At 68.4% G+C, this 56,271-nt stretch carries 50 protein-coding genes and 1 pseudogene (2 of these 51 cut by a window edge); 26 read left to right on the forward strand and 25 right to left on the reverse strand.

What is annotated here, in order from left to right; all coding sequences use genetic code 11:
* Positions 1-1,597, forward strand: the 3' portion of a protein-coding gene (gene ubiB / locus BLT45_RS01995) for a ubiquinone biosynthesis regulatory protein kinase UbiB (RefSeq protein WP_093294486.1). Its footprint begins 56 nt before the window's first position; the window shows 1,597 of its 1,653 coding nt (coding positions 57-1,653); its start codon lies off the left edge, out of view; its stop codon occupies positions 1,595-1,597.
* Positions 1,598-1,604: 7 nt separating this feature from the next.
* Here ubiB and BLT45_RS02000 read toward each other — a convergent pair whose 3' ends face one another.
* Positions 1,605-1,988, reverse strand: a complete 384-nt coding sequence (locus BLT45_RS02000) for a hypothetical protein (protein ID WP_139187870.1) — start codon at positions 1,986-1,988, stop codon at positions 1,605-1,607.
* Positions 1,989-2,128: 140 nt separating this feature from the next.
* On the opposite strand from BLT45_RS02000, the gene BLT45_RS02005 reads away from it, so the two are divergent.
* Entirely contained in the window at positions 2,129-2,695 is a 567-nt protein-coding gene (locus BLT45_RS02005; protein ID WP_093294492.1) for a type 1 glutamine amidotransferase domain-containing protein, read from the forward strand.
* Between the two features lie 389 nt (positions 2,696-3,084).
* Here the strand turns inward: BLT45_RS02005 and BLT45_RS02010 are convergent, their stop codons facing one another.
* Positions 3,085-3,402: a hypothetical protein gene (locus tag BLT45_RS02010; RefSeq protein WP_093294494.1), complete on the reverse strand. Its 318-nt coding sequence runs from the start codon at positions 3,400-3,402 to the stop codon at positions 3,085-3,087.
* 110 nt (positions 3,403-3,512) lie between these two features.
* On the opposite strand from BLT45_RS02010, the gene BLT45_RS02015 reads away from it, so the two are divergent.
* Positions 3,513-4,328 (forward strand): endonuclease/exonuclease/phosphatase family protein, encoded by an 816-nt coding sequence (locus tag BLT45_RS02015; RefSeq protein WP_254771767.1) that lies wholly within the window; start codon positions 3,513-3,515, stop codon positions 4,326-4,328.
* Between the two features lie 497 nt (positions 4,329-4,825).
* On the opposite strand, the gene BLT45_RS02020 is transcribed toward BLT45_RS02015, so the two are convergent.
* Both BLT45_RS02020 and BLT45_RS02025 read right to left on the reverse strand, forming a co-directional pair.
* Positions 4,826-5,101: a hypothetical protein gene (locus BLT45_RS02020; RefSeq protein WP_093294500.1), complete on the reverse strand. Its 276-nt coding sequence runs from the start codon at positions 5,099-5,101 to the stop codon at positions 4,826-4,828.
* Between the two features lie 3 nt (positions 5,102-5,104).
* On the reverse strand, positions 5,105-7,891 hold the full coding sequence (locus BLT45_RS02025; protein WP_093294503.1) for a M16 family metallopeptidase: 2,787 nt from the start codon (positions 7,889-7,891) through the stop codon (positions 5,105-5,107).
* 82 nt (positions 7,892-7,973) lie between these two features.
* On the opposite strand from BLT45_RS02025, the gene BLT45_RS02030 reads away from it, so the two are divergent.
* Positions 7,974-8,702 carry a pseudouridine synthase gene (locus tag BLT45_RS02030; RefSeq protein ID WP_093294506.1) on the forward strand — a complete coding sequence of 243 codons (729 nt, stop codon included), beginning with the start codon at positions 7,974-7,976 and terminating at the stop codon, positions 8,700-8,702.
* A 124-nt stretch (positions 8,703-8,826) separates the two neighbouring features.
* Here the strand turns inward: BLT45_RS02030 and BLT45_RS02035 are convergent, their stop codons facing one another.
* The 3 genes from BLT45_RS02035 to BLT45_RS02045 form a co-directional block, all read right to left on the reverse strand.
* Positions 8,827-9,219, reverse strand: a complete 393-nt coding sequence (locus BLT45_RS02035) for an MAPEG family protein (protein WP_093294508.1) — start codon at positions 9,217-9,219, stop codon at positions 8,827-8,829.
* Between the two features lie 309 nt (positions 9,220-9,528).
* Positions 9,529-11,241, reverse strand: coding sequence for a M28 family metallopeptidase (locus tag BLT45_RS02040; RefSeq protein ID WP_093294511.1), 1,713 nt, complete (start codon positions 11,239-11,241; stop codon positions 9,529-9,531).
* Positions 11,242-11,320: 79 nt separating this feature from the next.
* The gene (locus tag BLT45_RS02045) at positions 11,321-11,977 is read right to left on the reverse strand and encodes a DUF4097 family beta strand repeat-containing protein (RefSeq protein WP_175455796.1); all 657 of its coding nucleotides are present in this window, start codon (positions 11,975-11,977) and stop codon (positions 11,321-11,323) included.
* A gap of 138 nt (positions 11,978-12,115) precedes the next feature.
* Between BLT45_RS02045 and gpmI the strand changes: the two genes are divergently transcribed.
* The 3 genes from gpmI (at position 12,116) to BLT45_RS02060 (ending at position 16,380) form a co-directional block, all read left to right on the forward strand.
* A complete protein-coding gene (gpmI, locus tag BLT45_RS02050; protein ID WP_175455696.1) occupies positions 12,116-13,663 on the forward strand; it encodes a 2,3-bisphosphoglycerate-independent phosphoglycerate mutase in 1,548 nt (515 codons plus the stop codon).
* Positions 13,663-14,916: a murein hydrolase activator EnvC family protein gene (locus BLT45_RS02055; RefSeq protein WP_093294519.1), complete on the forward strand. Its 1,254-nt coding sequence runs from the start codon at positions 13,663-13,665 to the stop codon at positions 14,914-14,916. Before gpmI ends, BLT45_RS02055 begins: the two co-directional genes overlap by 1 nt.
* A gap of 117 nt (positions 14,917-15,033) precedes the next feature.
* Positions 15,034-16,380 carry a S41 family peptidase gene (locus BLT45_RS02060; RefSeq protein ID WP_093294521.1) on the forward strand — a complete coding sequence of 449 codons (1,347 nt, stop codon included), beginning with the start codon at positions 15,034-15,036 and terminating at the stop codon, positions 16,378-16,380.
* A 12-nt stretch (positions 16,381-16,392) separates the two neighbouring features.
* Here the strand turns inward: BLT45_RS02060 and BLT45_RS02065 are convergent, their stop codons facing one another.
* The 3 genes from BLT45_RS02065 to BLT45_RS02075 form a co-directional block, all read right to left on the reverse strand.
* A complete protein-coding gene (locus BLT45_RS02065; RefSeq protein WP_093294524.1) occupies positions 16,393-17,658 on the reverse strand; it encodes a cation:proton antiporter in 1,266 nt (421 codons plus the stop codon).
* 94 nt (positions 17,659-17,752) lie between these two features.
* The gene (locus BLT45_RS02070; RefSeq protein ID WP_093294526.1) at positions 17,753-18,073 is read right to left on the reverse strand and encodes a DUF1820 family protein; all 321 of its coding nucleotides are present in this window, start codon (positions 18,071-18,073) and stop codon (positions 17,753-17,755) included.
* 25 nt (positions 18,074-18,098) lie between these two features.
* Positions 18,099-18,791, reverse strand: a complete 693-nt coding sequence (locus tag BLT45_RS02075; RefSeq protein ID WP_093294529.1) for a rhomboid family intramembrane serine protease — start codon at positions 18,789-18,791, stop codon at positions 18,099-18,101.
* 224 nt (positions 18,792-19,015) lie between these two features.
* Here BLT45_RS02075 and BLT45_RS02080 point away from each other — a divergent pair, with 224 nt between their 5' ends.
* Positions 19,016-20,398, forward strand: coding sequence for an OmpP1/FadL family transporter (locus BLT45_RS02080; protein ID WP_175455697.1), 1,383 nt, complete (start codon positions 19,016-19,018; stop codon positions 20,396-20,398).
* Positions 20,399-20,458: 60 nt separating this feature from the next.
* On the opposite strand, the gene BLT45_RS02085 is transcribed toward BLT45_RS02080, so the two are convergent.
* From BLT45_RS02085 to putA, 3 genes are all read right to left on the reverse strand, one after another.
* A complete protein-coding gene (locus tag BLT45_RS02085; protein ID WP_093294534.1) occupies positions 20,459-21,409 on the reverse strand; it encodes an SMP-30/gluconolactonase/LRE family protein in 951 nt (316 codons plus the stop codon).
* Positions 21,410-21,422: 13 nt separating this feature from the next.
* Entirely contained in the window at positions 21,423-22,583 is a 1,161-nt protein-coding gene (locus tag BLT45_RS02090) for a GGDEF domain-containing protein (protein ID WP_093294537.1), read from the reverse strand.
* 232 nt (positions 22,584-22,815) lie between these two features.
* Positions 22,816-26,031, reverse strand: a complete 3,216-nt coding sequence (gene putA, locus BLT45_RS02095; RefSeq protein ID WP_093294539.1) for a bifunctional proline dehydrogenase/L-glutamate gamma-semialdehyde dehydrogenase PutA — start codon at positions 26,029-26,031, stop codon at positions 22,816-22,818.
* A gap of 252 nt (positions 26,032-26,283) precedes the next feature.
* Between putA and BLT45_RS02100 the strand changes: the two genes are divergently transcribed.
* Genes BLT45_RS02100 through BLT45_RS02120 form a run of 6 tightly spaced genes read left to right on the forward strand, consistent with a single transcriptional unit; the run spans position 26,284 to position 30,998 of the window.
* Positions 26,284-26,760 (forward strand): DUF2244 domain-containing protein, encoded by a 477-nt coding sequence (locus BLT45_RS02100; RefSeq protein ID WP_093298378.1) that lies wholly within the window; start codon positions 26,284-26,286, stop codon positions 26,758-26,760.
* A gap of 18 nt (positions 26,761-26,778) precedes the next feature.
* Entirely contained in the window at positions 26,779-27,714 is a 936-nt protein-coding gene (gene coxB / locus BLT45_RS02105) for a cytochrome c oxidase subunit II (RefSeq protein ID WP_093294542.1), read from the forward strand.
* A 35-nt stretch (positions 27,715-27,749) separates the two neighbouring features.
* The gene (gene ctaD, locus BLT45_RS02110; protein WP_093294544.1) at positions 27,750-29,363 is read left to right on the forward strand and encodes a cytochrome c oxidase subunit I; all 1,614 of its coding nucleotides are present in this window, start codon (positions 27,750-27,752) and stop codon (positions 29,361-29,363) included.
* A gap of 19 nt (positions 29,364-29,382) precedes the next feature.
* A complete protein-coding gene (locus tag BLT45_RS18610; RefSeq protein ID WP_255357651.1) occupies positions 29,383-29,517 on the forward strand; it encodes a hypothetical protein in 135 nt (44 codons plus the stop codon).
* Entirely contained in the window at positions 29,514-30,092 is a 579-nt protein-coding gene (locus tag BLT45_RS02115) for a cytochrome c oxidase assembly protein (RefSeq protein ID WP_093294546.1), read from the forward strand. The genes BLT45_RS18610 and BLT45_RS02115 overlap by 4 nt, the downstream gene beginning before the upstream one ends.
* Before the next feature lie 27 nt (positions 30,093-30,119).
* Positions 30,120-30,998, forward strand: a complete 879-nt coding sequence (locus BLT45_RS02120; protein WP_093294548.1) for a cytochrome c oxidase subunit 3 — start codon at positions 30,120-30,122, stop codon at positions 30,996-30,998.
* 92 nt (positions 30,999-31,090) lie between these two features.
* Here BLT45_RS02120 and BLT45_RS02125 read toward each other — a convergent pair whose 3' ends face one another.
* Positions 31,091-31,312, reverse strand: coding sequence for a twin transmembrane helix small protein (locus BLT45_RS02125; protein WP_056880149.1), 222 nt, complete (start codon positions 31,310-31,312; stop codon positions 31,091-31,093).
* A 102-nt stretch (positions 31,313-31,414) separates the two neighbouring features.
* Between BLT45_RS02125 and BLT45_RS02130 the strand changes: the two genes are divergently transcribed.
* The 4 genes from BLT45_RS02130 to cyoE are packed head-to-tail and all read left to right on the forward strand — an operon-like array spanning position 31,415 to position 34,845.
* Positions 31,415-32,137, forward strand: a complete 723-nt coding sequence (locus BLT45_RS02130) for an SURF1 family protein (protein WP_093294551.1) — start codon at positions 31,415-31,417, stop codon at positions 32,135-32,137.
* A gap of 26 nt (positions 32,138-32,163) precedes the next feature.
* The gene (locus BLT45_RS02135; RefSeq protein WP_093294554.1) at positions 32,164-32,736 is read left to right on the forward strand and encodes a hypothetical protein; all 573 of its coding nucleotides are present in this window, start codon (positions 32,164-32,166) and stop codon (positions 32,734-32,736) included.
* Positions 32,737-32,758: 22 nt separating this feature from the next.
* Positions 32,759-33,937: a COX15/CtaA family protein gene (locus tag BLT45_RS02140; RefSeq protein WP_093294557.1), complete on the forward strand. Its 1,179-nt coding sequence runs from the start codon at positions 32,759-32,761 to the stop codon at positions 33,935-33,937.
* Positions 33,937-34,845 (forward strand): heme o synthase, encoded by a 909-nt coding sequence (gene cyoE, locus BLT45_RS02145; protein WP_175455659.1) that lies wholly within the window; start codon positions 33,937-33,939, stop codon positions 34,843-34,845. The genes BLT45_RS02140 and cyoE overlap by 1 nt, the downstream gene beginning before the upstream one ends.
* A 4-nt stretch (positions 34,846-34,849) precedes the next feature.
* Here cyoE and BLT45_RS02150 read toward each other — a convergent pair whose 3' ends face one another.
* From BLT45_RS02150 to dnaG, 3 genes are all read right to left on the reverse strand, one after another.
* On the reverse strand, positions 34,850-35,353 hold the full coding sequence (locus tag BLT45_RS02150) for a protein tyrosine phosphatase family protein (protein ID WP_175455698.1): 504 nt from the start codon (positions 35,351-35,353) through the stop codon (positions 34,850-34,852).
* A 13-nt stretch (positions 35,354-35,366) separates the two neighbouring features.
* A complete protein-coding gene (locus BLT45_RS02155) occupies positions 35,367-37,340 on the reverse strand; it encodes a S9 family peptidase (protein WP_217629521.1) in 1,974 nt (657 codons plus the stop codon).
* A 67-nt stretch (positions 37,341-37,407) separates the two neighbouring features.
* Positions 37,408-39,141, reverse strand: a complete 1,734-nt coding sequence (gene dnaG, locus BLT45_RS02160) for a DNA primase (RefSeq protein ID WP_093294566.1) — start codon at positions 39,139-39,141, stop codon at positions 37,408-37,410.
* Between the two features lie 53 nt (positions 39,142-39,194).
* Between dnaG and dld the strand changes: the two genes are divergently transcribed.
* A complete protein-coding gene (gene dld, locus BLT45_RS02165; RefSeq protein WP_093294568.1) occupies positions 39,195-40,895 on the forward strand; it encodes a D-lactate dehydrogenase in 1,701 nt (566 codons plus the stop codon).
* A gap of 36 nt (positions 40,896-40,931) precedes the next feature.
* Here the strand turns inward: dld and BLT45_RS02170 are convergent.
* The 4 genes and pseudogenes from BLT45_RS02170 to rpsU all read right to left on the reverse strand — a co-directional run.
* Positions 40,932-41,765 (reverse strand): annotated as a pseudogene (locus BLT45_RS02170) (YihY/virulence factor BrkB family protein); the annotation flags it as partial.
* A gap of 85 nt (positions 41,766-41,850) precedes the next feature.
* The gene (locus BLT45_RS02175) at positions 41,851-42,345 is read right to left on the reverse strand and encodes a GNAT family N-acetyltransferase (protein ID WP_093294574.1); all 495 of its coding nucleotides are present in this window, start codon (positions 42,343-42,345) and stop codon (positions 41,851-41,853) included.
* A 36-nt stretch (positions 42,346-42,381) separates the two neighbouring features.
* On the reverse strand, positions 42,382-42,828 hold the full coding sequence (locus tag BLT45_RS02180; protein WP_093294577.1) for a GatB/YqeY domain-containing protein: 447 nt from the start codon (positions 42,826-42,828) through the stop codon (positions 42,382-42,384).
* Between the two features lie 98 nt (positions 42,829-42,926).
* Complete coding sequence (rpsU, locus tag BLT45_RS02185) at positions 42,927-43,142, reverse strand: 30S ribosomal protein S21 (RefSeq protein WP_002808376.1); 216 nt, start codon at positions 43,140-43,142, stop codon at positions 42,927-42,929.
* A gap of 135 nt (positions 43,143-43,277) precedes the next feature.
* On the opposite strand from rpsU, the gene tsaD reads away from it, so the two are divergent.
* From tsaD to folK, 3 genes are read left to right on the forward strand one after another with little or no spacing between them, the layout of a single operon-like run.
* On the forward strand, positions 43,278-44,318 hold the full coding sequence (gene tsaD / locus BLT45_RS02190) for a tRNA (adenosine(37)-N6)-threonylcarbamoyltransferase complex transferase subunit TsaD (protein WP_093294580.1): 1,041 nt from the start codon (positions 43,278-43,280) through the stop codon (positions 44,316-44,318).
* Between the two features lie 56 nt (positions 44,319-44,374).
* The gene (gene folB / locus BLT45_RS02195; protein ID WP_093294583.1) at positions 44,375-44,734 is read left to right on the forward strand and encodes a dihydroneopterin aldolase; all 360 of its coding nucleotides are present in this window, start codon (positions 44,375-44,377) and stop codon (positions 44,732-44,734) included.
* 2 nt (positions 44,735-44,736) lie between these two features.
* Positions 44,737-45,228 (forward strand): 2-amino-4-hydroxy-6-hydroxymethyldihydropteridine diphosphokinase, encoded by a 492-nt coding sequence (gene folK, locus BLT45_RS02200; RefSeq protein WP_093294586.1) that lies wholly within the window; start codon positions 44,737-44,739, stop codon positions 45,226-45,228.
* Between the two features lie 4 nt (positions 45,229-45,232).
* On the opposite strand, the gene BLT45_RS02205 is transcribed toward folK, so the two are convergent.
* Positions 45,233-45,973, reverse strand: a complete 741-nt coding sequence (locus BLT45_RS02205; RefSeq protein ID WP_093294589.1) for a pteridine reductase — start codon at positions 45,971-45,973, stop codon at positions 45,233-45,235.
* A 178-nt stretch (positions 45,974-46,151) separates the two neighbouring features.
* Here BLT45_RS02205 and BLT45_RS02210 point away from each other — a divergent pair, with 178 nt between their 5' ends.
* Both BLT45_RS02210 and BLT45_RS02215 read left to right on the forward strand, forming a co-directional pair.
* Positions 46,152-47,609 (forward strand): circularly permuted type 2 ATP-grasp protein, encoded by a 1,458-nt coding sequence (locus BLT45_RS02210; RefSeq protein WP_093294593.1) that lies wholly within the window; start codon positions 46,152-46,154, stop codon positions 47,607-47,609.
* A complete protein-coding gene (locus tag BLT45_RS02215; RefSeq protein ID WP_093294596.1) occupies positions 47,609-48,550 on the forward strand; it encodes an alpha-E domain-containing protein in 942 nt (313 codons plus the stop codon). Before BLT45_RS02210 ends, BLT45_RS02215 begins: the two co-directional genes overlap by 1 nt.
* Before the next feature lie 128 nt (positions 48,551-48,678).
* Here BLT45_RS02215 and BLT45_RS02220 read toward each other — a convergent pair whose 3' ends face one another.
* Positions 48,679-49,509 carry a proteasome-type protease gene (locus tag BLT45_RS02220; protein ID WP_093294599.1) on the reverse strand — a complete coding sequence of 277 codons (831 nt, stop codon included), beginning with the start codon at positions 49,507-49,509 and terminating at the stop codon, positions 48,679-48,681.
* Positions 49,510-49,628: 119 nt separating this feature from the next.
* Between BLT45_RS02220 and BLT45_RS02225 the strand changes: the two genes are divergently transcribed.
* Positions 49,629-50,813, forward strand: a complete 1,185-nt coding sequence (locus tag BLT45_RS02225; protein ID WP_093294602.1) for a class I SAM-dependent methyltransferase — start codon at positions 49,629-49,631, stop codon at positions 50,811-50,813.
* Complete coding sequence (locus BLT45_RS02230; RefSeq protein WP_175455797.1) at positions 50,801-51,226, forward strand: VanZ family protein; 426 nt, start codon at positions 50,801-50,803, stop codon at positions 51,224-51,226. Before BLT45_RS02225 ends, BLT45_RS02230 begins: the two co-directional genes overlap by 13 nt.
* 53 nt (positions 51,227-51,279) lie before the next feature.
* On the opposite strand, the gene BLT45_RS02235 is transcribed toward BLT45_RS02230, so the two are convergent.
* Together BLT45_RS02235 and BLT45_RS02240 are read right to left on the reverse strand one after the other, a co-directional pair.
* Positions 51,280-53,616, reverse strand: a complete 2,337-nt coding sequence (locus tag BLT45_RS02235) for a family 20 glycosylhydrolase (protein WP_093294605.1) — start codon at positions 53,614-53,616, stop codon at positions 51,280-51,282.
* A gap of 103 nt (positions 53,617-53,719) precedes the next feature.
* Positions 53,720-56,271 carry the 3' portion of a TonB-dependent receptor gene (locus tag BLT45_RS02240; protein ID WP_093294608.1) on the reverse strand. The gene runs 139 nt beyond the window's last position, so the window shows 2,552 of its 2,691 coding nt (coding positions 140-2,691); its start codon lies beyond the right edge, outside the window; the stop codon is at positions 53,720-53,722.

A 56,271-nucleotide genomic window follows, 5' to 3' on the forward strand; every position in this document is an offset into this window, starting at 1 on the left:
GGATGATTTGCTGGAAGGCACGCCGGTCGAGCGCTGGCTGCGGCTCGCGCGCCCGTTCGTGCCGCGCGCTTCGGCGCAGATCGCCGCCCAGCCGCGCGGCGCGCGCCTGCGCTTGGCGCTTCAGGAACTCGGCCCGATCTTCGTCAAGTTCGGCCAGATCCTGTCCACCCGCCGGGACCTGATTCCGCCCGACATCGCCGAAGAACTGACCCTCCTGCAGGACCGGGTCGCGCCGTTCGATGGCGAGCGCGCACGCGCGCTGGTCGAAGAGGAACTCGGCCGTCCCATCCACGAGGCGTTCGAGCACTTCGACACCACGCCGCTCGCCTCCGCGTCGATCGCGCAGGTGCACGCGGCCACGTTGCCGGGCGGCCGCGAGGTGGTGGTGAAGGTGCTGCGCCCCGACATCCGCAAGCAGATCGCCGGCGACATCGCCTTGCTGGAGAGCGTCGCGGCGATCGTCGATCGTGCGCATCCGGCGGCCGACAAGATCCGTCCGCGCGAGATCGTCGCCGAGATCGAGAACACGCTGGCCGCCGAACTCGACCTGCAGCGCGAAGCCGGCAACGCCAGCCTGCTGCGCCGCAACTGGGCCGACTCGCCCGACCTGTACGTGCCCGAGGTGATCTGGTCGCACACCGCGGAACGCGCGATGACGATGGAGCGCGTGCGGGGCATTCCGTCGGACGACATCGCCGCGCTCGACGCTGCGGGCATCGACCGCAGGGCGCTCGCCGCCAAGGGCGTGCGCGTATTCTACCAGCAGGTGTTCCGCGACAATTTCTTCCACGCCGACGCGCACGCCGGCAACATCTGGGTCGATCCGGACCGCAAGACCGATCCGCGCTTCATCGCGCTGGATTTCGGCATCATGGGCCAGCTCTCACGCGACGATCAGTACTGGCTCGCCGAGAACTTCATGGCGATCTTCAACCGCGACTACCGCCGCATCGCCGAACTGCACGTGCAGGCCGGCTGGATGCCGTCGCATATCCGCATCGACGAACTGGAAGCCGCCGCGCGTGCCGTCTGCGAGCCGTACTTCACCCGTCCGCTGAGCGAGATCTCGCTGGCGGAGGTGCTGGCCAAGCTGTTCCGCACCGCGCAGCGCTACGAACTGACCCTGCAGCCGCAGCTGATCCTGCTGCAGAAGACCTTGCTCAACATCGAGGGCGTGGGCCGCCAGCTGGATCCGCAGATCGACATCTGGGCCGTCGCCAAGCCGGTGCTGGAGCGCATCCTGCTGGAGCGCTACAGCCCGCAACGCGCCGCGCAGGAATTCCGCAAGCGCCTGCCGGAGATCATGACCCACGCGCCGGACATGCCGCGCCTGGTGCACGCGTGGTTGAGCCAGCAGGTGGACGGCCGGCACGAGCTGTCGTTGCGCTCGAAGGACCTCACCGATCTTGCGCTGACGATGAAGGGCATGCAGCGCCGCGTCGTCGCCGCCATCCTCGGGGTGGGTCTGCTGATCGTGGCGGCCGTGCTGTACGGCTTGGAAGCGGGCGGTCCGAGCATTTTCTCGGTACCGGCCGCCGCCTGGATCGCCGGCATCGGCGGGTTGTGGGCGTTGCTGGCGGCGTGGCCGCGGCGCTGACGCGCGATCAGGCGCGTCGCCGTCCCCACGCCAGCCACCAGCCCAGCCACACCTGCAGCGGCAACGTCAGCAGGCAGGCGAGGGTGAACCAGCGCGGGAAGTCGTCCCACGCCATCACCGTCACGTACAGATCCAGCGCCAGATAAAGGGCGAACAACGCCCAGGCGTGCGTGGTCTTCGCCACTGCCGCCACCCCGACCATCAGCGCACTGCCCGCGACGCCGGCCAGGAACACCCACAGCAGGTCGTAAGCGAGCCGTGCATCGCCGCCGGGCGGCAGACGCAGCAGCGCCGCGAGTTCGCCGCCGGCCAGGTTCACCAGCGGCACGGCGACCACGGCCAGCGCGAGCGCCAGCAGGCTCCGCAGCACAATGCGCGGGCGAATCCCCATCGTCAGGCTTCCGATGATGAACAGGTACGCCATTGAAGCATGGCGTGCGAGCGCGTTGACACGCTCGCAACGATTCTTTCGCGCGTCGTGCGCATGGCGGGGACTAGGGTGGGATCTCTTCTTCCCCCCAGGAGTACACCATGAGCCATCTGACCGGAAAACGCGTCGCCATCCTCGCCACGAACGGCTTCGAGCAATCCGAACTGACCGAACCGCTGCGCGCACTGCGTGAGCACGAGGCGGACGTCGACATCGTCTCGCTGGAAAGCGGCCGCATCCAGGGCTTCAAGCACTTCGACAAGGGCGAGCAGATCGAAGTGGACCACGTGCTGTCCGAGGTCTCCGCCAAGGATTACGACGCGCTGGTCATCCCGGGCGGCCTGTTCAATCCCGACGCGCTGCGCGTCGACGAGCAGGCGTTGGCCTTCACCCGCGGTTTCTTCGAAGCCGGCAAGCCCGTCGGCGCGATCTGCCACGGCCCGTGGGTGCTCGCCAACGCCGATGTGCTGAAAGGCCGCACCGTCACCTCGGTGCCGAACATCCGCAAGGACCTGGAGAACGCCGGCGCGACCTGGAAGGACGACGAAGTCATCGTCGACAAGGGCCTGGTCACCAGCCGCACACCCGACGATCTGCCCGCGTTCTGCGCCAAGCTGGTGGAAGAGATCGCGGAAGGGAAGCATGGCGGACAGCGGCGGTCCGCGTAACGCGAGATCATCCGGCGTCGCGCGACTAGGCGCGACGTCGCGTTTCCGCGGTGCCGGCGGCAGCGGCGAAGGTCCATGGAGCTTGTTGGCGACGGCGACGCCTTCCTGTTCGATGACGTTGGCGGATCTCACCGCTCATCGATGTATGTGAAGTATGCGACCCCGCCGCTGCCGGACAAACGCGTGTGCCGTGCATGCAGGAGCGCGTCCAACGGCGGCTCCCGTCGCGGCCAGGCTTGCTTGACGCAGTAGTAACCGACGCAGGGCTCTAGATACGCGCCGACATACCCCGCTGAGATCGGCAGCGCTGAGTGCGGCAATCCGGCTGTTGAAGCGAAGACTTCTGAAGCACCGACGGGCGCCGGCAGCGTCAGGAGAAAAGGCTTGAGTCAATCCAAGCGTGGGTCGACGATGTCGATGCTGGCGTAACGTAGCTGCGCGCCGCGTGCGATACGGCATCGCACCTCGATGTCCTGGCCTTCCGCGCGCAATCTGCCCTCGACGTGCAGCGTGTTCCCGCGCTCCACGTGCGAGGCTGTCCACTGGTACGTCGACATGCCCCGCGCTGCGTAACGGGCCTCGGCCTCGCTCCGACACCAACCCACCAGGTCGCCGGCAGCATGTACGGTGCGGTCGAGATACGCCGACTCCTGTGCGGTCGCGGACCCCGACGAGAGCGCAAACAAAGCGGTCAGCAACAGCGACATGGCGATACTCCTATCGGCGAGATGAGTGCATCCGGGCGGGCCTATACTTCGGTACCGCACCGTTGAGGTCAGCGATGAAGAGAATGACACGGCACCTCTTGCACCTGCTCATGGCAGCCGCCCTCGGCTTCAGTACATGTTTAGCATGGGCCGCCGAGAACCCCCTGCGCGTCATGAGCTTCAACATCCGCCTGCCGGCCGAGAGCGACGGTGTGGATTACTGGGAGACACGCAAGCCGCTGGCGGTGCGCATGCTGCGCGAGCAGCAGCCCGATGTGATCGGCCTGCAGGAACTGGTGCAGGCGCAGGCGGAGTACCTGGCGCGCGAACTGCCCGAGTACGCGTGGTTCGGCCGCGGCCGCAATGCCGACGGCGGCGGCGAGCACATGGGCGTGTTCTACCGGAAGGACCGCCTGAAGGTGGTCGAGTCCGGCGACTTCTGGCTGTCCGACACGCCCGACGTGCCCGGCAGCATCACCTGGAACCATCTCTATCCACGCATGGTGACCTGGGCGCTGTTCGAGCAACGCAGCGACGGCAAGCGCTTCTACCTGTTCAACACCCACCTGCCGTACCGCGATCAGGACGAAGCCGCGCGCGTGAAGGGCGCACAGGCCATCGCGCGCCGCCTCGCGACGCTGCCCGCCGGCGTGCCGGTGGTGCTGACCGGCGACTTCAACACCTCACCGGACAGCCAGGTGCACGCCGTGCTCGCGCAGACGCTGCAGGATGCGTGGACCACTGCGCCGCGGGTGGAAGGCAGCGAAGCGACGTTCCATGGATTCACGGGCAACGCCGACAAGCGCATCGACTGGATCTTCGTCCGCGGCGTGCAGCTGGAATCGATCACCTCGATCACCACGCGCTGGGGCGGACGCTATCCGTCCGATCACTTCCCGCTGCTGGCGACGCTGCGGCTGCCGTAAGCCTGCGTGGCCCGTCGAGGGCGCGCAGGCGGGGCTCGATGTGAGAACCGAGCGCCGAAGCCCATCGATGGCGCTCAATGTGAGAGAGATCGAGCTCCTGAGCGCCATCGCCGGGCTCCGAGGCCGGTGTACAAGGTTTGATGTGAGGCGGAGGGGCTCGCCAGGCGTTCGCGACGTTCAGGCGCGCGATGGCGGCTTTTCCCTTCGCCCCGCTTGCGGGGAGAAGGTGCCCGGAGGGCGGATGAGGGGCGGTCACGATGGTCGGTCACGCGGGATGCGTCGTCGCGCCGCCTCTGGCAACAGGACGGGCGCGTTGTACGTCGCCTCTCCGTTCGCCCCTCACCCGCCTTCGGCACCCTCTCCCCGGATGCGGGGAGAGGGGAACATCTGCAGGGGAGAGGGCAACATCTGCGCGGGAAAGGATCTTCTGCGAGCGCAAACACGAAAACGGCCCCTTGCGGGGCCGTCGTTCGGTGGCACTCTACCGCCTGGGCACGTCAGCGCGGCGTTCGCGCGAACTTGCGTTCGCCGACAAACCACATCACCGTGCCCCACACCACGCCGCCCCCGGGAAATCCGACCAGGGCGACCGTCATCAGCTGCACCCAGTCCTTCTCCGTGAACAGCGCCATCAGCGCGCACCACAGCACGGCCGTGGTGACGCCCCAGCCGAGCACGCCGCGCAGCAGGATGAAGCGCAGCGGACCTCGCTCGCGAATCTGCTCCCAGCGCGCGAACGTGGCTTCACGCTTTGCATCGGTGTCGGTGCTCATCGCTTACTTCCCCGGCGCCGCGGCAGGAGCGCTGGCCGCCTTCTTGGCGAAGTCGCCGGCGAGGAACACGCTCAGCGCATCAGGCTTGAGGTGCGTGCGGATCGCGGCGTTCACCTGGTCCACCGTCAGCGCGGCGTACTTCGCGTCCAGGTCGGCGGTGAACTGCATGGTACGGCCGTAGAACAGCTGGTCGGCCAGCATGCCGGCGACGGTGCCGTCCTCCGCGCGCGCCTGCTGGCGCTCGGTCAGCGTGCCGGCCACGGCGTCCTTCAGTTCTTCGGCGGTGATGCCGTCCTTGACCAGCTTGGCCAGCTCTTCGCGCACCAGCGCTTCCACCTTCGCCATGTTCTCCGGTGCGGCGATGGCCTGGATGCTGAAGCTGCCGGCATCGTCCTTGCCGGTCAGGCTGTCGTCGGCGCGCACGCCGCTGGACACGCCGTAGCTCAGCCCTTCCTGCTGACGGATGCGGTCGCCGAGGCGCGACTTTAGCGCGCCGCCACCGAAGATGCGGTTGGCGACCACCAAAGCCGGGTAGTCGGCGTCGGTGACCTTCAGCGGCAGGTTGTGGCGCGCCAGCAGCACGGCGTTCGGCTTGTCGGGCGTCTCGAAGCGCGCCTGCTTCGCCGCGACGCCGGTGTATTGGGTGGCGATCGAGCCGTAGGGCTTGGCCGACGTCCAGCCGGCGAACAACTGCTCCAGCTGCGCACGCACGGCCGCGGGGTCGAAGTCGCCGACGATGGCGATCTCGCCGTTCGAGGTGCCGTAGAAATCGCGGTGGAACGCGCGCACGTCGGCCAGTTTCAGCGCCTTCAGCTCGGCCAGCGATTCGTCCAGCGTGCGGGCGTGCAGCGGGTGGCCGGCCGGCCACGGATCGAAATACATCGCCAGGGCGCGGCCGGCGATGGCGCCGGGCTCGAAGCGCGAGGCTTCCATGCCGGTGACCGCCTGGGTGCGCAGCTGCTCGAACTCGCTGTCGGGGAAGGTCGGGTTGCGCAGCACGTCGGCGGCCAGGGCCAGCGCGTCGGCCAGGTGCTCGCGCCGCGTCTGCAGGCCGATGCTCGCACCCTGCAGGCTGCCGCCCACGCTGCCCTGGGTCTTGAGCTGCTCCAGGCGCTGGTCGATCTGCTCGCGCGTCATCGTCTTGCTGCCGCGCATCAGCATCGCGCCGGCGATGCCGGCCGCGCCTTCGCGACCCTTCAGCGACGCTTCGTCGGCGAAGCGGAAGTTGGCATCGACGATCACCGTGCCGCCACGGGTCTTCTTCGGTAGCAGCGAGACCTTCAGGCCGTTGCCGAGGGTGAAGGTCTGCGTGCGTGCGTCGATGTTCTTCGGCGAAGGATCGAACTGCTCGCCCGCGCTCACCGCGGTGCGGCCGGCGTAATCGTCCACCAGCGTGGCCACCGCCGGCGCGGCCGGAATCTCCACGCGGTCCGGCGTGGGGGTGGGCACGAACCGTCCCAGCGTTCGGTTGCTGGACTTCAGGTAGGCGGCGGCGACGCGGTTGACGTCGGCGGCGGTGACCTTCTCCACCGCGTCGCGGCTGGTGAACAGCAGGCGCCAGTCGCCTGCGGACTGGAACTCCGACAGGCCCATGCCGACCGCGTTGACGTCGGTGAAATACAGCTCGTAGGCGTTGCCGATGCGCTGCTTGGCCTCGTCGACCTCCTGCGCGGTGATCGGACGCGCGGCGAGCTGCTCGACCTGCTTCAGCAGTTCGGCCTCGGCCTTGGCGGAATCGCCGTCGTTGGGGACCACGGCGATGGCCGTGAGCAGGCCGGGGTCGCGCATGGACTCGCCGTTGGCGCCGGCCGCCGCGGCCAGCTTGGCCTCGACGAGCGCCTTGTGCAGGCGGCCGCTGGGCGTGTGGCCGAGCACGTTGGCCAGCACGTTCAGCGGTGCGCTGTCCGGATGCGCCAGCGCCGGCGTGTGGTAGGCCGCCGCGACCAGCTGGAGGTTGCCGACGCGGCGCACGGTGACTTCGCGCTCGCCGTCCTGCGCGGGTTCGGTGGTGTAGAAACGCGGCAGCACGCGCGCGGGCTTCTTCACCGGGCCGAAGTGGCGCGCCACGCGGGTCAGCACGTCGGCGCTGTCGATGCGGCCGGCGACCACCAGGGTGGCGTTGTCCGGCTGGTACCACTGGCGGTAGAACGCCTGCAGCTTGTCGATCGGCACGCCTTCCACGTCGCTGCGCGCGCCGATGGTGGTGTTGCCGTAGTTGTGCCACAGGAAGGCGGTGGAGCGGATGCGCTGGAACAGCACCGCGCCGGGGTTGTTCTCGCCGGCCTCCAGCTCGTTGCGTACCACGGTCATCTCGCTGTCGAGGTCCTTCTTGGCGACATTGGAGTGGACCATGCGGTCGGCTTCCATCTTCAGCACCCACTCCAGGGTGTCGGTGTTGGCCGGGAAGGAGGCGAAGTAGTTGGTGCGGTCCAGGCCGGTGGTGGCGTTGAAGTCGATGCCGCGCTTCTTCATCTCGCCGCTGATGTCGGCCTGCGTGGGCGTGCCCTTGAACAGCAGGTGCTCCAGCAGGTGGGCCATGCCGGTCTCGCCGTAGTTCTCATGCACCGAGCCCACGCCGTACACCAGGTTGACGGTCACGGTGGGCTTGGTGTCGTCGGGGAACAGCAGCACGCGCAGGCCGTTGGAGAGGGTGTACTCGCTGATGCCCTCGATGCTGGGGCCGGCGACGACGCCCTTCGGCAGTGCGGTGGCGGCGTCCGCCCAGGCCGGCTGGCCCAGGGCGAGCGTGACGGCCAGGCCGAGTGCGACAATGAAACGGGGTGACTTCATCCTCAATCCTCCATCGGGGCCACGTGCGTCCATCGCGTGCGGCGAACCCCGAGTTTCGCAGATTTGGAAGGCACGCAGATTCATGGATTACGGTGAGACAAAGGCCGACGACGGTGCGGTACCCGTGCTGTACGCGGATGCGCAGATCGCGGTGGTCAACAAGCCCGCGGGCGTGATGGCGCACGACAGCAAGCTCGCCGGCGGCGAGACGGACTTCGTCGCCGACCGCCTGCGCGCGCAGTTCGGCAAGCCGATCTTCCTGATCCACCGGCTCGATCGCGCCACGAGCGGCTGCCTGCTGGTGGCGTTCGACCGCGAGAGCGCGTCGACGCTGGGCAAGGTGCTGATGTCGCGCGAGGTGGAGAAGGATTACCTGGCCGTCTGCCGCGGCTGGCCGGAACCGGACTTCATCGTCGATCACGCCATCGACGGCGGCCCGGGCAAACCGGAGAAGAAACCCGCGCTGACGCGCTTCGTGCGGCTGGCGACAGGCGAGCTGCCGCTGCCGTCGGGCGAGTTCGAGACCTCACGCTACGCATTGCTGCGCTGCCAGCCGGAGACCGGCCGCTTCCGCCAGATCCGGCGCCACCTGAAGCACGCCTTCCATCACCTGATCGGCGACACCAGCCACGGCGATGGCCGGCACAACCGCAACTTCCGCATGCAGGGCGTGCACCGCATGCTGCTGCACGCGGTGCGGTTGTCGTTCCCGCATCCGGTGACGGGCGAGCGCATCGAGGCGGTGGCGCCGCTCGATGCGGAGTTCCGCAAGGCGTTCGCGTTGTTCGGTTGGGAAGAGGATCTGCGCTAGGCGTCGGTGGATGTGGGTAGTGGGTGTGGGAGCGACGTAAGTCGCGATCGGTCATCGGTAAAGCTTCATCGCGACTTACGTCGCTCCCACACCCAAGCCCACACCGACACCAGGAAAACCGGACTCAGGCCACCCGCAGCGCCGCCAGCACGATCAGCGCCACTGCGCACAGCATGCCCAGCAGCCAGACGAAGCTGCGCAGGGAGTGCTTGTCGGCCAGGTAGAACACGCCGTGCAGGATGCGCGCGGCGACGAAGCCCAGTGCCAGCGGGGTGATGGTGTCCGTCGGTACGCCGGCCAGCTGCGCCATCAGCACGCCGGCGACGAACGCGGGAAACGCCTCGAAGCCGTTGAGGTGCGCGGCGTTGGCGCGCTGCACCTTGTAGTTGCCTTCCTGCTTGGCGACCCAACCGCGCGGGTTGCGGTTGTTGTAGCGCTCGCCGGACCGCTTGGCGATGAAGACCCACAGGTACGGCAGCAGTGCGGTGACGAGGATGCACCAGTAAGCGATCGACATGACATTTCCCTCCGAGGATGGCGCAGGGTATTGCGTGAAGTAGGTGGGCGTCCATCGCGCGTGTTTTCCTTCTCCCCGCACGCGGGGAGAAGGTGCCCGGAGGGCGGATGAGGGGCTACGCGATCCCGTGCGTGCGCCAATCCGCAGTCGTTTGTCCGCGCGTTGCCGGCCGGCCGAATGTGAAACGCCACGTCTTCGCTCGCCCCTCACCCGCCTTCGGCACCCTCTCCCCGTTGTGCGGGGAGAGGGGATGCATCCAAAGAAGACGGCGCCTTGCGGCGCCGTCTTCCTGTCGCATCGAAACGCGGCTTACTTCGCCGCCGGCGCCGCCGGCGCCGCCGGACGCATCTTGTCGCGCGCGGCCTTGAAGGGATTGCCTTCGTACCAGTTCGGCCACGTGTCCGCGACGGCCAGGTCCTTGCCGACGCCGTACAGCGCCTGCAGGTCCTGCACCACGCCATCCAGCTTCCAGCCTTCATGCATTTCGTCGCTGGCCTGGTGGTAGCGCTTGGCGTACTCCTCGCTCGCCGCCTTGCCGGCCTCGACGCCGCCTTCCAGCAGGTCGTTGCCGCCCTTGGCGTACAGCGCCGGCACGCCGGCCTTGGCGAAGTTGAAGTGGTCGCTGCGGAAGTAGTAACCGCCAGCGGGGTTGCCTTCCTGGGTGAGCACGCGGCCCTGCTGGTCGGCGTAGACCTTCAGCATGTCCTCCAGCTCGGAGTTGCCCTTGCCGGTGACGACGAAGTCGCGCGACTTGCCGCCCACGCTCATCGCGTCGAGATTGATCACGCCGGCGATCTTGTCCAGCGGGAAGGTCGGGTGGGCGACGTAGTACTTGGAACCCAGCAGGCCGGACTCTTCCAGCGTCACCGCCACGAACACCACCGAACGCGCGGGCTTGGGATCCTGGTGGGCGAACGCCTCGGCGATCTCCAGGATGCCGGCCACGCCGGTCGCGTTGTCGACCGCGCCGTTGTAGATGTTGTCGCCTTCCTCACCCTCGTGCTTGCCCAGGTGGTCCCAGTGCGCCATGTACAGCACGGCTTCGTCGGGCTTGCTGCTGCCCGGCAGCACGCCGATGACGTTGCGCGAGGTCTTCTCGGTGATGCTGCTGGTCAGCGCGGCGGAGGCCTTGGCCTTCAGCGATACCGGCTTGAAGCCGCGCTTGCCGGCGCTGGCGTAGGCCGCGTCGAGGTCGAGCCCGGCGTCGGCGAACAGCTGTCGGGCGGCGTCCGCGCTCAGCCAGCCCTGCAGCGGGATGCGCTTTTCCGGATCATCCTTCGCCGGCAGGTCGTACTGCGGACCGGCCCAGGAGTTCTTCACCACGTCCCAGCCGTAGCTGGCGCCGGCGGTGTCGTGCACGATCAGCGCGGCGGCGGCGCCCTTGCGCGCGGCTTCCTCGAACTTGTACGTCCAGCGACCGTAGTAGGTCATGCGGTTGCCGCCGAACAACGTCTCGTCCTTGCTGTGGAAACCGGGGTCGTTGACGAACATCACCACGGTCTTGCCGGTCCAGTCCTGGCCGGCGTAGTCGTTCCATTGCTGCTCCGGCGCGTCCACGCCATAGCCGACGAAGACCAGGTCGCTGGCGTCCAGCTTCACCTCGGTCTGGCCGGTGCGGGTGCCGACGACGAAGTCGGTGCCGAACTTCAGCGCGTGCGCGCCCTTGGCGGTGGTCAGGGTCAGCGTGGTGGCCGCCTCGTTGGCGGTGGTCTCCACCATCGGCACGTCCTGGAAGTAGCTGCCGTTGTTGCCCGGCTGCAGGCCGATGCGCTTCATCTGCGCTTCGAGGTAGGCGACGGTCTTCTCTTCGCCCACGGAACCCGGGCCGCGGCCTTCGAATTCGTCCGAGGACAGCGTCTTCACCAGGTCGCCGAAGTCGCCTTCGGTGATGTCGGCGGTGAAGGTGTGCGCCGCGGCGGGCGGAGTGGCGGCGTCGGGCGCGGGCGCCGGGGCCTCGGATTCGCGCTTGCACGCGGCCAGTGCGGCCGTGGCGGCAAGCACCAGCATCAACTTGCGGGACATCGGGATTCCTCAACGGAAGGAATCCCGATTCTAGCCTCATGGCCGCGGGCCGGCCTGTGCCGTGTCCCGCGGTTCGCGCTTACTCGGCCGGCGCGGTGTCGGTGTTGAACGACTTGGCCGTGGCGCCGGTCACCGGGCCGATCTTGGCGCTGGTGTGCACGTACAGCGTGACCGGGCGTTCGAACACCAGCGGGCCTTCGACGATGGCGTTGGGGCCGATGATGATGCGCGGATCGCGCTTGACGTTCAGGCGGAAGCCCTGCGGCTTCGTGACCTTGATGCCGCCCTTCACGTGCGAGCGGACGCCGACGGTGATGTCGCCGTTGACGGTCTCGATGCCGCCGGCCAGCTGCGTTTCCACCAGGCCGATCGCGCCGTTGACGGTGTCGATCTTGCCGCCCACCACGGTGCCGCGATCGGTGAAGATGCTGCCGTTGACGGTCTCGACGTCCTTGCGGACCTGCACGTCCTTGCCGACGCGGATGGAGCCGTTGACGGTTTCCAGGGAATCCACGCGTGCCTTGTCGCCCACGTTGATGCTGCCGTTGACGGTGCTGGCGTCGTCGGCGGTGGCGCCGTCGGCCACGCGGATCGAGCCGTTGACGGTGTCGAGGTCGCCATAGGTCTGGCCGGCTTCGGCGGTGATGCTGCCGTTGACCTTGGAGATTTCCTGCTGGGCCAGCGCGGGCGTGGCGGCCAAGGCCAGGGTCAGCAGCAGGGCGGTACGGGGACGAATCATGGGGTTGCCTCTCGGGTGGTCTCGTATCGGTCTGATGCACCGGCGTGGCGGAGGGTTTAAACGCCGCCGTGCCGGAGTGGATGGCACCATGCTTCGCTACAATCGTCACCTGCCTGAAGTCACTGGAACGTGCCCGTGTCCGCATCTCCCCCGCCCGTGAAGCGTCCCAAGCCCGTCGTGCTGCTGATCCTGGATGGCTGGGGGCACCGTGAAGACCCCACCGACAACGCGCTGGCGCAGGCCGAACTGCCGAACTGGCGCCGCCTGCTGGCCACCGCGCCGCACACCCTGATCCACACCGAGGGCCGCCATGTCGGCCTGCCGGACGGGCAGATGGGCAATTCGGAAGTGGGCCACATGAACCTGGGCGCGGGTCGCATCGTCTACCAGGACCTGACCCGCATCGACGCGGCCATCGAAGACGGCAGCTTCTTCGCCAACGCCGAACTGGTCGCCGCCTGCGACGCCGCCAAGGCCGACGGCAAGACCCTGCATGTGTTCGGCCTGCTGTCGCCCGGCGGCGTGCACAGCCATGAGCTGCACATCTTCGCGATGCTCGACCTGGCCAAGCGCCAAGGCGTGCCGCGGGTTGCGGTGCATGCCTTCCTCGACGGCCGCGACACCCCGCCGAAGTCCGCCGAACCCAGCCTGCGTGCGTTGCAGGACCTCTGCGCCAAGCTCGGCAACGCGCACATCGCGTCGGTCAGCGGCCGCTACTACGCGATGGACCGCGACAAGCGCTGGGACCGCGTGCGGCTGGCGTGGGACGCCCTCGTCGAAGCGAAGAGCGACCACCATGCCGCCAGCGGCGTGGCCGCGCTGGAGGCGGCGTACGCGCGCGGCGAGAACGACGAGTTCGTGCTGCCCACCGTGATCGACGGCGCCCAGCCCATCGCCGACGGCGATGCGGTGGTGTTCATGAACTTCCGTGCCGACCGCGCGCGCCAGCTGACGGCGGCGTTCGTGTCGCCGGCGTTCGACGGCTTCGAGCGGCGCGTGCCGGCGCTGGCGCGCTTCGTCTGCCTGACCGAATACGACGCCAAGCTGCCCGCGCCGGTGGCCTTCGCACCGGACGACCTGCGCGAGACCTTCGGCGAACTGCTGGCCGAGCACGGCCTCACCCAGCTGCGCATCGCCGAGACCGAGAAGTATGCGCACGTGACGTTCTTCTTCAGCGGCGGCCGCGAGGACGTGTTCGACGGCGAGGAGCGCATCCTGGTGCCGAGCCCGAAGGTCGCCACCTACGACCTGCAGCCGGAAATGAGCTGCCCCGAACTCACCGAGAAGCTGGTCGCGGCGATCGGCTCTGGCCGGTTCGACGCGATCATCTGCAACATCGCCAACCCCGACATGGTCGGCCACAGCGGCGACCTGCAGGCGGCGATCCTGGCGGCGCAGGCGGTAGACAAGGCGATCGGCGAGGTCGATGCCGCGGTGCGGGCCGCCGGCGGCGCGATGATCATCACCGCCGACCACGGCAACCTGGAAATGATGCGCGACCCGGCGACCGGACAGCCGCACACCGCGCACACCGTGGGTCCCGTGCCCTTGGTCTACGTGGGCGAGCGCGCGGCGACGTTGCGCAGCGGCGGTGCCTTGCGCGATGTCGCCCCGACGCTGCTCGACCTGCTGGGCCTGCCGCAACCGGCCGACATGAGCGGCCGCAGCCTGATCGCCGGCTGATGGCGCACGCCTGGCGCGCCGCGTTGGCCACCGCCCTGCTGGCGGTGGTCGCGGCCGCCTCCGCGCCGGCGCAGACCTCGCGCGAGACCGAACGCAAGCTCGAGCGTGTGCGCAGCGAGCTGAAATCGATCGCGCAGGAACGCCGCAAGCTGGAAGGCGAACGCGGCACCGCCTCGCGCCAGCTGCGCGATGCCGACGAGAAGGTCGGCCGCACGTCGCGGTCGCTGGCCGAAACCGAAGCGGCGATGCGCAAGGAAGCCGCCGCGCTGGCCGAACTGCAGCAACGTCGCGACACGCTGACCGCGCAGCGCGCGCAACAGCGCGGGCAACTGACCGCCCTGGTTCGCGCGGCGTACCAGCAGGGCGAGGACGCGCCGCTGAAGGTGCTGCTGTCCCAGGACCGCGTCGCCGATGCCAATCGCCTGCTGGCCTACCACCGCTACGTGCAGCGCGACCAGGCGCGCAGGATCGACACGCTGACCACCGATCTGGCGGCGCTGGACGAGGTCGAACGCGAGATCGCCACGCGCCGCACGGAGCTCGAGGCCGCCCGCGCGCGCCAGCGCGGCGAGGTGGTGCAGCTGGAGAAGGATCGCAAGACGCGTGCGAGCCTGGTGGCCGATCTCGACGAGCGTTACCAGGACCGTGCCGCGAAGGAAAAGGCGCTCGGCCAGGACGCCCGTTCGCTGGAAACGCTGCTGAAGAATCTTCGCGCCGCCGCTGCCCGTGCCGAAGCCGAACGGCGGGCGGCCGCGCGCCGCGCCGCTGCCGAAGCCGCGGCCGCGAAGAAGCGCGAAGGCACCAGTGGCGGGAGCCGAGCCCCGCGCGATACCGCTCCGCGTCCCGTCGTGGCCTCGGCGCCTGCGCTGAAGGTCGGTGGACTGGGTTGGCCGGTGTCGGGCAGCCTGCTGGCGCGCTACGGCGGCCGCCTGCCGGATGGCCGCGCCAGCACCGGCGTGCTGATCGGGGCGCCCGCCGGCACGACGGTCACCGCGGTGGCCGACGGCACCGTGGTGTTCTCCGAATGGATGACCGGCTACGGCCTGATCCTCATCCTCGACCACGGCAACGGCTACATGAGCCTGTACGCGCACAACGACAGCCTGCTGAAGGACAGCGGCGACCGGGTGAAGCGCGGCGATGCGGTGGCCCGCGTGGGCACCTCGGGCGGGCAGGGACAGGCGGCGCTGTACTTCGAACTGCGCCGCAACGGCCAGCCGGTCGATCCGTCGTCGTGGCTGCAGCGGCGATGAACGACGCAGGCGGCCGTAACCGGGCTTGAACATCCGCCTTGCGTGGCTTCACGCATAATCCGGGTGAACTTCGCGACCGTTCGCGGAGTCCATCCAAGCCCCACCCGGAGCCTTTGCATGCTGCAGCGTCTTCCCCTGGCCCTCCTGACCGTCGCCCTGCTCGCGGCCCTGCCCGCGTCGGCGCAACAGCAGGCGCCGACGCCGGACGGCCCGCCGGTGGTCGCGCCCAGCGACGACCCGGATGCTGCCGAGAACGCGCCGTCGAAGGTGCCGCTGGAGGAGATCCGCCGCTACGTCGCCGTGTTCAATGCGGTGAAGGAAGCGTACGTGGAGCCGGTGGAGGACAAGAAGCTGATGCAGTCCGCGATCCGCGGCCTGCTGCTGGACCTGGATCCGCACAGCACCTACTTCGACAAGCAGGACACCGACGCGTTCGACGAGCAGGCCAGCGGCGCCTATGAAGGCATCGGCGTGGAACTGCAGCAGCAGGCCGACCGCACCCTGCTGGTGGTGTCGCCGATCGACGACACGCCGGCGGCGAAGGCGGGCATCAAGTCCGGCGACATCATCACCGCCATCGACGGCAAGCCGATCAGCGCCGACGACGGCATGGAACCGCTGCGCGGCGCACCGGGCAGCAAGATCACCCTGACCATTGTGCGCGACGGCGCGCCGAAGCCGTTCGACGTCACCCTGGTGCGCGACACCATCCGCGTCACCAGCGTGCGCAGCCGCGTGCTGGAGCCGGGCTACGGCTACGTGCGCATCAGCGCGTTCCAGACCGACACCGCCGCCGATTTCCAGAAACAACTCGACACGCTGCAGGCCAAGGGTCCGCTGCGCGGCCTGGTGCTCGATCTGCGCAGCAATCCGGGCGGCCTGCTGCTCGCGGCCGTGCAGGTGGCGGATGAGCTGCTGGAAAAGGGCAACATCGTCAGCACGCGCGGGCGGTTGTCGATCAGCGATTCCAAGTTCGACGCCACGCCGGGCGACCGCCTGGGCGGCGCGCCGGTCGTGGTGCTGGTGGACGCCGGTTCGGCGAGCGCCTCGGAAGTGCTCGCCGGCGCGCTGCGCGACAACGACCGCGCGCGCGTGGTCGGCAGCCGGACGTTCGGCAAGGGTTCGGTGCAGACGGTGCTGCCGCTGGACAACGGCGACTCGGTCAAGCTGACCACCGCGCGGTACTACACCCCCAGCGGCAAGTCGATCCAGGCCAGCGGCATCGTGCCCGACGTGGTGGTCAAGCCCGAAGGCGCCACGCCCGACGCGATCGTCGGCCAGGATGGCCAGCTCTACATCACCGAGGCCACGCTGCCGGGCCATCTGCGCGGCGACGATGAAGGCCAGGCCGGCTACACGCCCGGCGATGTGCTCGACGGCGAGGCGCCGATCAAGGCGGCGCTGGGGGAACTCAAGAAGCTTGCCGTCACCGCACGCGCGAAGCCGGCCGCGACCCCGCGCTGAGCGCGCGCGACATCATGCGGGCGGCGTACCCGTCGCAGGCAGGGTGGGCGCGCCGCGGTCGCGCATGATGCGGTTGAACAGCGGCGTGGCCATCAGCGTGGTCAGGATCGCCATGATCACCAGGATGGTGAACAGACCGGGTTCGATGACGCCCGCCTGCAGGCCGATGTTGATGATGATGAGTTCCATCAGGCCGCGCGCGTTCATCAGCGCGCCGATCGCCTTCGCATCGCGCGGGGATTCGCCCGATAGCCGCGCCGCGGCCCAGCACGCGATCGCCTTGCCGCCGAACGAGGCCAGCAGGATGGCGATCGCCGGCAGCAGGATCGTCGGATCGAGGAATACCGAGAGCTGCGTCTTCAGGCCCGAATAGGTGAAGAACAGCGGCAGCAGCACGACCACCACCAGCGACTGCAGCCGTTCGCGCAGGCGTTCGGTGAGCGCGCCACGCGGCAGGCAGATGCCGAGGATGAAGCCCCCGAACACGGCGTGGATGCCGATCGCGTCCATCGCCCATGCGCACAGGAAGAAGGCCGCCATCACCCAGGCGAACACCGGGGTGGGCAGCGGGCCTTCCGCCGGCACCTGCGCGGCGAGCGGCGCGAGCAGCCGGCGTCCGGCCAGCAGCATGAAGGCCACGTAGGCGACGCCGCCGCCGATCGCGAGCCAGGCCTGGCCCCAACTGCCGCCGAAGCTCGCCAGCACGATCGCCAGGATGCACCAGGCGGCCGCGTCGTCCATCGCGCCGGCGGTGAGTGCGAGCGTGCCCAGCGGCGTGCCGGCCAGGCCGCGTTCGTGGATGATGCGCGCGAGCATCGGGAAGGCGGTGATCGCGATAGCGGCGCCGAGGAACAGGGCGACTTCGAGGAAGCGCGCCTTCTCCGCGAACAGGCCCGGCACGTCCTGCAGCCACGGCGCCAGTGCGAACGCCAGCAAGAACGGCGCCGCGATGCCGGCCCACGACACCGCCAGCGCACTGCGATAGCGCGCGCGGATGTGCGCCGCCTGGAACTCCATGCCGACCAGGAACATGTACATGCCCACGCCCACCTGGCCGCCGACATACAGCATGTCCAGGGTGTCCTTCGGGAACAGGGTGGCCTGCGCGCCGGGCAATACGGCGCCGAACAGCGACGGGCCGAGCATCACGCCGGCGATCATCTCGCCCACCACCTGCGGTTGGCCGACGCGCTGCGCCAGCTGTCCGACCAGCCGGCACACCAGGATGATCAGGCCCGCCTGGAGGAAGAAGTAGACCGACAGTTGTGAGGTGGACATCCCGATGGCTCTGTACGCGACGCGCCATCATAGGGGCGATTCCGGCTGCGCATGCAGGGCCAAACCGGTCGGCGGCGCGGCGCCGGCAGCACGCTCAGCGCGGCTTGGCCGGCAGCGGGAACGGCGTCACCACCTTCTCGCCGGTGGCGGCGTCGCGGATCGCGGACTGGCCCTTCCGTTCGACTTCCTCCACCCGGATGATGCTCTGCATCGGCAGGTGCAGCACGCGCGTGCCGCCGAACTCGTCGCGCAGGCGTTCCTCGGTCGGGTCGACGACCAGCCCTTCGTGCACGTCGAACACCAGGTCGGACACCTCGGTGAAACCCCACAGCCCGCTGGCCGCCACCTTGCGCGCGTACAGCTCGTAGACCTTGGTGTGGTTGTGGAAGGTGATCTTGTAGAGCGTGGTCTTCATGCCGCCGATTATAGGTCGCGCCCGCTCAGTAACCCTGCCGCTTGCGCATGCGCCGGGCGATGGCGGCGCGCACGAACAGGGCGAACACGACGCCGAACAGGAAGCCCGCGATGTGCGCCGGCCATGCCACCGTACCGAATGCGGGGCCGGTGTAGGCGAACACCACCTGCAGCAGGGCCCATACGCCGATCAGCACCGAGGCCGGCGCCTTCACCACTTCCCAGAACAGGCCCAGCGGCACGACCACGCCAAGCTGCGCCGTCGGGAACAGCGCCAGGTACGCGCCGATCACCGCCGAGACCGCGCCGCTCGCGCCGATCACCACGCGGTCGGGCGCATCGATGCTGAGCACGGCAGCCACGTTCGCCGCCGCGCCGCCCACCAGGAACAGCAGCAGGAAGCGCCACGGGCCCATCGCCCGCTCCGCGGGCAGGCCGAAGATCAGCAGGAACACCAGGTTGCCCAGCAGGTGCGTCCAGTCGGCATGCAGGAACAGCGCGGTGAACAGGCGCAGCACGGTGCCACGCTGCAGGGACGCCAACCAGACCTCGGGCGCGACCATGCCGCCGGTCAACGCGCCCCACTCGGTGAGCAGGTGGCCCTGTGCCGCGTCGCCCAGGGTCAGGGCCCAGCAGAAGGCGGCGGACAACACGACCACCAGCGCCGGCGTGGCCCAGCGCAGCGAGGGCTTCTGGCGGGAAGGAATCGACACGAACATGCGCGGGCACTCTACCGGGTGACCCGCCCGCTGCCCATGGTGCATCGCAACGAAACTGAATAGGGGCAAGGACTTACGGTGGATTGTTAGTGTTTGGTTAGCGGGTATACTGCATACGGCGTCGTATGTCGGGAGGGGCTTCCGGCAGGCCGAAAAGGTGGACCACACACCCCGGCCTTTGGCGACGCAGACGACTTTTACCCACGTCTCCGGAGAGAACACTGATGGAATTTGCTAAGAACCTCACCCGCGTGTCCGCGCTGGCCCTCGGCATCACCGCCGCGCTGGCCTATGGCGACGTGCATGCCGCCGCCTTCCAGCTGAAGGAAAACAGCGTCAAGGCCCAGGGCCGCGCGATGGCCGGTGCGGCCTCCGCCAAGGGCGACGCCTCGGTCGTGGTCAACAACCCGGCCGTCATGTCCACCTTCACCGAGCGCACCCTGCAGGCCGACGTCACCGCGATCGACCTGTCCTACGAATTCACGGGCAGCGGCACCGCCGCGACCGGCACCCCGTTCCAGCAGCCGCTGACCGGCGGCAACGGCGGCGACGCCGGTGACGTGGCCGCGGTCCCGGCGGCCTCGTTCATCCTGCCGCTCAGCGGCGACTTCGAATACCTGACGCTGGGCGCCATGATCAGCGCGCCGTTCGGCCTGAAGACCGAATACGACAACGGCTGGAAGGGTCGTTATCACGCGCTGGAATCGGACGTGAAGATCATCGACCTGACCCTGGCGGCCTCGCTCGAGCTCAGCGATTACTTCTCGATCGGCGCCGGCCTGGTGTACGAGCATGCGGACGTCACCCTGTCGCAGGCCGTCGACTTCGGCACCGTCATCTGCAGCCAGAACCCGGCCAGCTGCCTCAGCCCCGCTTCGCCCTTCGGCCCGCAGCGCAACGACGGCCTGGCCCACGTCAACGGCACCGACAACGGCTGGGGCTGGATCGTCGGCATGAACTGGCGCCCGAGCGACAAGTGGTCGGTCGGCTATTCGCACCGCTCCGAGATCGACCACGAGCTGGAAGGCGAGGGCGACTTCACCGTGCCGGCCAATGTGCGTACCGCATTCGACGCCAATCCGCTGACCCGTCCGCTGTTCCTGGACGGCGATGCGCTGGCCAAGCTGACCACCCCGGCCGTGGACACCTTCAGCGTCACCTACTACGCCAACGACCGCTTCACCGTGATGGCCGAAGCCAGCCGCACCGACTGGACCTCGCTGCAGGAAATCCGCATCGAGTTCGACAACCCGGGCCAGCCGGATTCCGCCGAGGAGTACAACTGGGGCGACAACTGGTTCTACTCGGTCGGTGGCGAATACAAGTTCAGCGACGCATTCACCTTCCGCGCCGGCGTGGCGCGCGACGACTCCCCGGTGAGCCGTCCGTACCGCACCCCGCGCCTGCCCGACCAGGACCGCATGTGGTACTCGCTGGGCCTGACCTGGGCGCTGTCCGAGCACTTCGAGCTCAACGCCAGCTACGTCAAGATCGACATCGTCGATACGCCGGAAGTGGACCTGACCACCAGCACGCGCGCGCGCCTGGTCGGCGAGTTCGACGGCGGCGCCGACCTGTACGGCGTGTCGATGCAGTACAAGTTCTGATCGCTTCGCGCATCAGTCCTATGAAAAACCCCGCTTCGGCGGGGTTTTTCTTTTCAGGCGTCAGTACGGAAGCCCGGCCACGTCCAGATCGATCGACCACAGGCTGGCCGCACCGGTGAGGAACAGCGTGCGCCGGTCCGCACCGCCGAACGCGGCATTGGTGATGTTGGCGTCCACCCGGATCGTGGCCAGCACCTGGCCTGCCGGCGAAAGCACGCGCACGCGGTGCTCGCCGTGCTCCGTCACGTACACATTGCCGAGGCAGTCCACCGCCAGGCCATCGCCGCCCGAGATGCGGGCCAGATCGCGGCCGGCGCCGGGTGCGCCATCGACCATCGGGTAGGCGCGCAGCACGTCGCCGTCGCCGGTGCCTCCGGCCAAGTAGAGCGTGCCGCCGTCGGGCGACAGGGCGATGCCGTTGGGGTTGCGCAGCGTGTCGTCCACCACCGTGGTGACGCCTTCGCGATGGCGGTACACCCGGGTCAGCGGCTGGCCGCCCGGGGCGGCCTTGCGCTGGTAGTCCGGATCGGTGAAGTAGAGCGAGCCGTCGGCCGCCATCACCAGGTCGTTCGGCGAGTTGAACGGCGCACCGTCGAACGTGGAAACCAGCGGCGTGCGCGTACCGTCGTCCAGGTTCACGCGCGCGACCTGCTTGCGGTCGTGCGTCGCGGCGATGAGCCGGCCCTCGACGTCGAGCGCCAGGCCGTTGCTGCCGCTGTCGTCGACCACGGTCTCCCACCGGTCGGGCGGAGTGAAGCGCCGGATGCGGGACGGGAAGGTGCCGTTGTGCACGAAGTCCGACAGGTACAGCGCGCCGTCGCGCCACACCGGGCCTTCGTACAGACGATCGAGCGTGTCGCCGGGCGTGGCGGCCGCCACGCGCACGGCCTTCAGTTCGCCGCCGGGCGCGGTGCCCGGATCTGCGGGACACGCTGCGTGCTGTCCTGAGGCCTGTGCGGCGCCGGCGGCGCAGAGCGCGAGCAGGGCAAGGGTGAGGCGGTGCAGCGGCATGGCGATCGTCCGGTCAGGCGGGATGCCAGCGTACCTCGATCCGGTTGCGTCCCTTGTGCTTGGCCGCGTACAGCGCTTCGTCGGCCAGCCGCATCAGGGTGTCGTACTGCGCGTGGCGGTCGGCGGTGAAGGAGATGCCCAGGCTGACGGTGATCCGGAAATCCGCGCCGATCGGCGAGAATTCCAGCGCCATCACCTGCTGGCGGATGCGTTCGGCCAAGGCATGTGCGGTTTCCGCATGGGTGTCGCGCAGCACCAGCATGAATTCCTCGCCGCCCAGGCGCGCGAACAGGTCCTCGTTGCGGATGCAGCCGCGCACCACGTCGGAGAAGCGCTGCAGGACCAGATCGCCCGCTTCATGCCCGTGGTCGTCGTTGACGGCCTTGAAGTGGTCCAGGTCCAGGGCGATCACCGCCAGGCCGTGCTCGGCGGAGCGCCAGGCGCCGCGCGCTTCGAGTTCGTTGTCCAGGCCGCGCCGGTTGAGCGCGCCCGTCAGCGGATCGAACAGCGCGCCGCGACGCAGCGGCTCCGCGGCGCGGAAGCTGGCCAGCATCAGCATGCAGAAGTTGAGCAGGTACCAGATGGACAGGTCGAGGTTCACCCACATCGGGTTGGGACCGTAGCGGCCGGTCAGCGCGGCGAGCAGGTCGCTGCCGTACAGCCACAACAGCATCAGGCAGCCGGCGATCATCAGGCGCGCCGGGACATGGTCCGGCGCGCGGCGCAGCACCAGCAGGTGGCCGATCATCAGCGCGAGCACGATCACCTCGGTGGCGCTCATCGCCGCGCCCTGCGCATCCACGGTGCCGCGCAGCACCCAGCCGGCCAGCGAGAACCCGATGCAGACGGGCAGCAGGGCGCGCTCCCATACGAGCAAAGAGCGCTGCTGCACGAACTGGATGATCGACCAGGCCAGCCCCACCAGGCCCGCGCAGGCCAGCAGCCCGCCGAGACCGGCCATCCAGTGCGCAAGCCCGTCGTCGCCGACACGCACCAACTCCTGCGCGGTGCCGTCCAGCATCGCCGCGCCGAGCGAATAGAGGAAATGCGCGACGCCCCAGGTGGCGATGCCACGCACGCCACGCGAAACGCGGCCGACGTAGAAGAACAGCGCGAGCAGCAGGGCGGCCAGCGCGCAGTCGGTCAACAGCAGGTTGTAGAAATCGGTCGTCATGCGGATGGGCCATGCTGGCCGTGGATCTCCCTGTTTTCGCTCCAACGCGGAAAGTGCCGCGATCCGGCAGCGGCGCGGCCGATGCCGCCGGGTGAACGCCCGGCGACGGCACCGTCGAAGCTTCGCCCTCCCGGCGTGTTGCAATCAGTGCGGTTGGTCATGACACGGGAAAAAAAGAAGCCCCGCCGGGGCGGGGCTTCAGGATCGTGCGCGGGCGCTGCCGCCCGACCGATCAGTCGCCGAGCGTCAGCAGCGAAGCATTGCCGCCGGCGGCGGTCGTGTTGACGGTAACCGTCTTCTCGGTGGCGAAGCGCGGCAGGTAGTGCGGGCCGCCCGCCTTGGGGCCTGTACCGGACAGGCCCTGGCCGCCGAACGGCTGCACGCCGACCACCGCCCCGATCTGGTTGCGGTTGACGTAGACGTTGCCGACCTTCACCCGTGCCGCGATGCGGTCGATGGTCTCGTCGATGCGCGAATGCACGCCCAAGGTGAGGCCGTAGCCCGTGGCGTTGATCTGGTCGATCACCGCGTCGAGCTGGTCGGCCTTCCAGCGCACCACGTGCAGGGCCGGGCCGAAGATTTCCTTGTGCAGCTGGTCCAGCGATTTCAGTTCCCACGCGCGCGGCGCGAAGAAGGTGCCGTGCGCCGTCTCTTCGCCTGCATGGGCCTGCTTGATCAGGCGCGCTTCGGCCGCCATGCGCACGGCGTGGTCGTCGAGGATCTTCAGCGCGTCGGCGTCGATCACCGGACCCACGTCGGTCGACAGCAGGCCGGGGTCGCCGATCTTCAGTTCGTCCATCGCACCGGCGAGCATCGTCATCACCTTGTCGGCGATGTCGTCCTGCACGAACAGCACGCGCGCGGCCGAGCAGCGCTGGCCCGCGGAGGTGAAGGCCGAGCCCATCGCGTCCTTGACCAGCTGTTCCGGCAGCGCGGAGGAGTCGGCGATGAAGGCGTTCTGGCCGCCGGTTTCGGCGATCAGGGTGGCGATCGGGCCGGCGTCGCGGCCGGCGAGCGCGCGGTTGATGGCGCGCGCGGTGTCGGTGGAGCCGGTGAACGCGACGCCCGCGACACGCGGATCCTTCGTCAACGCGGCGCCGACGGTCGCACCGTCGCCGGGCAGGAACTGCAGCACCGCCTCGGGGATGCCGGCTTCGTGCAGCAGCTTCACCGCCGCATGGCCGATCAGGTTGGTCTGCTCGGCCGGCTTGGCGATCACGCTGTTGCCGGCAGCGAGCGCGGCGCTGACCTGGCCCAGGAAGATCGCGAGCGGGAAGTTCCACGGGCTGATGCAGACGAACACGCCGCGGCCCTGCAGCTGCAGCTGGTTGGATTCGCCGGTCGGGCCGGGCAGGTGTTCCGGCGCGCCGAACTGCACGCGCGCCTGGGCGGCGTAGTAGCGCAGGAAGTCGACCGCCTCGCGCACTTCGGCGACGCTGTCGGGGATGGTCTTGCCGGCTTCCTTCACGCACAGCGCGATGTAGTCGGGCAGGCGCTGCTCCAGCAGGTTCGCGGCGTGCTCGAGGATGGCGGCGCGGCTGGCCGCCGGCGTGCGGTCCCAGGCCGGCTGCGCGGCGACCGCGTTCGCCAGCGCCTTCTCGACGGTGCCGCCGTCGGCCGGCTGCCATTCGCCGACGGTCTGGCGGCGGTCGGCGGGATTGGCCACCGGCAACGCAGCGCTCGACACGACCGCGCCCGGCACCAGCGGTGCGGCGCGCCACGGCTTGACCGCGGCGTTGATGCGCTCGGCCAGCGCGCGCAGGTCGTTGTCGTTGGCGAGGTTGGCGCCCATGGAGTTGTTCCTTTCAGAAGAAGCGATGGGAGCCGGCTGGCTCCGGAAAAGATCGACCGGCAGCGGGATGCGCGGGTGCGGGATGGACTCGAATTCGGACACCGTCTGCACCGGGTCGCGCACGAGGTCCTCGATGGCCACGTTCTCGTCGGTGATGCGGTTGACGAAGCTGCTGTTGGCGCCGTTCTCGAGCAGGCGACGGACCAGGTACGGCAGCAGGTCCTCGTGCGAGCCGACCGGCGCGTACACGCGGCACGGGGTGTCGAGGCGATGCTTGGGTACCACTTCGGCGTACAGGTCGTCGCCCATGCCGTGCAGCTTCTGGTGCTCGTACGGCCGGCCCTGGGCGATCGAGCGGATCGCGGCGATCGTCTGCGCGTTGTGGGTGGCGAACATCGGGTAAAGCGCGTCGCCGTGGTCGAGCATGCGGCGCGCGTTGGCCAGGTAAGACACGTCGGTGTTGGGTTTGCGGGTGAACACCGGGTAGCCCGGATGGCCATCGATCTGCGCCCGCTTGATCTCGGCGTCCCAGTAGGCGCCCTTCACCAGGCGCACCGGCATGCGGCGGCCGACGCGGCGGGCCAGGTCGGCCAGGAAGTCGATCACGTACGGCGTGCGCTTCTGGTAGGCCTGCACGGCCAGACCGTAGCCCTCCCAGCCGGCCAGCGAAGCGTCGGAGAACGTGGCTTCGATCAGATCGAGCGACAGCTCCAGACGGTCGGCTTCCTCGGCGTCGATGGTGAAGCCGATGCCGTAGGACTTGGCCAGCTGGGCCAGCTCCAGGATGGCCGGAGCAAGCTCACGCATCACCCGGGCGCGCTTGGCGTGCTCGTAGCGCGGGTGCAGCGCGGACAGTTTGATCGAGATGCTGGGAGCGGCGAGCACGTCCGCGAAGGGGCCCGTGCGGCCGATCGCGTGGATCGCCTGGCGGTAGGCCTCCAGGTAGCGGGCGGCGTCCTGGGTGGTCAGCGCGCCCTCGCCCAGCATGTCGAACGAATAGCGGTACTCGGCGTTGTCGCCCTTGCGGCTGCGGGACAGCGCCTCGTCGATGGTCCGGCCCATGACGAACTGGTGGCCCATGATCCGCATGGCCTGGCGTACGGCCAGGCGGATGACCGGCTCGCCGACGCGGCCGACCAGGCGCTTGAAGGCGCCCGGCACGTCGGCGCGGGTCAGGTCGTTCAGGTTGACCAGTTTGCCGGTCAGCATCAGGCCCCAGGTGGAGGCGTTCACCAGCACCGAGTCGCTCTGGCCCAGGTGTTTTTCCCAGTCCGCATCGCCCAGCTTGTCGCGGATCAGCTTGTCGGCGGTCTCCTGGTCCGGGATGCGCAGCAGCGCCTCGGCCACGCACATCAGCAGCACGCCTTCCTCGCTGCCCAGGTCGTACTGGCGCATGAAGGCCTCGATCGCGCCCTGGTCCTGGGCGCGGGCGCGGACCCGCTTCACCAGGTCCGCGGCCAGTTTCTGGGCCTGGGCCTGTTCGGCGGCGGGCAGGCGGGCCTGCTCGAGCAGTTCACGGACGTGTTCGGTCTCGTCGCGCAGCCAGGCGGCCGTGATGGCGGCCCGCAGGGCGGGCGGCGGCGCGGGGAGTTCGGGAGCGACGATGCCGCCGGCCGGGGGGGCGGCAGGCGACGGGAGCGATGACGGGGTCGACATGACGGCAGGGCAGTCCAAAGGCAGTCCATTAGTTTAGAGCCGCGCGCGCGGCCCGGATATGCCCGGACGTGCCCGGTCGCAGCGGCCTTGCGCCTTGCAGTGACGCGGGTCGCGGAACGCGGCGGCGGATGCGCGGCGAAGCATGCGCGACGGGGCCGCGGGCCTTGTCCTCGATCAATGAAACTTGCCGCAAAGTGTGCCGGGAGCTACCATTTAACGGTTTTCCGCAGCCTCAACCGTGTGGCGGACGACATGATCGAAGTGGTGCCGTCAGTGTGGGACGGACACGGCGCGTGGCTCCGGCTACGGCCGCCGAGGGCGCTCTCGCGCCGCCAATTCGTGCTGTTGTTCGCGACGCTGTCGGGTGCGATGTGGATCGTCGCCATGCTGGGCTGGTGGGGAGGCAATGCCTTCGCGCCGGCCTTTGCATTGCTCCATTCGGCCATCGTGGCCATGGCGCTGCGCGCGCTGTGGCGCAGTGGCGAACGGAGCGAGGACATCCATATCGGGCCGGACGCCGTGGAGGTGAGCACCTCCCGGTCCGGGGCGGTGTTCCGGGCGCATCCGTACTGGGTACGCCTGCGCATCGAGCGGGAAGGCGAAAGGATTTCGCTGGCATCCAGCGGCAGGCAGGTCCAGGTGGGCGACTTCCTGGGACCGGCCGAACGCCGGGAGCTGGCGGACACGTTGCAGGATTTACTGGCGGCCGCGAGTGGCCGCAACCGATGACGCATTGGGGTCTAGGCAATGACGCAAGTGAATGGGATGTGGAAGCGGTTGGTGACGGCGTGCACGCTGCTGGCGATGCCGGCGCTGGCCTGGGCGCAGTCGGCGGACCCGAAGCCGTGGCAGCTGAACATGGGCAAGGGCGTCACCGCCTCGTCCCAGCACGCCTACGACGCGCACATGGTGGCGCTGTGGGTCTGCATCGTCATCGGCGTCATCGTGTTCGGCGCGATGGGCTATGCGATGTTCAAGTTCCGCAAGTCCAAGGGTGCGGTGGCCGCGCAGTTCAGCCACAACACCACGGCCGAGATCATCTGGACCGTCATCCCGGTGCTGATCCTGGTGGTCATGGCCTGGCCGGCGACCGCCAAGCTGATCGCCATGTACGACACCCGCAACGCCGAGATGACCGTCAAGGTCACCGGCTACCAGTGGATGTGGAAGTACGAGTACCTGGGCGAGGACGTCGCGTTCACCAGCCGCCTGGACCGTGAATCCGACCGCATCCGCCAGAGCGGCGAGCAGCCCGACCTGGCCAAGAACCCGCACTACCTGCTGGACGTCGACAACCAGCTGGTGCTGCCGACCGACACCAAGATCCGCTTCGTGATCACCGCCGACGACGTCATCCACGCCTGGTGGGTGCCGGCGCTGGGCTGGAAGCAGGACGCGATCCCCGGCATCGTCAACGAGGCTTGGACCGACATCAAGGAACCCGGCATCTACCGGGGCCAGTGCGCCGAGCTGTGCGGCAAGGACCATGGCTTCATGCCGATCGTGGTGAAGGCCGTGCCGAAGGCCGAGTTCGAGCAGTGGCTGGCGTCGAAGAAGCCCGCCCCGGCTGCCGCGCCCGCGCCCGTCGCCGCACCTGCGGAACCCGCGCCGGCCGATGCCGCTGCGCCGGCTGCCGAACCCGCCCCCATCGCCGAGACCCCCGCGCCGTCGGCGCAGGGTTGATCGATCGTCCGAATTAGCTTCAAGAGAGTAAGCATATGGCCAACTCCGCCGTCGACCATCACGACGATCATCACGGTCACCAGCAGAGCTTCATCGAGCGGTGGTTCTTCTCCACGAACCACAAGGACATCGGTACCCTCTACCTGATCTTCAGCTTCATCATGTTCATCATCGGCGCAGGCATGTCGGTGGTGATCCGTGCCGAGCTGATGGTGCCGGGTTTGCAGCTGGTCACGCCTGAGTTCTTCAACCAGATGACCACGGTGCACGCGCTGGTCATGATCTTCGGCGGCGTGATGCCGGCCTTCGTCGGCCTGGCCAACTGGATGATCCCGCTGCAGGTCGGCGCGCCGGACATGGCCCTGCCGCGCATGAACAACTGGTCCTTCTGGATCATGCCGTTCGCCTTCACCCTGCTGCTGGGCACGCTGTTCCTGCCGGGCGGCGCCCCCGCCGGCGGCTGGACGCTGTATCCGCCGCTGTCGCTGCAGGGCGGTGCGAACGTGGCGTTCACGATCTTCGCCATCCACATGATGGGCGTCAGCTCGATCATGGGCGCGATCAACATCATCGCCACCGTGCTGAACATGCGCGCCCCGGGCCTGGACCTGCTGAAGATGCCGATCTTCTGCTGGACCTGGCTGATCACCGCGTTCCTGCTGATCGCCGTGATGCCGGTCCTGGCCGGCGCCGTGACCATGCTGCTGACCGACAAGTTCTTCGGCACCAGCTTCTTCAACGCGGCCGGCGGCGGCGACCCGGTGATGTACCAGCACATCTTCTGGTTCTTCGGTCACCCCGAGGTCTACATCATGATCCTGCCGGCGTTCGGCGTGGTGTCGGAAATCATCCCGACCTTCAGCCGCAAGCCGCTGTTCGGCTACCAGGCCATGGTGTACGCGACCGCTTCGATCGCGTTCCTGTCGTTCATCGTGTGGGCGCACCACATGTTCACGGTGGGCATGCCGCTGGGTGGCGAAATCTACTTCATGTTCGCCACGATGCTGATCGCGATCCCGACCGGCGTGAAGGTGTTCAACTGGGTCAGCACGATGTGGAAGGGCTCGCTGTCCTTCGAAACGCCGATGCTGTGGGCCGTGGGCTTCGTCATCCTGTTCAGCATCGGCGGCTTCTCCGGCCTGATGCTGGCGATCGTGCCGGCCGACTTCCAGTACCACGACACCTACTTCGTGGTGGCGCACTTCCACTACGTGCTGGTGACCGGCGCGCTGTTCTCCATCATCGCCGCGACCTACTACTGGTGGCCGAAGTGGACCGGCCGCATGTACAACGAGTTCTGGGGCAAGTTCCATTTCTGGTGGACGATCGTGTTCGTCAACCTGCTGTTCTTCCCGCAGCACTTCCTGGGCCTGGCCGGCATGCCGCGCCGCATCCCGGACTACAACCCGGTGTTCGCGGACTGGAACCTGATCAGCTCGATCGGCGCGTTCGGCATGTTCGCCACGCCGTTCATGATGGCCGCGATCCTGTGGGCCTCGCTGCGCAACGGCAAGAAGGCCGAAGCGCGCGCGTGGGAAAACGCCAAGGGCCTGGAGTGGACCGTGCCGTCGCCGGCGCCGCACCACACCTTCACCGTTCCGCCGGTCATCAAGGATGGCGACTTGGCGCACGGCGACGTGACCCACTGAGACCGTTGAGCCGTACCGCATGAACGCCCCCGCGCTGACTCCTGAGGAACTCGCGCGCCGCCGCAAGGCGGTGCTGCGGACCGCATGGGTGATCGGCGGCATCGCGTTCGCGATCTTCGTGGGGTTCATCGCCCGCGCGGTGCTCAGCGCATGACCGCCGCGAAGTCCAACTCGGCCGGGCTGTTCAAGCTGGTGGGCGTGGCGGTGGCGGTGTTCGTGCTGACGTTCTCGCTGGTGCCGCTGTACCGCATCGCGTGCGAGAAGGTGTTCGGCATCCGCCTGGAGCAGGGTCCCGGCCAGGCCGCGGCGGTCGCCGCCGCCAAGGCCAAGCGCACGGTCACCGTGCAGTTCGACGGCGGCGTGAACTCCAAGCTGCCGTGGGCCTTCCATCCCGAGCAACTGACCATGCAGGTCGTGCCCGGCGAGCTGTACGAGGCCAAGTATTTCGCCCGCAACGACAGCGAGCGCCCGATCGTGGGCAGCGCGGTGCCGTCCGTGGCGCCGGCGCGCGCGTCGGGCTATTTCACCAAGACCGAGTGCTTCTGCTTCACCGCCCAGACCCTGCAGGCCGGCGAAAGCCGCGACATGCCGGTCCGCTTCATCGTGGACCAGGACCTGCCGCCGGAAGTGAAGACGATCACCCTGTCGTATACCTTCTTCAAGAACGATGCACTGACCGCGCAGATCGGCACGGGCAACGCATCGCCCTCGCCGCTCGCGGCACCCTGATCACGCTTAGCAACCGGAAGCCACGCCATGGGACAAACCCATTCGCCAGACGCCAACATCTACTTCGTGCCGCACAGCTCCAAGTGGCCGTTCGTGGGTTCCATCGCCATGTTCGTCACCATGGTGGGCGTGGCCAACTGGCTCAATGACTCCGCCTGGGGCATGTGGGCGTTCTACGCCGGCGTCGTGATGCTGTGCGCCACGCTGTTCATGTGGTTCGGCGACGTGATCCGCGAGTCGGTCAGCGGCCACTACAACCGCCAGGTGGACGTGTCGTTCCGCATGGGCATGGTGTGGTTCATCTTCTCCGAAGTGATGTTCTTCGCGGCCTTCTTCGGCGCGCTGTTCTACGCCCGTACGCTGGCGTTGCCGTGGCTCGGCGGCGAAGGCGACGGCGTGATGACCAACAGCCTGCTGTGGGAAGGCTTCTCGGCCGCGTGGCCGAGCGCCGGTCCGGGCCAGGTCGGTGGCCAGTTCCAGACCATCCCGGCCTGGGGCCTGCCGCTGATCAACACGCTGATCCTGCTGACCTCGGGCATCACCATCACCATCGCGCACCACGCGCTGAAGGCCGGCAACCGCAAGCAGCTGCTGATCTGGCTGGGCGCCACCGTGCTGCTGGGCTGCACGTTCCTGTATTACCAGGCCGAGGAATACGTCCACGCCTACAAGGAACTGAACCTGACGCTGGGCTCGGGCATCTACGGTTCGACGTTCTTCATGCTGACCGGCTTCCACGGCCTGCACGTGACGCTGGGCACCATCATGCTGGCGATCATCTGGTTCCGCTGCGCGAAGGGCCACTTCACCAAGGACAACCACTTCGGCTTCGAGGCCGTGGCGTGGTACTGGCACTTCGTGGACGTGGTGTGGCTGGGCCTGTTCCTGTTCGTCTACGTGCTGTAAGCGCGGGCGATCCGCACGAAGTAAGGGCCGGCAATGCCGGCCCTTTTCTTTTGCAGGTTGGCGCGGCCGGTGGCGCGCGGGACAATGCGTGCTCAGCCGGGATTGACGCCGTGCGGCTGGATCCAGCCCATCTTGATGGCCAGGATCACCAGCAGGATCAGCCCGACGGACAGGGCGATGCGGCGGGTGAGCGCATTGACGGTGCGCTTGCTCTCGCTCTTGTCCACCAGCATGTAGTACAGGCCCGCGCCGAGGTTCCAGACGATGACGATGAGGAAGGCGATGATCAGCAGGGTTTTCAGCGAATCGTTCATGGCGTCCTCGAGGGGTACCGCATCGGCAAGGCGCGCATTATCGCTCCGCCGGGGTGAGCCCGTAGTGGGTGCGACATTCGGACGCAGCCCGTGAGCCGGCGCATGCCGCTGCCGGTCGGCTGGACTCTGGCCGTGCTGGCCATGTCGCTGTTCGGCAGTCTGGGAGCCTGGCAGCTGGGGCGGGCGGACCAGAAGGAGGCCATGCTGGCCGAGACCGCGCGCGTGCTGGCCGACCGCCAGCCGCAGCCGCTGGCCATCGCCGCGGACGAGGCGCGTGCGGACCGCTACGACTGGACCGTCGGCGAAGGCCGCTTCGCGCCGGTGCCGGCGATCCTGCTCGACAACCAGACCCGCGACCGCCAGGCGGGCGTGCGGGCGTTCCGCGTCTTCCTACCGGCCGGGGGTGGCACGCCGGTGCTGGTGGAACTGGGCTGGCTGCCGGTTCCAGGCGACCGCCGCATGCCGGTGGTGCCGTTGCCGGAACGCGATCTGCGCGTGGCGGGCCTGCTGGTGCCGCCGCCGTCGGAGGGCATCGCCCACGCCGCACCGAGCGCCCAGCCCGATGGGAGCCTGCTGGTGATCGCCCTGCAGCGGGACGCCTTGAAGGAGGCTCTTGCGTTGCCGGCGCTGGCGCCACGCGTGCTGAAGCTGGATCCGGACCGCCCGCTGGGCTACGCCCGCGACCTCGACATCCTGCCCAACACGTTGCCGCCGGAGCGCCATATCGGCTACGCCGTGCAGTGGTTCGGGCTGGCCGCCGCAGTGTTCGTCACCGCGCTGGTGCTGACCTGGCGGTCCCGGCGTGCGGCCCGACAGGGGCATTGAGCGGCCTGGCGTGAGAAAATAGCGGCATGGACCCCAATTCGTTCGATCCCGCCCAGCGGCGCCGCGGGCGCTGGATGCTGGTCGCCCTGTTTGCCCTGTTCTTCGGCACCGTGTTCGGCGCCGGCGTGCTGCGTTTCGCCGGCTGGCAGCCGGCCGCCCACAAGAATCATGGCCAGATGCTGCAGCCCCCCGCCGACGCGCGCGCCATCGTGCCCGTGTTGGCCGATGGCAGTCGCTACGACTGGAATCCGGCCGAGCGCGGCTGGCGCATCGTGGTCGCGCCGCCGGCCAGCTGCGCACAGGCGTGCCTCGCGCTGGCGACGGACCTGGACAAGGTCTGGCAGCTGTTCGGCCACAACGCCGGCGAGGTCGACATCCTGTGGATCGGCGCGTATCCGGAAGGCGCGCCGCGCCACTCGGCGCTGCGCCTGGTCCGCGCCGACGATCCACTGCGCGCCGCACTGCCGGAGGTCGACGATCCGGCCGGCGTGCCGGTGTACGTGATCGATCCGCACGGCTTCGTGATCCTGCGCTACGCGCCCGGCTTCGATCCCGGCCACCTGCGCACCGACGTTTCCAAGTTGCTCAAGCTGATCTGAGCCGCACGCACGACCCTTGCCCATGACGACTTCCTCCGACCGTACCGAGATCGCGCGTCCCGTGATCTATCGACCCGCTGTCTACAAGCATTTCCATCGCATCGCCTGGCTGGCGGTGGCACTGACGCTGTGTGTCGTCGTGTTCGGCGCCTTCGTGCGCCTGTCCGACGCCGGCCTGAGCTGTCCGGACTGGCCGACCTGCTATGGCCGCGCCGCATGGCCGAAAGCGGTCGATGAGGCGGCCTCGCACGTCGCCAGCGAGATCCGACCGTTCGAAACCCACAAGGCGTGGCGCGAGCAGGTGCACCGCCATCTCGCCGCATCGCTCGGTGTGCTTGTGCTGGTCCTCGCGCTGCTGGCCGCACGTCGCCGACGCTGGGGCATCGCGCAGATCCTCGTCGCCGCGGGCCTGGTCGCCGCCGCGATCCCGCTGTACATGCATGGGGAGCACGGCGCGGCATCCGCGCTGGCGATCCTGGGCGAGGCGGTCCTGCTGTTCGCCGCGCTGCGCTGGTCGAACATCGACCTGGCGCGCGCCGGTGCGCTGACGCTGGCGGTGATCATCTTCCAGGCCCTGCTCGGCATGTGGACGGTGACGTGGCTGTTGAAGCCCCTCGTCGTGATGGGCCATCTGCTCGGCGGCCTGACCACGTTCTCGCTGCTGGTGTGGATGGCGTGGCGCGCCACCGATCGCCCGATCACGCTCGCCGATTCGGTCGTGCTGCGGCGCTGGCTGATCGGCGGGCTGGTGCTGCTCGGCGTGCAGATCGCGCTGGGCGGCTGGGTGAGCGCGAACTACGCCGCACTCGCCTGCGGTCTCGACTTCCCGAAATGCGTGGGCCAGTGGGCGCCGCCGGCGGACTTCCGCGAGGGTTTCGTGCTGTGGCGCGGGATCGGCGTGGACTACGAGGGCGGCGTGCTCGATGGCGCCTCGCGCATCGCCATCCAGCTGACCCACCGCGTCATGGCAGTGGTCGTCGCGCTCTACGTGCTGGCGATGGCGCTGCGCCTGTTCCGCACGCCGGGCATGCGCAGCTGGTCGCTGACGCTGGCCGTGCTGGTATGCGCGCAGGTCACCCTGGGCATCCTCAACGTGAAGCTCAACCTGCCGCTGCCGGTCGCCGTGGCGCACAACGCGGGCGCAGTGCTGCTGCTGTTCACCATGGTCTCGCTGACCGCACGTTTGCGCAGGCCCGACTGATGGCTTCGACGTTCCGCCAGTACTGGGACCTGACCAAGCCGCGCGTGGTCGCGCTGATCGTGTTCACCGCGCTCGTCGGCATGTTCCTCGCGATCGACGGTCTGCCCGACAGCGAGCAGGTGCTGCGCGGCGCGCTCGGCTTCCTTGGCATCTGGCTCGCGGCCTCGAGCGCGGCGGCGATCAACCAACTGCTGGACACGCGCATCGACGCGAAGATGGCGCGCACCTCGTGGCGCCCGCTGGTGCAAGGCCAGGTGAAGCCGTGGCAGGCGCTGGCGTTCGCGCTGGTGCTGGCGGCGCTGTCGATGGCGATCCTGGTGTTGTGGGTCAACACGATCACGGCGATCCTGACCTTCGCGTCGCTGATCGGCTACGCCGTGGTCTACACGGTGTTCCTGAAGCGCGCCACGCCGCAGAACATCGTCATCGGCGGTATCGCCGGTGCGGCGCCGCCGCTGCTGGGCTGGGCCACGATGACCGGCATGCAGGGCGAGTGGGACTGGCCGCATGCGCTGCTGCTGGTGATCATCATCTTCGTCTGGACGCCGCCGCACTTCTGGGCGCTGGCGATCTTCCGTCGCGAGGACTACGCGCGCGCACTGGTGCCGATGCTGCCGGTGACGCACGGCGTGACGTACACCCGTTGGCAGATCCTGTTCTACACGGTGCTGCTGGTGGAAGTGACCGTGCTGCCGGTGGTGTTCGGCATGAGCGGCTTCTTCTACCTGGGCGGCGCGCTCGTGCTGGGCTCGGTGTTCCTCTGGTACGCCTGGCGACTGCTGAACCCGCCGGACGAGTTCTTCGCGATGCGCGTATTCAACTACTCCATCGTCTACCTGATGGCGCTGTTCGCGTTCCTGCTCGCCGACCACTGGGTGATGCCGCTGCTGCGGCCGGCGATGGCGTAACGGCTTACTGCGTTTCGACCGGCGAGGGGGTGGCGAGCTGCTCTACCACCACCGGTTCCAGCGACTTCAACCCGGCGGCGCGACCCAGCGCCAGTGCCTCGTCCGCGGGCAAACCGTCGATCTGCGCCGCGCCCAGTGCGAGCAGGGCACCGACGCGGTTACCGGAGGCGCAATGCAGCAGCACGCCGCCTTCGCGATCCTGCAGCAATGTGTGCAGAGCCTTGGCCTTCTCCGCGCTGATGTCGTCCTTGCCGCTGATCGGCAGCGCGATGTAGGCCATGCCCAACGCTTCGGCCTCGCGGGCCTCATCGAAGCCACGCGCTTCCTGCGGCCCCCGCAGGTCGATGACGGTGCGCACGCCTTCGTGCTTCAAGCGCTGCAGGTCTTCGGCGGTCGGCTGCCCGCCCGTGTGCAGGCCGGCCTTCGGTTGGGCGAAGTCGCCGGCGTATCCCGGTGTGCCGGCCAGGATGAGGACAGCGAGGGCGAACAAGCGCGCAAACGGTGTCATGACGGGTCTCCGTTCAATCCAGCAGATGCTGCTGCCAGAACAGGATGCTCGCCGCACCGAAGTAGTCCGCGTTGCTCTTCTTGCGGAAGCCGTGGCCCTCATCGTCGAACATCAGGAACCACACCGGCTCGCCGCTCGCGCGCACGGCCTTGGCGATCTGTTCGGCTTCGGTGTACGGCACGCGCGGATCGTTGCGGCCCTGGGCGACGAACAGCGGCGCCTTGATCCGCGCCGCGTTGCGCAGCGGCGAGATGCGGTCGAACACCGCCTTCATCGCCGGATCGCGCTCGTCGCCGTACTCGGCACGGCGCAGGTCGCGCCGGTAGCTTTCGGTGTGGGTCAGGAAGGTGGTGAAGTCGGAGATGCCGACGACGTCGATGCCGGCGCGGATGCGGTCGCTGTAATGCGTCAGCGAGGCGAGCACCATGTAGCCGCCGTAGCTGCCGCCCACCACGCCCACGCGCGAAGCGTCCAGTTCCGGCTGTTGCGCGATCCAGTCCAGCAGCGCGCCGATGTCCTTGACCGAATCCTCGCGCTTGTCGGCGTTGTCCAGCGACAGGAACGTCTTGCCGTAGCCGGTGGAGCCGCGCACGTTCGGCACGATCACCGCCACGCCCAGTTCGTTCACCAGGAACTGCGTGCCCGCATTGAACGAAGGCACGGATTGCCCTTCGGGCCCACCGTGGATGCTGATGATGACGGGCAGCCGGCGGCCGGCCGGCACTTTGGCCGGCACGTAGTAGAACGCCGGGATGGTGCGCGGCTTGCCGCCCACCTGATCGAACGTGGGATAGCGCACCAGCGAAGGCGACACGAACTTCATCGTATCGAGGCCACCCACTTCACTCTGCGTCCAGCGCACCAGTGAGCGGTCGGCCAGACCGATCACGTAGACGTCGCTGGGCGAGGTGGAGGTGTTCAGCGTGATCGCCAGGCGCGTGCCGTCCGGCGAGAACTCGCCGCCGTCGACGACGCCCACCGGCAACTCCGGCAAGGCGACGGGGCGATGGCTGGGCAACGCCAGCAGGTGCGCCTTGCCGATGCCGTCCTCGTTGGTGAAGTACACCAGGTGCCTGCCATCGTGCGACAGCGCGAAATCCTCGACGTCCCACGGCACGTCGGCGGTCAGTACCTCGAGTTTGCCGGTGGCCGGATCGTGGAAGCGCAGGCGACTGAACTCGCTGGGCTGGCCCGCGACGGGCTCGTCGGAAATGAAATAGACGCCCGTGCCGGAGAGCGCATAGGCGAAGCGGCCGAACGCCGCCTTGCCGCCATCCACCGGGAACGTCTCCAGCTTGCCCGTGGCCAGGTCCACTGCGCCCGGATAGGACTCGGTGGCGGATACGTAGCGCGATACCAGCAGCTCCTTGCCATCGGGCGAGAAATCCAGCGGGCTCCACGAACCGCCGGCGGACAGCAGCAGGCGACTCGTGCCCGCACGGGTGTCGCGCAGCCAGATGTCGCGATCGGTGCCGTTGCGTGCGGTGCTGGCGTAGGCGAGCAGCGTGCCGTCGCGGTTGATCACGGTGCCGCTGTTCTGGCTGCGCTTGCCGTCGGTCAACAACGTGGTCGAGCGGGTCTGCGCATCGAACCAGTAGAGCTGCGAGAACTCGTCGCCGCCCTTGTCCTTGGCGAACACGAAGCCGTCGCGCCAGGCCTGCGGCGGCGCAGGCGTGAGGCCGGCGACCGGCTCGGGATAGAACGTCAGCTGCTCCCGCATGCCGAGCGGCTGGCAGACGCGGTGCGCCTGGTTGGTTTCGGCGAAGCGGGTGCCGATCAGCAGGCAGCCGTCCTTGGTCCATCCGGCCAACGCTGCGCCACGCGTGTTCTGGTAGCGATTGAGGCGTTCCAGCAGATCGCCCGGGATCTCCGGCACGTTCTCGCTGACGCGGTTGCCCACGTGCTTGCGTTCGACGGGCGCGGCTGGGGCCGCCATCGCGTTACCCGTGAGGGCGAAGAGGACGGCGGTCAAGACGATCAGGCGCATGGGAACTCCGTGGCGAGTCGATGCCCGGAGTCTAGGCCGCGGCGCCCGCCACGGAAACCGGGCGCGCTCAGTGACGGCCGATGCGGGCCTGCAGCAGGGTACGCAGTTCGTACTTGTCGGCTTCGTCGAGCCCGACGTTGCGTTGCTTGGCCTGCAGTTCCTCAAGCCGTTGCTGGAGCATCTGCTTCTCGAGCTGCACGGCGGCGTCGAGCAGCTCCATCCGCCAGCTTTCTTCATCGCCGGGGAGCTCCTGCATCGCCAGCTTCTGCAGCGCGGCGGCTTCGTCGCGTTCGACGAAATGCTCGAGCAGCACCCCGGTGGTGATATCGGGGCGCGCGTGGACCAGTGCGATCAGTTCCAACAACAGCTCCATGCCGGGCAGACGCAGGCCCGAAAAGCCGTGCGTCGACTCGATCGCCAGCGCGAGCGCGGGCTTGTGCAACAGGCGCACGATGATGTGGCGGACGAGGCTCGGCTTCTGGCCCGGGTTCGACGCGGGCGGACGGCGGGTCGGCGCGGGTGCGGCCGATGGCGTCGCACCGCTGCCGGCGCCCACGCCCGTCACCACGGTGAGTTGCTGGCGCATCAGGTCGCCGAACGCACCATCGGGAATCTGTGCCAGCAACGGGCGAGCGCGCTCGGCCAGGCGTGCCCTGCCGTCGAGCGTGGACAGCTTGATGTCCTTGCCCAGTTCCTGGAAGAAGAACTCCGACAGCGGCATCGCCTGTTGCAGGCGCGCGTCGAACCCTGCGGCGCCTTCCTGCCGCACGATGGTGTCGGGATCCTCGCCATCGGGCAGGAACAGGAAGAACGCCTGCCGACCGTCCTTCATGCGCGGCAGCACCGATTCCAGTGCGCGCCATGCGGCGCGCTGGCCGGCGGCGTCGCCATCGAAGCAGAAGTACACGTCGGGCGCATTGCGGAACAGCAGCTCCGCATGCTCCGGCGTAGTCGCCGTGCCCAGCGTGGCGACGGCTTCCTTCACGCCGAATTGGAACAGGGAGACCACGTCCATGTAGCCCTCGACCACCACCAGCCGCGCGATCTTCTGGTTGGCCTGCTTCACCTGCCACAGGCCGTACAGCTCGCGGCCCTTGTGGAACAGCGCGGTCTCGGGCGAATTGAGGTACTTCGGGCCGTCGTCCTTCTGCAGCACGCGGCCGCCGAAGGCGATCACGCGGCCGCGCCGGTCGTGGATGGGGAACATCACCCGGTCGCGGAACTTGTCGTAGACGTGGCCGCGGTCGTTCTTCGAGAACAGGCCGGCGCGGTCGAGCAGCTTCATCCGGCGCTCGTCGGTACCCAGCGCATCCTTCAGCGCCGAATACCCGTCCGGCGCGTAGCCGATCATGAACTGCGTGCGGATCGCCGCATCCACGCCGCGGCCATCGAGGTAAGCCTTCGCCTTTTCGCTGCCCTCCAGGTTGCGCTGGAAGAAGCGCGCCGCCGCTTCCAATGCATTGAACAGGTCGCGGGTGTCGTTGTTCTCGTTGCGCTGCTGGGTCTCGCGCGGCACTTCCATGCCGTTGCGGCGCGCCAGCTCTTCCACCGCATCGAGGAACTCGAGGCGGTCGTAGTTCATCAGGAACGACAGCGCGGTACCGTGCGCGCCGCAGCCGAAGCAGTGGTAGAACTGCTTGGTCGGCGACACCGTGAACGACGGCGAGCGTTCGTCGTGGAACGGGCAGCAGGCCGAATATTCCTTGCCTTGCCGCTTCAGCGGCACGCGCCCGCCCACCACCTCGACGATATCCGTCCGGGCGAGCAGTTCGTCGATGAAGGCGTCGGGGATGCGGGCCATGGATCGCATAGGATGCCACGCAGGCGCCGCTGGCCGCGCGTTACCATGCGGCCATGCCCCGGAACGCTTTGTCCGACAACGCCCTGCTGGCCCGGTTGCGCCAGACGGTGGGCGCCACGCAGGTGCTGACGGGTGCGCGCGCGACCCGCCGCTACCGCAAGGGGTACCGTTTCGGCGACGGCCCGGTGCTGGCGGTGGTGCGACCCGGCACGCTGCTAGAGCTGTGGCGCGTACTCGAAGCCACGGTGCAGGCGGACGGGATCGTGCTGATGCAGGCGGCGAACACCGGCCTGACCGGCGGCTCCACCCCCGATGGCGACGGCTACGACCGCCGCATCGTGCTGGTCAGCACGCAACGCCTGGCGGGCGTGCAGGTGATCGACGAAGGCCGGCAGGTGGTCTGCCTGCCGGGCGCCACCCTGGATGTGCTGGAGAAGACGCTGGCCCCACTCGGGCGTGAGCCGCACTCGGTGATCGGGTCCTCGTGCATCGGCGCATCGGTGATGGGCGGCGTCTGCAACAACTCCGGCGGTGCGCTGGTGCGGCGCGGGCCGGCCTACACCGAGCTGGCGTTGTATGCGCAGTTGGGTGCGGATGGCGCGCTACGGCTGGTCAACCATCTCGGCATCGCCCTGGGCGACACGCCGGAGACGATCCTCACGCGCCTGCAGGCCGGCGACTACGCGGACGGCGACATCGCCCGCGATGACGCGCGCGCCGCGTCGGACACGCACTATGCATCGCACGTGCGCGACGTGGACGCCGCCACGCCCGCCCGCTACAACGCCGATCCCGCGCGCCTGCACGAAGCGTCCGGCTGCGCCGGGCGGCTGGCGGTGTTCGCGGTGCGGCTGGACACGTTCGAGAAAGATGAAGCGTCCGTCTTCTACATCGGCAGCAACGTGCCGGACGATCTCACCGACGTGCGCCGTCACCTGTTGACCGCGTTCGAGCGGCTGCCGATCTCGGGGGAATACATCCACCGCGATGCCTTCGATGTCGGCGACCGCTACGGCAAGGACACGTTCCTGCTGATCGACCGCTTCGGCACCGACAAGGTGCCGGCCGCGTTCGCGTTGAAGAGTCGCATCGATGGCTGGTGCGAACGCTGGGGCCTGCGAGGCCTGACCGACCGCATGCTGCAGCGGATCGCCGGATGGCTGCCGGACCACCTGCCGCCGCGGTTGCGCGATTACCGCGCGCGCTACGAACACCACCTGCTGCTGAAGGTCTCCGCGCGCGATGCCGGAGCCACCCGCGCCTTCCTCGACACGTTCTTCGCCGAGCGCGAGGGCGCATTCTTCGCCTGCGACGCCGACGAAGGACGCAAAGCCTTCCTGCACCGGTTCGCCGTCGCCGGTGCCGCGGTGCGCTATCGCGAAGTGCATCGCGACGCCGTGGAGGACATCGTCGCGCTCGACGTGGCCCTGCGTCGCGACGATCGCGCATGGGTGGAAAGCCTGCCGGCGGCGCTGGCCGACACGATGGTCGCACGGCTCTACTACGGGCACTTCTTCTGCCACGTCTTCCACCAGGACTACATCGTGCGGCGGGGCACCGATCCGCTCGCCGTCGAGCACAGGCTGTGGGCGTTGCTGGATGCGCGCGGCGCGGAGTATCCGGCCGAGCACAACGTCGGCCACCTCTATCCCGCAAAGCCGGCGCTGGCCGCGTTCTACCGCACGCTGGACCCCACCAACACGTTCAACCCCGGCATCGGCCAGACCAGCAGGCAGCGCGACTGGGCGGGGTGATCCTCAGGCCGATGCCTGTGCGTGCGCCAGCCGGCGGGCGCGCTGGCGTTCGTCGATCACCGCGGTGATCAGCGCGCCGGCGAAGAACACGACGCTCGCGTAGTAGATCCAGACCAGCAGCAGGACCAGCGCGCCCATCGAGCCGTAGGCACTGCCCGGCGCGGCTTCGGCCAGGTACAGGCCGATCAGGTAGCGCCCGCCCGCGAACAGCAGCGCGGTGATCGCGCCGCCGAGGAACGCGCGCGACCAGGCCACCCGGCGGTCCGGCAGGTAGTGGTAGAAGAAGGCGAAGGCGAGCGCATACAGCAGCAGCGTGCTGGTGTAACCCAGCGCCGGCAGCAGCGAAGGCAGGCGCGCGAAGGCCACCTGCAGCGCGGTGGTGGCGATCATCGACACGAGCAGGAGGAAGCCGATCGCCAGCACCACGCCGAGCGAGAACACCCGCTTCTTCAACCACGCCATCAGTCCGTTCAGGCGCTGCGCATCGGTGCGGAAGATCAGGTTCAACGCGCCCTGCAGCTGGGCGAACACCACGGTGGCGCCCACCAGCAGCAGGCCGGTGCTCCACAGCCCCGCCAGCGAGCCGATGTCGGGCCGCGCGTCGGCATTGCGGATGATGGTCCCGGCGACGGCCGCCGCCTCGGGCCCGGCCAGCTGGCCGATCTGGTCCAGCAGCGACTGCTGCGCGGGCGGATACAGCGAGGCCGTCAGCCACAGCAGCAGGATCAGCAGCGGCGCGAGCGACAGCAGGGCATAGAAGGACAGCGAGGCGGCCTGGGTCATCAGATCCGTCTCGATGAAGCGTTTCAGCAGTGCCACGGGCAGGCTGCGGTGGGCGCGTTCGCCGAAGTGCTGCAGGCGCGCACGGATCGCGGGGAGGCGGGCGGGCGTAGGCATGGGCCGAGGGTCGCCCGGCGCGCGTCAGCGTCGCGTTATGGCCGTGTCGCGAGGATGTTCAGGCGTCCTGCGCGGCCAGGGCCTGCAGGGCGGCGCCGCTGACCCGCTGCACGGTCCACGCGTCCAGGCCGGTGGCGCCGAGGCGGCGGTAGAAGTCGATCGCCGGGGTATTCCAGTCCAGCACCGACCACTCGAAGCGGCCGCATCCGCGTTCCACCGCCAGGTGCGCCAGGTGCACCATCAGCCGCTTGCCCAGCCCCAGGCCGCGATGGGACGGCAGAACGAACAGGTCTTCCAGGTACAGGCCGGGCTGCCCGAGGAAGGTCGAGAAGCTGTGGAAGAAGAGGGCGAAACCGGCGGGCACGCCATCGGCTTCGGCGATGACGACTTCGGCGGCGGGCCGGTCGCCGAACAGGTGGCGTTCCAGCAGGGCCGGCGTGGCGACGGCTTCGTGGGCGAGCTTTTCGTACTCGGCCAGGCCGTGGATGAAAGCGAGGATCTGCGGGATGTCGGCGCGGGTGGCCGTGCGCAGGGTGATCGAGGGCGTCTCCATGGCCTCAGGATGCCATGGAGGACGCCCGGGTCGGGCTCAGCCCGCCAGCTTCTTCTTGATCAGTGCGGACACCAGGCCCATGTCGGCCTGGCCGGCCAGGCGCGGCTTCAGCACGCCCATCAGCTTGCCCATGTCGGCCGGGCCCGAGGCGCCGGTCTCGGCGACGGCGGCGTCGATGGCGGCCAGGATCTCGGCTTCGCCGAGCTTGGCGGGCAGATAGGCGTCGATCACGACGATCTCCGCGCGCTCGACGGCGGCCAGATCCTCGCGGTTGGCGGCTTCGTACTGGCTGACCGAGTCCTTGCGCTGCTTGACCATCTTCTCCAGCACGGCCAGCACGGCGGCGTCGTCCAGCTCCACGCGCTCGTCGACTTCCTTCTGCTTGATCGCGGCGTTGATCAGCCGGATCACGCCCAGGCGGTCCTTCTCGCCGGCCTTCATGGCGGCCTTCATGTCATCGGTGAGCTGCTGTTTCAGGGACATGGGTGACTCCTGCGGAGGGGGATGGGCGCCCACGGGCGCCAAAAACACAAAAAGCCGGCGACGCTTGCGCGTGCCGGCTTCTCGCGAAGCGACGCGGCTCAGTACAGGCGCTGGCGCTTGGTGACGTCGCGCGAGCTGCGGCGCAGCTGGCGCTTCACCGCGGCGGCGGCCTTGCGCTTGCGCTCCTGGGTCGGCTTCTCGTAGAACTCGCGCTTGCGGGTTTCGGCCAGGACGCCGGCCTTTTCGCAGGTGCGCTTGAAGCGACGCAGCGCAAACTCAAACGGCTCGTTTTCGCGGACTTTGACGCTGGGCATACGTAATCTCGGTGGTCTAAACGGCCCGGTCACGCCGGGTGAGCCGCGTATTATAGCGACCACGGCCGCCGCTGCAACCCACCCCGCGCACCTGGCCGGCTTGCCCCTCCCGACCCCGGACCCCACATCGTCCCCATGAAAGTCCTCGGCATCGAAACCAGCTGCGACGAAACCGGCGTGGCCGTCTACGACACCGGCCTGTCCGGCGCCGCCGGCCTGCGCGCCCATGCGGTCTACAGCCAGATCGCCCTGCACGCCGAATACGGCGGCGTGGTGCCGGAACTGGCCAGCCGCGACCACGTGCGCAAGCTGCTGCCCTTGATCCGGCAGACCCTGGCCGAGGCCGGCCTGGGTACGCAGGACCTGGGCGGGGTGGCCTACACCGCGGGCCCGGGGCTGGTCGGGGCGTTGCTGGTCGGGGCCGGCGTGGCCCGGTCGCTGGCCTGGGCCCTGGACGTGCCGGCCGTGGCCGTCCACCACATGGAGGGCCACCTGCTGGCCCCGCTGATGGAGGACGACCCGCCGGAACCGCCGTTCGTGGCGCTGCTGGTCTCCGGCGGCCATACCCAGTTGGTGGCCGTGGATGCCATCGGCCGCTACCGCCTGCTGGGTGAGACCCTGGATGACGCCGCCGGCGAGGCCTTCGACAAGACGGCCAAGATGATGGGTCTGCCGTATCCCGGCGGTCCCCAGCTGGCCAAGCTGGCCGAGCAGGGCACGCCCGGCCGGTTCAGGTTCGCCCGGCCGATGACCGATCGCCCCGGCCTGGATTTCAGTTTCTCCGGCCTGAAGACGCAGGTGCTGCTGGCCTGGCGCGACAGCGACCAGGCGGCGCAGACGCGCGCCGACATCGCGCGCGGTTTCGAGGATGCGGTGGTCGACACGCTGGCGATCAAGTGCGAGCGCGCGCTGGATGCGGCGGGCAGCGACATCATCGTCGTCGCCGGCGGCGTGGGCGCCAACAAGCGGCTGCGCGGGAAGCTGCAGGAGATCGCCGCCAAGCGCGGTGGCCGCGCGTGCTTCCCGCGCCCGGCGCTGTGCACCGACAACGGCGCGATGATCGCCTTCGCCGGCGCGCTGCGGCTCGAGGCCGGCCAGCACGAAACGCCGGAAGTGAAGGTCACGCCGCGCTGGGACATGGCCACGCTGCCGCAGGTGGTCGCGCGCGCGGGATGACGGGCGTGCCACGGTTTGCCGTTACCATGCGCGCACTCCGTCACCAGTAGCCCGTCATGGACATCGTTTTCATCGAAGACCTGCGCATCGAGACCGTCATCGGCATCTACGACTGGGAGCGCGGCATCCGCCAGACCGTGGCGCTGGACGTGGAAATGGCCTTCGACAACCGCGTGCCGGCCGCGAGCGACGACATCGCCCACACGCTGGATTACAAGGCGGTGTCGAAGCGGCTGATCTCGTTCGTCGAAGAGGCGAACTTCGGCCTGGTCGAAACGTTGGCCGAGCGCTGCGCCGGCATCATCCGCGACGAGTTCGGCGTTGCCTGGGTGCGGCTCAAGCTCAGCAAGCCCGGCGCGGTCACCGGTGCCCGCAACGTCGGGGTGACGATCGAACGCGGCACGCGACCGGACTGAGCATGGGCCTCGCCTATCTGAGCCTGGGCAGCAACGTTGCGCCCGAACACCACCTGCGCGTGGCCATCGACGCCCTGCGCGCGCGCTTCGGCCAGGTTCTGCTGTCGCCGGTCTACCGCACGCGCTCGGTGGGCTTCGACGGCACCGATTTCCTCAATGCCGCCGCGGTGATCGAGAGCGATCTCGACCCGTTCGCGCTCAACGACTGGCTGCATGCCCTCGAGGACGCGCACGGTCGCGACCGCAGCGGTCCGCGTTTCTCCGACCGTACGCTGGACATCGACATCGTCTTCTACGACGACCTGGTGTTGCAGGGCCCCGGCAACCTGCGCCTGCCGCGCGACGAGCTGAAGCACGCGTTCGTGCTGTTGCCGCTGGCCGACATCGCGCCCGACAAGATCGATCCGCGCAGCAGCATGACCTTGCGGGCGCTGTGGGACGCACACCCGGATCGCACGTCGCCGCCCGAAGCGGTGGCGATCGACGCCGGCTGACGCCTCAGCCCAGGGCGCGGCCGCCGTCGACGTGCAGGGTCTGCCCGGTCACGTAGCCGGCCGTCTCGCTGAGCAGCCAGGCAACGGTCGCGGCGATATCGGCCGGTTCGCCGACGCGTCCCAGCGGCGTCTGCGCCAGCAGACGGGCTTGCACGGCGGGATCGATGCCGCCGTCGGGCCAGAGGATCGCGCCGGGCGACACCGCGTTGACGCGCACCTCCGGAGCCAGCGACACCGCCAGACCGCGCGAGACGGCGAGCAGTGCCGCCTTCGAGGCCGCATAGACCGCCAGGTCCGCGCGCGGCCGTTCGGCGTAGATGTCGGCGATGTTGACGATGGCGCCTCGTGCCGCCTTCAGGTGCGGCGCGGCCGCCTGGGCGAGGAAGAACGGTGCGCGCGCGTTCACCGCGAACAGCTCGTCCCATTGCGCTGCCGTGGCGGTGCCGGCCGGCGTGGGATAGAACGCCGACGCGTTGTTGACCAGCGCATCGAGGCGACCGAAGTGGCCGACGGTCCGCGCGACGAGCTCCGGCAGACGGTCGAAGTCGGCGAGCTCTGTTTGCAGTGTCAGCGTGCTGCCTGGACGGGCGGCATCCAGTTCGTCGGCCAACGCCTGCATGTCGGCGGACGAGGTGCGGTAGTGCAGGGCGAGGTCGTTACCGTCGGCGTGCAGCCGGCGCGCGATGGCCGCACCCACGCGCCGGGCGGCACCGGTGATCAGGACGACGCGACGCGAGGCGGACATGGTGGGCTCCCGTGCAATGGCGACATTGTCCCTGCTTTGCACCGGAATGGCGCGAGGTCCATGGATGTGAGGCGAGCGCGTCCACGCGCGAATGCTTGACGCCGCGCACACTGCCGGGGCATGTTGCGACGCATCACCCCTTGCCGGATGTGCCGGCCGGGGACAGTGGAAAGGGCGAATGGACTGGGCGAAGTACCGCACCACGACCTTTGACGAACTGATCCAGGCCGATGGACGGCCGCGACCGGCCGCCCGCCGCCTGGTCGAATACCTGGCCGGCCTGTCCGGCCGCGAACTCGCCGAACGCCAGCTCGCCGCCGACGTGGTGGCGCGCGTGCAGGGCATCACCTTCACCGTCTACTCCGATGGCCGCAACGTCGACCGCACGCTGCCGTTCGACCTGATTCCGCGCATCATCCCGCTGAGCGAATGGCAGCGCACCGAAGCCGGCCTGAAGCAGCGCATGCGCGCGCTGAACCTGTTCATCGGCGACATCTACGGCAAGCAGCAGATCGTCAAGGACAAGGTGTTCCCGGCGATGCTGCTGAAGGATTCGGTGAACTTCCGCGAACAATGCGTGGGCATCACCCCGCCGCTGGGCGTGTGGGCCCATATCTGCGGTTCCGACCTGGTGCGCGACGGCGACGGCACGCTGTATGCGCTGGAAGACAACCTCCGCATCCCCTCCGGCGTGAGCTACATGCTGGAAAACCGCATGGTCGCCAAGCGCGTGTTCCCGGAACTGTTCGAGACCAGCTCGATCCTGCCGGTGGACGAATACCCGAGCCAGCTGTACGACACGCTCGCCGCACTGTCGCCGCGTCCCGGCGACACGCCGGTGATCGCGCTGCTGACGCCGGGGGTGTTCAACAGCGCCTACTTCGAGCACGCCTACCTGGCGCAGGCGATGGGCATCGAGCTCGTCGAGGGCAGCGACCTGTTCGTCGCCGACGACGACTGCACCTACATGCGCACGGTGTACGGGCCACGGCGCGTGGACGTGGTGTACCGCCGCGTGGACGACCTCTTCATCGATCCGGAAGTCTTCCATCCCGACTCGGTGCTGGGGGTGCCCGGCCTGATCCGCAGCTGGCGCGCCGGCAAGGTGGCGCTGGCGAACGCGCCGGGCGCCGGCGTCGCGGACGACAAGGTGGTGTTCGCCTACGTGCCGAAGATGATCAAGTACTACCTCGATGAGGATCCCATCCTGCCCAACGTGCCCAGCTACCTCTGCCACAACGCGAAGGAGCGCAAGTACGTGCTGGAGAACATCGAGAAGCTGGTGGTGAAGCCGGCCAACGAATCCGGCGGCTACGGCATGCTGATCGGGCCGCGCTCCACCAAGCGCCAGCGCGAGAAGTTCAAGGCGCTGATCGAGGCCAATCCGCGCAACTACATGGCGCAGCCCACGCTGGCGCTGTCCACCGCGCCCATCGTCACCAAGCAGGGACCGTCGCCGCGCCACATCGACCTGCGCCCGTTCGTCCTTTCGCGCAAGGACACCTACGTCACCACCGGCGGGCTGACGCGCGTGGCGATGGTGAAGGGCTCGCTGGTGGTCAACTCGTCGCAGGGTGGCGGCGCGAAGGACACGTGGGTGGTCGATCTCTCCGACGATGAAGGCGAGGCCGCCTGATGCTCTCGCGCGTCGCCGACAACCTCTACTGGTTCAGCCGCTACGTGCGGCGCGCGGAGAACACCGCGCGTCTCGTCGGCGTGGGCAGCCAGTTGCAGCTGGACATGCCGCGTTCGGTGCGTTTCGCGTGGCGCCCGATGATCGACACGGTGGGCGCGGGCGAGCGTTTCGAGCAGTGCTACCCGGACACCGCCGATGCGGCGGGCGATGCGGACGTCATCCGGTTCCTGCTGCTGGACGAGCGCAATCCGTCGTCGCTGCGCACCTCCGTGGATTCGGCGCGCGAAATCCTGCGCGGCATCCGCGATACGTTGCCGCAGGACGTGTGGGAAGCGATCAACGACCTGCACCTCTACATCGCCGCACAGGGCGAGCGCAGCCTCAGCCGGCGCTACCGGCTGGAGTTCCTGCAGCGCATCGTCGACGGCTGCCTGAAGGTGTCCGGCCTGCTGAGCGCCAACGTCAGCCGCGACATCGGCTACCAGTTCCTGCGCCTCGGCACCGGCCTGGAGCAGGCCGACATGACCACGCGCATCATGGACGCCGGCGCGTCGGGCCTGGTCACGCCGCGCAACGAGGACGACCGCGAGGCGTTCCAGAACATGCAGTGGATGAGCGTGCTGCGCTCGCTCGCCGGCTACCAGATGTTCCGCCGCCACGTGCGTCAGCGCGTCACCGCGGAGCTGGCGTTGCGCTTCCTGCTGCAGAACAACGAGTTCCCGCGCAGCGTGCACTTCTGCCTGTCGCGCGTGCAGAGCGTGCTGCCGACCATGCCGCCACGTCCGGGCGTGGACCGCCATCTCAACCGCCTGATCGGTCTGACCCGCAACGCGGATCCGGCCATCCTCGCGGCGCGCAATCCCGCGCAGTTCATGGACCAGCTCCAGGTGCACATCGGCGCGCTGCACGACGCGATCGCGGAAGGGTATTTCCACGGGTAGCGCCAGCGTGGCTGTCTGAGGACGCTGTCATGTGGGAGCGACGTGAGTCGCGATGGTCCACTGCGAGATTCTGAAGAACGGGCCGATATCGGCCCTTCGCGACTCACGTCGCTCCCACACCTGCCTTCTTACTGCTGCCCCTGCGCGTCGCCCGGATCCTGCCGCGACGGCGCACGTCGCGGCGGCATCGCCGGCACGCTGGCGGGAACGGCCTCGCGTTCGCCCTGCGGCTCCCACGGGAAGCGCGGCAGGCTGTGCACGGCCGCTTCCAGCTTGCGCGACCAGGTGTCGTGGATCTCGGCGTACAGCGGCGTGTCCGCTTCCAGGCGCATCCTCTGGCTGATCTTCAGGTCGCCTGCGCGCAGCAGCGCCATGTCCACAGGCATGCCGACCGACAGGTTGGAGCGGATGGTGGAATCCAGCGAGACCAGCGCGCACCGCGCGGCATCCTCCAGCGGTGTCTCGAGTCGGATGATGCGGTCGAGGATGGGTTTGCCGTACTTCGATTCGCCGATCTGCAGGTAAGGCGTCTCGGGCGAGGTGGCGATGCAGTTGCCGAGCGGATAGACCATGTACAGGCCCGGCCGTTCGCCGGCGATCTGGCCGCCCAGGATGAGGGTGGACTGCACGTTGACGCCGCTCTGCTGCGCCTCGTCCTTCATCTTCACCTGGCTGGCGACGAGGGTGTCGCCGACGTACTCCGCCACTTCGTAGAGGTGCGAGAACGTCTTCAGGCTGTGCTTGGCGCCCGGGTCGTCGATGTCGCGCTGCAGGCGGGAGATCGTCAGCTGCGTGGTCGCCAGGTTGCCGGCCGACATGATCACGAACACGCGGTCGCCGGGCCATTCGAACACGTGCATCTTGCGGTACACGCGCACGTCGTCGAAGGAGGCGCTGGTGCGGGTGTCCGCGGCGAAGACCAGGCCTTCGTTGACTTCGATGCCGACACAATAGGTCATGGCGTGTCCGTTGCTGCTGTGCACCACGATTCTATGCCGCACCCCCGGGGTTGGCTAGGGCCGCCATCCCAGTGTCAGACGGCCCGTACAATGGCCGGGTTTCCCGTTGCCGGTGCACCATGCAGGCCGATCTCCCCCTTCCCGACGATGAGGCGCGCGCGCACAGCGAACGCCTCGCGGCCTTCATCCGCAACGAGATCGCCGCCGAGGGCGGCAGCATTCCGTTCTCGCGCTTCATGGAACGCAGCCTCTACGCACCTGGATTGGGCTATTACAGCGCGGGCAGTACCAAGTTCGGCGAGGCGGGCGATTTCACCACCGCACCGGAGCTGGGGCCGCTGTTCGCCAGTTGCGTCGCCCAGGCCGTGGCCCCGGTGCTGCAGCAGATCGGGCCGGGGGCCGAGTTCTTCGAGATCGGTGGCGGCAGCGGCGCATTCGCAGAGATCATGCTCAAGCGCCTCCTCGATCTGGATGCGCTGCCCGCGCGCTACGCCATCCTCGAGCCCAGTGCGGACCTGCGCAAACGCCAGCGGGAGCGACTGGGACGCCGGCTGATTCCGCCGGTATTCGATCTGGTCGAGTGGCTCGATGCCCCGCCTTCCGAACCCTGGAACGGCGTGTTGTTCGCCAATGAAGTCGTCGATGCGCTGCCGACGCCGCGCTTCACGTTGCGCGACGGCGAGGTCTTCGAAGAGGGCGTCGCGCTGGACGGCGAAGGCCGTTTCATCCGCACCGATCGCCCGGCCGACGCGTTGCTCGCCGCCGCGGTACGCCACGTAGAACGCTACCTGGGCGAACCGTTCCCCGATGGCTACCGCTCCGAACTGTTGCCGCAGCTGCCGTACTGGGTGCAGGCGGTCATGGGCGGACTGGACCGCGGCGCGATGCTGTTCGCCGACTACGGCCATCCACGCCGCGAGTTCTACCAGGCGGACCGTAACGACGGCACGCTGCGCGCGTACTACCGCCATCGCGTCCACAACGACGCCTACCTGTGGCCGGGCCTGCAGGACATCACGGCATCGGTCGATTTCACGGCGCTTGCGGAGGCCGGCACCCACGCCGGCTTCGACCTGGCCGGCTATACGACACAGGCGAACTTCCTGCTGGGCAACGGGCTACAGGAGCGTCTGGACGAAGCGCAGGAACGTGCGGACGAAACCACGCTGCTGCGCCTGCGCAACGAAGCCAAGCGGCTCACGCTGCCCAGCGAGATGGGCGAGCGCTTCCAGGTGATGGGGTTCTCGTGCGACGTCGAATTCGGCGCGGCGTTCCTGTTCAACGACCTGAGCTGGCGCTTGTGAGCGGCGTGTTCGCGCTGCGCCCGTTCCGCCGACCGCGCCTGTGGCTGGGCCTGTGGCTGCTGGCGGTCGCTGTCGTGATGGTGTTGTCGCTGGCGAACCTGAGCCGCCTGCCGCCGGTGCCGGAAGGCGGCGACAAGGTGGAGCATTTCCTCGCCTACGCGCTGCTCGCCGCCTCGGCAATGCAGCTGTTTGCGCGGCGTACGGGCTGCATCGTGGTGGCGCTGCTGCTGGTGGCGATGGGCGCGGGGCTGGAATTCGCCCAAGGCGCGCTCACCACCACGCGCATGGCCGATCCCCGTGACGCCTTGGCAAACACTTTGGGCGTGCTCGCTGGCTTGGCCACGCTGTTCACGCCCCTGCGTGGATTGCTGCTTGCGTTCGATGCGCGCCTGCTTAGCGGGCGGGCATCCTAGAAAAGAAAAAAGCCGGGTGTTGCCCGGCTTCTCCCTGGCACGCGGGCCGCGCTTCAGCGGGGCTGCAGCGTGATCCGGTCCAGCACCCACATCTGCGGGCGCGTGTCGCCGGTGAAGCGCACGCACAGATCCTGCTTGCCCGCGGTACCGGCCGGCAATGGCGCATCCAGTTCGAGGAAACCGTCGGCATTCGGCGCCGCCGGCAGCGGGACCGTCGCCAGCACCGTGCCCTTGCAGCCGCCGCCCAGGATCTCCAGTTCGCCCAACGGCGACTTCGCGGGCTCGAACGTGCGGTGCGGTTCGTCGTGAGCCAGTTGGAAGTAATAGGGAATCCGACCGGCGCGCACCTTGATCGAGGCGATGCCGTCCAGATCGGCCTGGTTCCACTGCCAGCACGGGTAGAAGATCGTCGCGTTGAAGATCGCGCGCTCGCCGTCCGCCGGGCCATCGTCTTCCAGGCGAAGCAACAGGCGACCGGCATCGGGGCACACGGCCATCGCTTCGTCGGTGCGCGTGAGCATCGAGGCCGGCGTCAGTTCGAACGTGGTGGCGGGCGCCAGCGCACGGCCATCGGCGAAGGCCGCGGCGCGCACGGTGACCGGCAGCTTCAGGTCGAGCGGTGAGGCGAAGGCCTGGGATGCCGACGTCGGCTCGCTGCCATCGGTGGTGTAGTGCACGGCGTATCCGAGCGGGTTCGACAGGGTGACCTTCGCGGTGCCGGCCTTGCGGTCGTCCTCGGTCGCGATCATCGGTTCGAACGGGGTCTTGGCATAGCCCAGGCCGATGGCGTCGTAGCGCTTCAGCTGCGCGGGCAGGCGCTTGGTGAAATCGGCGAAATCCTTCTTCGCCGCCGGTGTCCAGCCGGTTTCGGCGACGGCGGCCAGGCGCGGGAACGCGTTGTGCTGGAGGCGCGCGAACGTGCGCGTGTGCTCGGTCCACAGGTTGGCCTGCAGGCCGAGGATATGGTGGCGCTGGCTTTCCTCCAGTTCCGGCGGCACCGGCTCGAACGCGTAGACGTCCTGCAGCGTGATCAGCGCGGGGCGTCCCGGCGGTTCGTTCGGCGAGGCGGTCTGCAGGTAGTCCAGATAGGTCTTGTTCGAGGGGGACATCACCACGTCGTGGCCCTGCCGCGCGGCCTTCAGTCCGCCCTCGATGCCACGCCACGACATCACCGTCGCTTCCGGCGGCAGCTTGGCCTCGAGGATCTCGTCCCAGCCGATCAGGCGCTTGCCATGCGTGGACAGGTACTTCTCCAGGCGTTCGACCAGATAGCCCTGCAGGTCCATCTCCGTCTTCGCACCCACCTGGCGCATGCGTGCCTGCTCGCGCGCGGAGGCTTCCCACTGGTCCTTGACCGCTTCGTCGCCGCCGATGTGCACATAGGTGCCGGGGAACAGCTCGACCACCTCACCCAGCACGTTCTCGAGGAAGGTGATCGTGCCCTCTTCGACATTGACCAGGTTGGGGAAGACGCCCCACTCGTTCGACGGCACCAGCGGGGTGTCGATCGCGCCGAGCTCCGGATACGCCGAGATCGCGGCGGTCGCGTGGCCGGGCACGTTGATCTCGGGTACCACGGTGATGTGGCGTTCGGCCGCGTACTTCACCACGTCGCGGATCTGGTCCTGCGTGTAGAAGCCGCAGTACGGGCGCGGTGCGCCGGTCTTCGGATCCTTGCCGCCGTCGCCGGCGGGAATGCGGCAGCCGCCGATCTCGGTGAGCTTCGGGTACTGCTTGATCTCGATGCGCCAGCCCTGGTCGTCGGTCAGGTGCCAGTGCAGCGTGTTGAGCTTGTGCAGGGCCATCGCATCGATGACCTTCTTCACGTCGTCCACGGTCTGGAAATGACGTGCCGGATCCAGCATGAAGCCGCGCCAGCCGAAGCGGGGCGCGTCCTCGATATGCAGCGCCGGCAGGGTGGCGCCGTTCCTGTCGCCCTGGGTGGCGAGTTGCCACAGCGTCACCGCGCCGTAGAACAGGCCGCGTTCGTCGCGCGCCTTCACCGTGGCGCCGTCGGGCGTGATGTCCAGCGTGTAGGCCTCGGGCGAGGCCGCATTCGCATTGCCCGGTTCCAGCACGAAGCGGATCACGCCCTTGCCATCGGCCTGCGCGACGGACAGTGCCGGGCCGCCCGCCGACGTCAGGTAGGCGGCGAACTGGCGGGCGACGCGCGTGGCCGGTTCGCCGGTGGCGAACAGCGGCGTTCCCGCGTCGAGCGTGAAGGATCCTTCGCTCGTCTGCAGGGTGGCAGGCGCGGGAATCAGGGCCGGCGCGATGGGCGCCGAAACGGCGGCGGTGCCTGCTTCGCTGCCCGGCCCGGCGCAGCCGGCTAGGACCAGCAGGGTGAAGGCCATGCCGGCCAGGGCGCGACGGACGATGGGTCGTTTCATCGGAATCCTCGTGGGCGAACGAGCGGAAGAGTGCCAAAAAAAAGCGGGCCCGGACAAATCCAGGCCCGCAGAGGGAGAGTGTTCCCTTACATCGATGACGCGATCAGAACTTGAAGCGGAAGTTCAGGTAGTACTGGCGGCCGTTGCTGTAGAACGCGTGCGGCAGGTAGCCCGGCACCGCATCGTTCTCGGTGTAGTACTTCAGCTTCGGGTTGTTGAGGTTGAGGCCGTCCAGGCTGATCGTCAGCCAGTCGGTCGCCTTGAAACCCAGCGAGGCCGACACGGTGGCGAAGTCATCCTGGTAGAAGTTGTCGGCGCGGCTGACGCCGGCGTAGAACGAGCTGCGGTAGCTGTAGTTCACGCGGGCGTTGAAGCGGTCGTTCTCGTACCAGCCCGACAGGTTGTAGGTGTTCTCGGAGGTGCCGTTGAGCGGCTTGCCGCCGTCCGCGTCGCCATCCACATAGGTGTAGTTGGCGTTGAAGCCGAAATTGTCGCCGATCGGCTGCTCGTAGGTCAGCTCCACGCCGCGGGCCTTGCCGTTCGAATTGACCGGGATCGACACCAGGTAATCGCTGTAGACGTCGGTGCCGGCGGCCTGGCTGGCCTGCTGGTCCTTGTACTGCACGATCACGTTGCCGAAATCGACGTAGCCGTCCATGTCCATCGAGAACACACTGGCGGCGAGCAGGGCGCGCGGGGCGAAGTACCACTCGAGCGAGGCGTCGAAGTTGGTCGACACCAGCGGGTCGAGGTTCGGGTTGCCGCCGCTGCCTTCGTGGGTCAGGTCGTTGAGCGTCAGCGAGCCGGCCAGCGCGGAGAAGTCCGGGCGGGTCATGGTCTTGCTGCCGGACACGCGCGCCACCAGGGTGTCGGTCAGCTCGAACTTGAAGTTCACGCTGGGCAGCAGCTCGTTGTAGTCGTTGTTCACCACGACCGGCAGGTAGTCGCCGAACGCCGAACCCGTGATCGCGCCGGGAATGCCCGAGTTGACCGCGAGCGCCTGGTTGTAGCTCACGTCCGTTTCCGTCTGCACGTAGCGCAGGCCGGCATTACCGCTCCAGCGCTCGCCCTGGAAGTTCAGCTGGGCATACACCGCGTTGATGTCTTCTTCCACGCCGTACACGTCGGAGAAGTAGAAGCGCTCGGGGTTGTTGCGGTTGGCGAAGCGCGCATTGAGCTCCGCCAGCTGCGCGGGCGTGTAGAACCAGATGCCCGACGGGACGTTGCCGCCGACGCCGAAATCACCCGGGTACGCGCCACCCGCCGCCGGATAGGCGGTGATGTCGGTCCAGTTGCTGGCCCAGTTCGGGCCCTGCGCGAGCGAGAAGTCGTTGCTGCGTTCGTGCGTGGCGAAGCGGTAGCCGAAGTCCAGCGAGGACAGCACGTCGGACTGGAAGAAGAACTGGCCGTCCGCCGAGGCCCAGTCTTCCTTGTCCAGCACGTCGATGCCCTGCGCGCCGAAGATCCAGCCGTTCTGCGGCAGGTGGTTCGCCGCCGTGTTGGTGCCGCCCAGCGACCAGTCGATGGGATTGCTCACGCCGTTCATGTTCCAGCTCGCGCCGGCGTTGCCGGCGATGCCGGTTTCCAGCACGTCCTGGGTGGGGCTGCTGCCGCGGCCCTTGGTGGAACCAAGCTGGAACACGAACTTCAGCGCATCGCTGGCATTCCATTCGGCATCGAGCGCGATGTACTTGGAGGTCGAGACCGCGCCCGGGCGGGAGATCATGTCGTACACGCCGTAGGGCGTGACCGTGCCGGACGTGACCGGCGCGTAGGTGGCGCTGGTCAGCACGCCGTTCTCGACGGTGTAGCTGGTGGGCGTCTGCGAATTGACGAACTGGCTGGCCCACATCATGTAGTTGCGGTTGTAGTTGTCCGCCTTCAGCCGCGAGTAGAACGCGTTGACGTTCAGGGTCAGGTTGTCGGTGACCTTGGCTTCGATGTTGGCCACGCCGCCCTGGCGCTTGCGCACCTGCTCGAACAGGGCCGCGCCAAGCAGGTTGGGGTACAGCACGCCGTTCAACTCGGGGTTGGTCGAGGTGATGGTGCCGTAGCCGCCCACCACTTCCTGACCGTCGCGGCGCAGGCTGCGTTCTTCGTTGAACACCTGGAACAGGAAGCCGGCGGTGCCTTCCTCGTTGCGCCAGTTCAACAGGGCGTCGAGCTGCGGCTTGGTGTCGCCCGGCAGGTCGGAATGGACCGCGCCGATGGAGCCCTGGATGGTGAGCGGCTCGGCGAACTGCAGCGGACGGCGGGTGATGATGTTCACCGAACCGGCGGTGCCGCCCTCGACCAGCTTCGCTTCGGAGGTCTTGTGCACCACGACGCGGTCGACGATCTCGGACGGATACAGCGAGTAGCTCACGCTGCGGCCGACGTTGCCGACCTGGCTGAGCACGAACCAGTCGCCGGTGCCGATGGTGTGGCCGTTGACCAGGGTCTGGGTCAGGCTGGGATTGGTGCCGCGCAGGCTGACGCGGTCGGCTTCGTCGAAGCCGCCTTCGCTGGCGCTCGACGAGGCGATGTTGACGCCCGGCAGCTGGCGCAGGGTGTCGGCCACGTTCTTGGCCGGCAGCTTGCCGATGTCCTCGGCGGTGACGACTTCGACGTGCGTGGCGGCATCGCGCTTGGCGTCCAGCGCCTTCTCGATGCTGC

The sequence above is a fragment of the Pseudoxanthomonas sp. CF385 genome, assembly GCF_900104255.1.
Lineage (GTDB): Bacteria > Pseudomonadota > Gammaproteobacteria > Xanthomonadales > Xanthomonadaceae > Pseudoxanthomonas_A.

Bases quoted from the DNA above. Each gene is read 5' to 3' on its own strand.
- BLT45_RS02000 (WP_139187870.1), bottom strand. From the start codon at position 1,988: ATGGGGATTCGCCCGCGCATTGTGCTGCGGAGCCTGCTGGCGCTCGCG.
- BLT45_RS02005 (WP_093294492.1), top strand. From the start codon at position 2,129: ATGAGCCATCTGACCGGAAAACGCGTCGCCATCCTCGCCACGAACGGC.
- BLT45_RS02010 (WP_093294494.1), bottom strand. From the start codon at position 3,402: ATGTCGCTGTTGCTGACCGCTTTGTTTGCGCTCTCGTCGGGGTCCGCG.
- BLT45_RS02015 (WP_254771767.1), top strand. From the start codon at position 3,513: ATGGCAGCCGCCCTCGGCTTCAGTACATGTTTAGCATGGGCCGCCGAG.
- BLT45_RS02020 (WP_093294500.1), bottom strand. From the start codon at position 5,101: ATGAGCACCGACACCGATGCAAAGCGTGAAGCCACGTTCGCGCGCTGG.
- BLT45_RS02025 (WP_093294503.1), bottom strand. From the start codon at position 7,891: ATGAAGTCACCCCGTTTCATTGTCGCACTCGGCCTGGCCGTCACGCTC.
- BLT45_RS02030 (WP_093294506.1), top strand. From the start codon at position 7,974: ATGGATTACGGTGAGACAAAGGCCGACGACGGTGCGGTACCCGTGCTG.
- BLT45_RS02035 (WP_093294508.1), bottom strand. From the start codon at position 9,219: ATGTCGATCGCTTACTGGTGCATCCTCGTCACCGCACTGCTGCCGTAC.
- BLT45_RS02040 (WP_093294511.1), bottom strand. From the start codon at position 11,241: ATGTCCCGCAAGTTGATGCTGGTGCTTGCCGCCACGGCCGCACTGGCC.
- BLT45_RS02055 (WP_093294519.1), top strand. From the start codon at position 13,663: ATGGCGCACGCCTGGCGCGCCGCGTTGGCCACCGCCCTGCTGGCGGTG.
- BLT45_RS02060 (WP_093294521.1), top strand. From the start codon at position 15,034: ATGCTGCAGCGTCTTCCCCTGGCCCTCCTGACCGTCGCCCTGCTCGCG.
- BLT45_RS02065 (WP_093294524.1), bottom strand. From the start codon at position 17,658: ATGTCCACCTCACAACTGTCGGTCTACTTCTTCCTCCAGGCGGGCCTG.
- BLT45_RS02070 (WP_093294526.1), bottom strand. From the start codon at position 18,073: ATGAAGACCACGCTCTACAAGATCACCTTCCACAACCACACCAAGGTC.
- BLT45_RS02075 (WP_093294529.1), bottom strand. From the start codon at position 18,791: ATGTTCGTGTCGATTCCTTCCCGCCAGAAGCCCTCGCTGCGCTGGGCC.
- BLT45_RS02080 (WP_175455697.1), top strand. From the start codon at position 19,016: ATGGAATTTGCTAAGAACCTCACCCGCGTGTCCGCGCTGGCCCTCGGC.
- BLT45_RS02085 (WP_093294534.1), bottom strand. From the start codon at position 21,409: ATGCCGCTGCACCGCCTCACCCTTGCCCTGCTCGCGCTCTGCGCCGCC.
- BLT45_RS02090 (WP_093294537.1), bottom strand. From the start codon at position 22,583: ATGACGACCGATTTCTACAACCTGCTGTTGACCGACTGCGCGCTGGCC.
- putA (WP_093294539.1), bottom strand. From the start codon at position 26,031: ATGTCGACCCCGTCATCGCTCCCGTCGCCTGCCGCCCCCCCGGCCGGC.
- BLT45_RS02100 (WP_093298378.1), top strand. From the start codon at position 26,284: ATGATCGAAGTGGTGCCGTCAGTGTGGGACGGACACGGCGCGTGGCTC.
- coxB (WP_093294542.1), top strand. From the start codon at position 26,779: ATGACGCAAGTGAATGGGATGTGGAAGCGGTTGGTGACGGCGTGCACG.
- ctaD (WP_093294544.1), top strand. From the start codon at position 27,750: ATGGCCAACTCCGCCGTCGACCATCACGACGATCATCACGGTCACCAG.
- BLT45_RS18610 (WP_255357651.1), top strand. From the start codon at position 29,383: ATGAACGCCCCCGCGCTGACTCCTGAGGAACTCGCGCGCCGCCGCAAG.
- BLT45_RS02115 (WP_093294546.1), top strand. From the start codon at position 29,514: ATGACCGCCGCGAAGTCCAACTCGGCCGGGCTGTTCAAGCTGGTGGGC.
- BLT45_RS02120 (WP_093294548.1), top strand. From the start codon at position 30,120: ATGGGACAAACCCATTCGCCAGACGCCAACATCTACTTCGTGCCGCAC.
- BLT45_RS02125 (WP_056880149.1), bottom strand. From the start codon at position 31,312: ATGAACGATTCGCTGAAAACCCTGCTGATCATCGCCTTCCTCATCGTC.
- BLT45_RS02130 (WP_093294551.1), top strand. From the start codon at position 31,415: ATGCCGCTGCCGGTCGGCTGGACTCTGGCCGTGCTGGCCATGTCGCTG.
- BLT45_RS02135 (WP_093294554.1), top strand. From the start codon at position 32,164: ATGGACCCCAATTCGTTCGATCCCGCCCAGCGGCGCCGCGGGCGCTGG.
- BLT45_RS02140 (WP_093294557.1), top strand. From the start codon at position 32,759: ATGACGACTTCCTCCGACCGTACCGAGATCGCGCGTCCCGTGATCTAT.
- cyoE (WP_175455659.1), top strand. From the start codon at position 33,937: ATGGCTTCGACGTTCCGCCAGTACTGGGACCTGACCAAGCCGCGCGTG.
- BLT45_RS02150 (WP_175455698.1), bottom strand. From the start codon at position 35,353: ATGACACCGTTTGCGCGCTTGTTCGCCCTCGCTGTCCTCATCCTGGCC.
- BLT45_RS02155 (WP_217629521.1), bottom strand. From the start codon at position 37,340: ATGCGCCTGATCGTCTTGACCGCCGTCCTCTTCGCCCTCACGGGTAAC.
- dnaG (WP_093294566.1), bottom strand. From the start codon at position 39,141: ATGGCCCGCATCCCCGACGCCTTCATCGACGAACTGCTCGCCCGGACG.
- dld (WP_093294568.1), top strand. From the start codon at position 39,195: ATGCCCCGGAACGCTTTGTCCGACAACGCCCTGCTGGCCCGGTTGCGC.
- BLT45_RS02175 (WP_093294574.1), bottom strand. From the start codon at position 42,345: ATGGAGACGCCCTCGATCACCCTGCGCACGGCCACCCGCGCCGACATC.
- BLT45_RS02180 (WP_093294577.1), bottom strand. From the start codon at position 42,828: ATGTCCCTGAAACAGCAGCTCACCGATGACATGAAGGCCGCCATGAAG.
- rpsU (WP_002808376.1), bottom strand. From the start codon at position 43,142: ATGCCCAGCGTCAAAGTCCGCGAAAACGAGCCGTTTGAGTTTGCGCTG.
- tsaD (WP_093294580.1), top strand. From the start codon at position 43,278: ATGAAAGTCCTCGGCATCGAAACCAGCTGCGACGAAACCGGCGTGGCC.
- folB (WP_093294583.1), top strand. From the start codon at position 44,375: ATGGACATCGTTTTCATCGAAGACCTGCGCATCGAGACCGTCATCGGC.
- folK (WP_093294586.1), top strand. From the start codon at position 44,737: ATGGGCCTCGCCTATCTGAGCCTGGGCAGCAACGTTGCGCCCGAACAC.
- BLT45_RS02205 (WP_093294589.1), bottom strand. From the start codon at position 45,973: ATGTCCGCCTCGCGTCGCGTCGTCCTGATCACCGGTGCCGCCCGGCGC.
- BLT45_RS02210 (WP_093294593.1), top strand. From the start codon at position 46,152: ATGGACTGGGCGAAGTACCGCACCACGACCTTTGACGAACTGATCCAG.
- BLT45_RS02215 (WP_093294596.1), top strand. From the start codon at position 47,609: ATGCTCTCGCGCGTCGCCGACAACCTCTACTGGTTCAGCCGCTACGTG.
- BLT45_RS02220 (WP_093294599.1), bottom strand. From the start codon at position 49,509: ATGACCTATTGTGTCGGCATCGAAGTCAACGAAGGCCTGGTCTTCGCC.
- BLT45_RS02225 (WP_093294602.1), top strand. From the start codon at position 49,629: ATGCAGGCCGATCTCCCCCTTCCCGACGATGAGGCGCGCGCGCACAGC.
- BLT45_RS02235 (WP_093294605.1), bottom strand. From the start codon at position 53,616: ATGAAACGACCCATCGTCCGTCGCGCCCTGGCCGGCATGGCCTTCACC.